Genomic DNA, 57,671 nt, shown 5'->3' on the forward strand with positions numbered 1-57,671 from the left:
ACACCAACACCAACACCAACACCAACACCAACACCAACACCAACACCAACACCAACACCAACACCAACACCAACACCAACACCAACACCAACACCAACACCAACACCAACACCAACACCAACACCAACACCAATATATTTCTAAACTCTTAATGTAATAAAACAAATTCAAAACTACTTTTAGAGATATATACATGTTTTGCGAAGCGCTTCGCAAACTAATATGTACCTTTTTATAAAGAAAAAATATTTCGGGAAGAGCTACATAAAAGAGATGATAGAAACTTAAAAAATTTAGTATGAATAATTAAACTAGAGCTAATAAATCTATGTAGGGATACTAAAATTGATAAAAAATATCATCTACATAATGAGATGGTTAAATAATCCACTCAAAAAATATAATTTAATCTTTAATAAAAACTCACCTGTTTCGATGACGCTGGCTTCTATTGCTTTGATTTTAGGTACGTTACCACTTTTATTTATACCTGAAATTATAATGTTGAGTGAATTACTCTTTATCGTGTTATTTATGGTGCTGTTAATAATGCTCTTTCTATTGGGTAAGTTAGGAAAGTTCCTTGCATTAACTATTATGTTTTTCTTATGGGCTAATTGGCATGGAATTAATATCATTAACCATATCAATTATCTATCTACAAAAAATAACGATATTAATATAGTTATTGTTGGTATTTCATTAAGTGACAAAGAACAAAAAATCAAAGTACGTATTGATAAAATTAACAACCGCATTGTTTTCCCTCCTTTATATGCTACGTGGAAAACAAAGGAAACAGTTTGCGCTGGGCAGTTGTGGCGAATCAATGGCACTGTAAAGCCACTACACAGCTCACTAAATGAAGGAGGATTTAACCTACAACGTTATTATTTGGCTAATAGAATCATTGGAGTTTTGAAAAGTAAGAAAATAGAATTATTAAAAAAGGATTGTTCTGTAAGACAAAAAGTTATCCATAATTATATGGAGCTAATTAATTCATTATCTAATAAAGGGATTATTTATGGACTAATGTTTGGAGATAGAAGTTTGTTGGCAGTAGAACAAACATATTTACTACAGAGAACAGGTTTGACACATTTAATGGCTATATCAGGCTTGCATATTGGGTTAGCTTACTTGTTTGGCTTTCTTATCACTCGAGGGATTCAATATTTTTTACCAATAAAGTATGTCAATGAAACACTACCAGTAGTAATTGGTATAGGGCTAGCAATTTTTTATGCATGGATCTCTGGCTTTGCTATCCCTGCGACTCGAGCATTATTTGCCCTACTATTATGGGTATATATCAGAAATAAGCCTGCAAGGTATTTTGCTTGGCAATGGGCACTGTGGAGTATCGCAGGAATATTATTATTAGACCCATTAGCTATTTTGTCAGATAGTTTTTGGTTATCTAGTTTCGCTGTGCTAGCCATTCTTTATTGGTTAACCATATTTCCACTACCATATCATTTATCTAAAGGTGTAAAGGGGAAAATTATAGGGTTAACCCATTTACAAATTGGCTTACTAGTCTTACTGATCCCAATGCAACTTAGTCTATTTAATGGTATTAATGTAATGGGGTTAGTGGCAAATATCTGGTTTGTCCCGTTAGTTTCTTGGTGTGTTGTTCCTGCTATTTTGCTCTTGTTTTTAGTACCAATAAAAGTGGTTCAGCAACCTATTTTATATACGATAGATAGGGTTATAGATATAGGGCTAAAACCATTACCTTATTTCAGTACTTTTTGGTCAGAATTTATCAATGTTCCCTATTATTTATTTTTAATATGTTGGTTAAGTATCATTGTCGTTTTATTTAAGTGGTACAAGCGCTATTTCGGGCTTATTAGCTGTGTAGTTATTTCAATTTTCTTAGAAAAGGGGAGCGGTAAACAATCCAAAGAAGGTTGGAGAATGACGGTATTAGACATCGGGCATGGTTTGGCTGTTGTGATAGAACAAAACAATTTAGCGTTACTCTATGATACAGGTAATGTATGGAAAGGGGATAGCAATGCACAGCGTCAAATTATTCCTTTCCTTAAATATCACGATATAACCCCAATTGGAGTCATTTTAAGCCATAATCATTTAGACCATACTGGTGGCGCAAATTATTTAATCCAGCAATATCCATGGCTAAGTGTAAGAAGTAGCTTTGGCCCACAAAAAACGTCGGTAAATAGGGAAAAAACTAATAATATAAAAAGTATGGAACACCTTCCGTGTTTTAAAGGCCAAAAATGGCAGTGGGGGATATTAACTTTTGAAGTATTATGGCCTGAAAAGCTAGCACCAATATCACATAATGATGATTCTTGTGTTATTCAATTAACGGATGGGTTTCATAAAATTTTATTAACAGGAGATATCGAAAAACAAGGGGAAAAATCACTGGTCGCAATGTACAAGAATCGGTTACGTTCGACTCTTCTTTTCGCTCCTCATCATGGAAGCAGCACGTCATCAACTGATTTATTATTAAGAAATGTTCAACCTTCAATGGTGGTAGTCTCATCAGCAAGGTATAGTGCATGGAAAATTCCATCGCCAAAAGTCTATTTTCGGTATAAAAATAATAATATTAAATGGTTAAATACAGCGGAAGATGGCCAGTTAACTATATGGTTTAAAAAGGAAAAAATTAAAATTTCACGTTATCGCTATGAAATTCAGCCCCGCTGGTATCATCTGTGGTTTGGCTTACCGCTATTTCCCGAGTAGAATAGTGCGCTTACATTAAGTCTGGTAATTAAAAGTATGAATGATAAAGACCTTTCGACAAAACAAACTTTTCGTCGCTTGTGGCCGATAATTGCGCCTTTTAAAGCGGGTTTAATCGTTGCAGCAATAGCACTTATCATAAACGCAGCGGGTGACGCGTTTATGATTTCTTTATTAAAACCTTTATTGGATGAGGGCTTTGATAAAGCAGATAATGACGTTTTAAAATGGCTTCCGCTTGCGGTGTTAGGTTTAATGGTTGTTCGTGGTGGGTCTAGCTTTGTTTCAACCTATTGTGTTTCCTGGGTTGCAGGTAAAGTCGTGATGAACATGCGGCGTAAATTATTTGGTCATATGATGGGAATGCCTGTTAGTTTTTTTGACCAGCAATCGACAGGAACACTATTATCTAGAATTACCTATGATTCAGAACAAGTTGCATCTTCTTCTTCTGGAGCATTAATTACAATTATTCGTGAAAGTGCTTATATCATCGGGTTGTTTGCGATGATGTTTTATTATAGCTGGCAACTTTCTCTTATTTTAATCGTAATTGCCCCGATTGTATCAGTCACTATTCGTATCGTCTCTAAACGTTTTCGTAAGATTAGTAAAAACATGCAAACCGGAATGGGGCATGTGACGGCAAGTGCTGAACAGATGTTAAAAGGCCATAAAGAAGTTTTAATTTTTGGGGGACAGAAAGTTGAGACTGAACGCTTTAATAAAGTCAGTAACAACATGCGCCGCCAAAATATGAAAATGGTAACCGCTTCAGCAATTTCAGACCCTATTGTTCAGTTAATTGCATCATTTGCACTAGCATTTGTCCTTTATGCAGCGAGTTTTCCTGAAATTCGTGATGAATTAACATCGGGTACAATTGCAGTTGTTTTTTCATCAATGTTTGCACTGATGCGTCCTTTAAAATCATTAACTAACGTTAACTCACAATTCCAGCGTGGTATGGCGGCTTGCCAAACTTTATTTGCTATCTTAGATTCCGAACAAGAAAAAGATAACGGAAATAAAGTACTTAAAGAGGTTAAAGGAGATATTAAATTTGAACATGTTACCTTTACCTATGCAACCAAAGAACATCCTGCGTTAGACGATGTTTCGTTTACTTTGCCAGCAGGGAAATCAGTTGCTCTGGTTGGGCGATCAGGTTCAGGTAAGTCCACAATTGCAAATTTGATTACACGTTTTTATGACATCGACGAAGGGTCTATTCAAATTGATGGGCATGACATTCGTGAATACACGTTATCTTCATTACGTAGTCAAGTCGCGTTAGTTTCTCAGCATGTTTATCTATTTAACGATACGATAGCCAATAATATTGCCTATGCAACAGACGGCAGCTACAGCCGTGAGCAAATAGAGAAAGCTGCAGAAATGGCTTATGCAATGGATTTTATTGCTAAACTTGAAAAAGGCTTGGACACGGTTATTGGTGAAAATGGTGTTATGCTTTCTGGCGGGCAACGTCAAAGAATAGCGATTGCTCGAGCACTGCTACGTGATGCCCCAATTCTTATTCTTGATGAGGCGACATCCGCGCTAGATACAGAGTCTGAACGTGCTATTCAAGCTGCCCTTGATGAGTTACAGAAAAATAGAACATCTTTGGTCATTGCCCACAGGTTATCGACGATAGAAAATGCAGATGAGATATTAGTTGTACAAGATGGCCGAATCATTGAGCGTGGTGACCATAAATCGCTATTAGCTCAAGATGGCGCATATTCACAGTTACATAGCATTCAGTTTAAACAATGATAGAACGCATTTGGTCTGGCAAGTCATGGCTGTATCTTTTATTGCTGCCGTTATCTTTCCTTTATGGGTTGGTAACGGTAATTAGGGATATAGCTTATAAAATCGGGCTGAAACGTTCATGGAAAGCGCCAATTCCAGTGGTAGTGGTGGGAAACCTGACAGCGGGGGGAAATGGTAAAACCCCTGTTGTTATCTGGTTAGTGGAATCACTCACCAAAGAAGGCTACCGCGTGGGGGTTGTTTCTCGAGGGTATGGCGGTAAAGCTGAAAAGTACCCGCTGATACTCGATGAAACGACGACAACTGAAGTTGCTGGGGATGAACCCATACTAATTTTTCATCGTACTAAATCCCCCGTGGCTGTTGCGCCTAAGCGCAGTGATGCAGTTAAAGCGTTATTGGAAAAATTCCCATTAGATGTGATTATTACTGATGATGGGTTGCAGCACTATGCATTGCAACGTGACTATGAGATTGTCGTTATTGATGGCCAGCGTCGTTTTGGTAATGGTTGGTGGCTACCCGCAGGGCCTATGCGTGAAAGGGCTGGGCGTTTAAAGCGTGTTAATGCTGTCATTGTTAACGGTGGTGAAGCTCAAGAAAATGAAGCCGTAATGGCCCTTGAAGGCGATGTTGCTTATAACTTGGTGACTGGTGAAAAACGTGCAGTTACACAGTTACCTGCGGTTGTCGCAATGGCAGGTATTGGTCATCCTCCTCGTTTTTTTACCTCATTAGAAAACAAAGGGGTCGAAGTTATTAACACTCATGCTTTTGCTGATCACCAATCGTATGAATTAAAACAGCTTTCACCGTTAGTTAAAAATGAGCAAAACTTATTAATGACCGAAAAAGACGCGGTGAAATGCCGTGCTTTTGCACAACCAAATTGGTGGTTCCTTCCAGTACAAGCACAATTGCAGCCGATTGACGCTGAAAAAATCTTAAGCGGAATAAGAAAACTTATCACAAATAACAAAAAAACTTGTCTATAACGTTCCTCTGTGATAATAATATCTCCAATGTGATATAGATCTACTTATTATGTATCTAGATACAATACATTGATAATTGGATTTTATACTAGCTTAAATTTCACGCTCCGTTCTTTAGTTAGTCTTCATATCCTCGCGTAATCTACATTGTAAAGTCGCTGTCACTGCGTTTTGTCATCATAATGTCAAAATAGACTGTTAACTTCGCAGTAGATTAGCGGTGTCTGAAATCTATATATATGGGCGTTATAAAATATGCGCAATGATTTGTGCGCATGAATTGGTAAAGTTTAATTACTCTTTGATGTATTAATAGATCGGCATTTTATAAATGGGAAGCAAGAAAGAGTAATGATACAAAGATAAAAAAAATATTGTTCTCAGAACAAAAGGAGTTTTAATATGAATTTTCAATTACATATGGGTCGAGTTAAATGGTTTGACGCAAAAGAAGGTTACGGTTTTATTTCACCATTCAATGGTGGTGATGATGTATTTGTGACAACAAAGTCAATTGCTAATAAAAAAATCAAATCATTATTCGAAGGTCAAAACGTTGAGTTCTCTGTTACTCGTAATTCGGATGGCATAACGGCAGCTGACGTTATTGCTTATTAGATAATAAACAGAACAATTTCTCCTGCTTTTATCCTCTCATCTCTCGCAGGAGATCTTATTCAGGAAGATTAAAGTTAACGGTGATATCTGCATGTGATATCCTGACTCCAAGTGAGTTAAAATCCATTCGGGAGAAAACATGGATCACCGTTTACTTGAAATCGTTGCCTGTCCTGTATGTCACGGCAAATTAAGTTATAACAAAGAAAACCTCGAACTTATCTGTAAGTTTGATCATTTAGCCTATCCAATTCGTGACGGCATCCCTGTATTACTAGAAAATGAAGCGCGCCCCGTTTCATTAGATGAAGGTCAGTAATCCTCATGTTTACGGTTATTATTCCTGCTCGTTATGCCTCAACACGCTTACCAGGTAAACCTTTGGCTGATATCCATGGCAAGCCAATGGTTGTTCGAGTAATGGAGCAAGCTGTTAAATCGGGGGCTAGCCGAGTGATAGTTGCGACAGATCACTCTGATGTTGCTAAAGCGGTGATTGAAGCAGGTGGTGAAGCTTGTATGACTAACCCAAATCATCAGTCTGGGACAGAAAGACTAGCTGAAGTTATTGATACCTATGCTTTTTCTGACGATGAAATCATTGTGAATGTGCAAGGTGATGAACCTTTAATTCCACCTGAGATTATCAGCCAAGTTGCTCGTAATCTTCAGGGGAGTAAAGCTGAAATGGGGACGCTAGCTGTACCTATTAATGATGCTCATGAAGCGTTTAATCCAAATACTGTCAAGGTTGTTACTGATCACGAAGGTTATGCATTGTATTTTTCTCGGGCAACTATTCCTTGGGATAGAGACAACTTTGCGAAAAGCCATGATGTAATAGAGGATACCTTTTTGCGTCACATTGGTATATACGCTTATCGAGCAGGGTTTATTCGTCGTTATATTAAGTGGGAAGCAAGCCCATTAGAGAAAATCGAAATGCTAGAGCAACTTAGGGTGCTTTGGTATGGCGAGAAAATTCATGTGGATGTCGCGAAAACTACGCCAGGTGCTGGTGTTGATACCCCTGAAGATCTTGAACTCGTTAGAAGTCAATTTATTCAGTAGCCCACATTTTCCTAATAGCTCAAATAGCCAATATGCGATTTAGCTAAACAAAAGGTGTAATCTCAATAGATTACACCTTTTTTGCTACTATTCAGCGGTAACTGACTCAGGCGTAGCAAGTTGCTCTTCTAACGCCTGTGTATTATTGGGTTTTAAATGCCACCAAAGCGTACCAAGAAATTCATACCAAGCACGTTCACTATGGCCAAAGTAATAAGAGGAAGGGATATATTTCTCCCATGGATTAATTTCACTCGTGATAACCAACTGATTTGCGGGGGCAGGGAAAGGGTTCATTCCTCGTTGAGTAAACATAGTCATCGCTCGAGGTAGATGGTTAGCAGAAGTTACTAATAAAAAAGGAGATTTCCCAATGATTTTTTCAACTTCATAAGCTTCCTCTTGTGTATCTTTGGGTTCAGTGAGTGGAATAGTATCTTGTGCGGGGACACCCAAGGATTGAGCAACTTGTGCAGCAACTTCGGCACTGCTGATAGGACTACTCGCTTTACCGCCAGTGAAAATTAGTTTACTACCAGGGTGTTTAAGGTAAAGACGAACACCTTCAGTCACTCTAGGTAGGCTATTATTCAACAGATTGGAACTTGGACTCCAATCAGGGTTATACGTAAAACCGCCACCGAGAACAACAATATAACGTACATCTTGAGGTGGATTCTCAGTAATTAATTCATAGCGCTTATTGAATTGTTTTTCTGCTGGGGCAAGTAAAGTATCTGAAACAGGTTGTAACCCCAACAGAGTTATTAAAACTAAACTTAGGGTAGTAAACGCCTTTCCACAACGCTGCCAGCGTGTAAACCAAAGCAAAAGCAATCCGATAAACCCGATGATGAGTAATAATGGTAATGGCATCAATAGAGAACCAATATATTTTTTTAAGATAAATAACATAACTAAGCCTATTTTTAAGGGTTATCGATTAATCATTGTGGCAGAATCTACGGAAAAATATGCAATAACGCAGCGAAATTAGAGGGAAAATAACAGAATAGTGTTTAATAGTAGAAAACTGAAATTTGCTGAGCACAATGAAGTACTATGCAAAAATATAGCTATTATCTGTTATAATTCCTGTTTTAACAGTCGCCTCGCATTGTATGTGATAAATACGCTGCAATATGAGAATATTTCTGGTTAGAGTTAATTTTCTCAATATCAGGATGTAATCAACCATTTTACGTTTTTTCGCGACAAATTGGCTCATAAACCGCTTTAAATAATAGATGATAGGCAACCGGATAGCACATGGCAGACCGCAACTTTGATGATATTGTCGATAAATTTGCAAAAAATATCTACGGAACGACAAAAGGAAAAATACGAGAAGCGGTAGTTTGGCAAGATTTAACTCAATTATTAAGCAGCCAATTTGAGGGTAAAACTCTAAAAATACTTGATGCAGGTGGTGGTGAAGGACACTTTTCACGCAAACTCGCCGAAATGGGGCATCAGGTGATACTTTGCGATTTATCTGAAGAGATGTTGGAACGAGGTAGTGAGCTTGCCAAGGAACAAGGTATTAGCGATAACATGCGTTTTGTTCATTGTGCAGTGCAAGATATCGCACAATATATTGATGAACCTGTTGACCTTGTTTTATTTCATGCGGTACTTGAATGGATTAGCGATCAAAAATATGCAATTGAACAACTGGTAGATATAATTAGACCAGAAGGCGTATTTTCTGTCATGTTCTATAATGCAAATGGTCTGGTGATGCGTAATGCAATTTTAGGAAATTTTCATCTTGCAACGCCACATATTCAACGTCGTCGTAAACGCTCGTTATCACCACAAAACCCGCTTTTTCCTCATCAGGTTGATGCTTGGTTGGGCGAGTGTAATATGCAAATCATCGGTAAAAGTGGTGTCAGGGTATTCCATGACTATTTACAAAGTCGGCAGTTACAGCAAAAAGATTTTCCGGCATTGTTGGCATTAGAACAGCAGTATTGCCGTGAAGAACCCTATATTAGCATGGGGCGTTATGTTCATGTCATGGCACGCAAACAAATACAAAAGGACGATTTATGAGTGATTTTTCCCAGACCGTCCCTGAACTTGTGTCTTGGGCACGAAAAAATGATTTTTCGATTTCACTTCCCGCAGAACGTTTAGCATTTTTGCTTGCGGTGGCGGTATTAAATAGTGAAAGAGTCAATGGTGAAATGAGTGAAGGGGAACTGGTTGATGCCTTTCGTGAAGTTTGCAAAGGGTTTGAGCAGACAACTGAATCATTGTCAGTAAGGGCCAATAATGCCATCAATGATATGGTTCGCCAGAAGATTTTTAACCGTTTTGCCAGTGACATTGTTGAAGGTAATGCAATTTACCGGCTAACCCCTTTGGGGATTGGCATCAGCGATTATTATATTCGTCAGAGAGAGTTCTCAACATTAAGACTTTCCATGCAACTTTCTATTGTTGCAGGAGAGCTGCAACGTGCCGCTGAAGCCGCAGAGGAAGGTGGTGATGAATTTTATTGGCATCGTTACGTGTTTGCCCCACTAAAATATTCAGTTGCTGAAATTTTTGACAGTATTGATTTATCCCAACGTATTATGGATGAACAGCAAAATTCAGTAAAAGAAGATATTGCCGCATTATTAAATCAAGACTGGCAGGCAGCTATTGCTAACTGTGAGCAATTATTATCAGAAACATCAGGTACATTGCGTGAGTTGCAAGACACATTGGAAGCCGCAGGGGATAAACTGCAAGCGAATTTATTACGTATTCAAGAAGCTAATATGAATGCGCCGGCGTTCTCTGACTTAGTGGATAGGTTGGTTTTTGACCTGCAAAATAAATTAGACCGTATTGTTAGCTGGGGTCAACAATCTATCGATTTATGGATTGGTTATGACCGTCATGTTCATAAGTTTATCCGTACAGCTATCGATATGGATAAAAATAGAATATTTTCTCAGCGGTTACGTCAATCTGTTCAGCACTACCTTGATAGCCCTTGGGCACTCACTTACGCTAATGCGGATCGGTTATTCGATATGCGTGATGAAGAGCTCACGTTGCATGATGAAGAGGTCATGGGTGAATTACCACCAGAGCTTGAGTTTGAAGAGTTTAGTGAATTAAATGACAAGCTTGCTGAGCTAATGGAAGTTGAGTTAGCTATTTATAAAGCAGAGCAACGGCCGCTCGATGTTGGCCGTGTGTTGCATGAGTACTTACTGCAATATCCACAAAAACGTCATTTTGATGTTGCTCGAATTATTATCGACCAAGCTGTTAAATTAGGTATCGCAGAGGCTGATTTGGCGGGATTACCGGCAGAATGGCAAGCTATTAATGATCACGGAGCCAAGGTACAGGCACATGTCATCGACAAATATTGAACAATTTATGCCAGTTAAACTGGCTCAAGCATTAGCTAACCCGATTTTTCCAGAGCTAGACAGCCAATTGCGTTCAGGTCGCCATATTAGTGTTGATGACCTTGATAACCACGCATTTTTAATGGATTTTCAGGAAGCATTAGAACAATTTTATGCACGATATAACGTAGAATTAATTCGTGCCCCTGAGGGGTTCTTCTATTTACGTCCGCGATCAACAACCTTAATACCTCGCTCTGTGTTATCTGAATTAGATATGATGGTTGGGAAAATACTTTGTTATCTCTATCTCAGCCCTGAACGCTTGAGTAACCAAGGTATTTTTACCTCACAAGAGTTATTTGAAGAATTATTATCATTAGCGGATGAAAGCAAACTACTTAAATTTGTTAATCAACGTTCGACAGGCTCTGACCTAGATAAACAAAAATTGCAGGAAAAATTAAGAACATCACTCAATCGTTTACGTCGCTTGGGAATGGTGCATTTTCTGCAAAATGATTCGAGTAAATTTATTATTAGTGAATCTGTATTCCGTTTTGGCGCCGATGTGCGCAGTGGCGATAACCCACAAGATGCACAGTTACGGATGATCCGTGATGGTGAAGCTATCTCTCTTGACGGTGAATTATCACTAAAAGATAGTGATGAAGAGGATGGCGAAGAGAGTCAAGAACCGGCAGAAAGTGATGAGGATGAAGAATAATGATTGAACGCGGAAAATTTCGCTCACTGACGCTGGTGAATTGGAACGGTTTTTTTGCCCGAACTTTTGACCTTGATGAATTAGTGACCACGTTATCGGGTGGTAATGGTGCAGGTAAATCAACAACCATGGCGGCATTTATTACCGCAATGATCCCAGATTTAACCTTACTTCACTTCCGTAACACAACGGAAGCCGGCGCGACCTCAGGTTCTCGTGATAAAGGCTTGCATGGTAAGTTACGTCCTGGCGTCTGTTACGCTATTTTGGATGTGTTAAATTCGAAGCATCAGCGCGTCATGGTGGGGGTGCGTTTACAGCAAGTCGCAGGGCGCGATAAAAAAGTCGATATTAAGCCATTTATGGTACAAGGCATTCCATTAGCGACAGTTCCAACGGAAATATTGACGGAAGTTATCGATGGCCGCCAAGCAAAAGTGATCCCACTCAATGAGCTAAAAGAACGTCTTGAAGAACAGGAAGGCGTTTTGTTTAAGCAGTTTAGCTCAATTACCGATTACCACTCGACACTGTTTGAATTAGGCGTGTTACCGAAACGCTTACGTTCCGCGAGTGACCGAAGCAAATATTATCGACTGATTGAAGCGTCACTATATGGCGGTATTTCTAGTGCCATTACTCGCTCATTACGTGATTATTTGTTGCCAGAAAACAGTGGGGTACGTAAAGCATTCCAAGATATGGAAGCGGCTCTGCGTGAAAACCGTTTAACATTAGAAGCCATTCGTGTCACTCAATCAGACCGCGACTTATTCAAGCATTTGATTAGCCAGGCGACTGATTATGTTTCTGCGGATTATATGCGCCATTCCAATGAAAGACGCATTCACCTTGATGCAGCACTGGCTGCGCGCAATGAGCTATTAGCTAGCCGTAAACAATTACGTGTTGAACAAGTTCGTAGCGTCGAAATGGCGCGTGAATTGAATGAGCAAAATGGGGCATCTACAGAATTAGAAGCTGACTACCAAGCTGCCAGTGACCATTTAAATTTAGTGCAAGCCGCGCTGCGTCAACAAGAAAAAATCGATCGCTATCAAGCAGATATCGAAGAACTGACTTATCGTCTTGAAGAACAAAGTGAAGTTGTTGCTGAAGCGACTGAGACTCAAGAAGAATATGAAGCACGAGCTGAAGCTGCTGAAATTGAAGTTGATGAATTAAAAAATCAATTAGCTGACTACCAACAAGCACTAGATGTACAACAAACTCGTGCTATTCAGTACCAGCAAGCCTTGCATGCCTTAACGCGTGCTCGTGAATTGTGCCAGCTTCCTGAATTATCCATTGATAACGCAGATGAATGGCTAGATACCTTCGAAGCGCGTGAACAACAAGCTACCCAAGCGTTATTAGCGCTTGAGCAAAAAATGAGTGTGGCGGATGCCGCACATAGCCAATTTGAGCAAGCCTATCAATTAGTTAGAAATATGGTAGGGGAAGTTAGCCGCAGTGATGCATACCAACAAGCGCGTGCATTATTACGTGATTGGTCATCACAACAACATTTAGCGGATCGTGTACAACCATTACGAATGCAGCTATCTGAATTGCAACAACGTCTGAATAGCCAGCAAAATGCAGAACGCTTATTGGCGGAATTCTGTAAACGTTATGGCCAAAGCTATGAGCCAGATGAACTTGATGCACTGATGGCTGAGCTGGAAGTGCAACAAGAAGAGCTCAGTATTGGTGTGAATGAGAGTGGCGAAAGACGAATGCAAATGCGCCAAGAACTGGAACAAATTCGCCAGCGGATTAGCCAACTTTCATCTAAAGCCCCTGCATGGATTATGGCCCAAGAAGCGCTAACGCAGCTTAATGAGCAATCCCATGAAACGTTTGAGTCAAGTACTGCTGTGACTGAGTTTATGCAGCAACTCCTTGAACAAGAAAGGGAAATAACGGTTGAACGAGATGAAGTTGCTGCGCAACGTAAAGATCTCGAAAAGCAAATTGAGCGGTTAAGTCAGCCAAGTGGTGCGGAAGATGGCCGCATGTTAGCGTTGGCTGAGCGTTTTAATGGTGTTTTGTTATCAGAAATTTATGATGACATTACCATCGAAGATGCGGCTTATTTTTCTGCGTTATATGGCCCAGCTCGTCATGGTATTGTGGTTCAAGACTTATCTGTGGTTCGTAGCCAGCTCGAAACATTACAAGATTGCCCTGACGATGTTTATTTTATCGAGGGGGATCCTCAATCGTTCGATGACAGCGTTTTTGATGCGCAGGAATTTGAAAATGCGGTATTAGTCCGTTCGTCTGAGCGTCAATGGCGTTACTCTCGTTATCCTGAATTACCTTTGTTTGGTCGTGCTGCTCGTGAAAGTCATTTAGAGTCATTAACTGCTGAACGTGATGAGCTTGCTGAGCGTTACGCGAACCTGTCATTTGATGTGCAGAAAATTCAGCGTTCGCACCAAGCATTCAGTCGGTTTATAGGCCAACATATTTCCGTGGCCTTTGAAGATGATCCTGAAGCTGAAATTCGTTCGCTTAACCAGAAACGCACGGAAATTGAACGTGCTTTGGCACAATTTGAAGAGCAAACTCAGCAGCAACGCCAACAATTTGCACAAGGCAAAGAAAGCCTTGCGGCTCTTAATCGTTTATTACCTCAAATGGGGTTATTACTCGATGAAACATTGGCGGACAGAGTCGAAGAGATAAACGAAGAACTAACGGAAGCAGAAGAAGCGGCACATTTCCTGAATAAACATGGTCATGCGTTAGAAAAGTTAGAACCGATTGTGACAGTGTTACTCAGTGATCCTGAACAACATGAACAATTACGCAAAGATTATGAGTCAGCAAAACACAGCCAACAAAATGCAAAACAGCAAGCCTTTGCATTAGTTGAGGTTGTTCAGCGTCGTGCTCACTTTAGTTACAGTGACTCAACAGGAATGGTGAATGAAAACGCGGACTTGAATGAAAAATTACGTCAGCGTTTAGAGCAGGCAGAAACCGAGCGTACACGCGCTCGCGAACAGCTGCGTCAGCACCAAGCACAAAGTGCACAATTCCATCAAGTTCTCGCCTCGTTACGCAGTTCTTTCGATACCAAACAAGAAATGTTGAAAGAGCTCGAAGTTGAGATGCAAGAGATCGGCGTAAAAGCTGATCCTGATGCTCAAGAGCGCGCTCGTATTCGACGTGATGAGCTGCACCAGCGCGTCATGGAAAATCGTAGCCGTATTAACCAGTTAGAAAAACAGCTGACATTATGTGAAGCTGAAATGGATAACTTACAGAAGCGCCTTCGTAAGTTAGAAAAAGACTACTATATGCTGCGTGAGCAGGTAGTGACGGCAAAAGCAGGTTGGTGTGCGGTAATGCGCTTGGTGAAAGACAATGGCGTCGAGCGTCGTTTACATCGCCGTGAGCTGGCCTATACTGACGGTGACAGCTTACGTTCCATGTCGGATAAAGCCTTAGGTGCGTTGCGTTTAGCGGTTGCGGATAACGAACATTTACGTGATGTACTGCGTTTGTCCGAAGATCCAAAACACCCTGAGCGGAAGATCAAATTCTTTATCGCGGTATATCAACACCTACGTGAACGTATTCGCCAAGACATCATTCGTACAGATGACCCGATTGATGCAATCGAGCAAATGGAAATTGAGCTGGCGCGCTTAACGGAAGAGCTAACGGCACGTGAGCAAAAATTGGCGATCAGTTCAAAAAGTGTGGCGAATATTATTCGCAAAACCATTCAGCGCGAACAGAATCGAATTCGTATGCTAAACCAAGGGCTGCAAGCCGTGGCATTTGGTCAGGTTAAAGGGGTTCGCCTCAATGTGAATATTCGAGAAAGCCATGCGCTGTTACTCAGTGTCCTTTCTGAAGAAAGTGAAATGCATCAAGACTTGTTTACCAGCCAACGGTTAACTTTCTCTGAAGCGATGGCGAAATTATACCAACGCCTTAACCCTCAAGTGGATGTTGGGCAGCGGTTGCCACAAACCATCGGTGAAGAATTACTTGATTACCGCAACTACTTAGAATTAGAGGTTGAGGTTAATAGAGGTTCAGATGGCTGGTTAAAAGCAGAAAGTGGTGCGTTATCCACCGGTGAGGCTATTGGTACGGGTATGTCCATCTTAGTGATGGTAGTACAAAGCTGGGAAGAAGAGTCTCGCCGTTTGCGTGCGAAAGATATTATTCCTTGCCGTTTATTATTCTTAGATGAAGCTGCGCGATTAGATGCTAAATCAATTGCAACCTTATTTGAACTGTGTGACAGGTTAGAAATGCAGCTAATTATTGCGGCGCCTGAGAATATTAGTCCTGAGAAGGGCACAACCTATAAGCTAGTTCGTAAAGTGGTTGGTAATCATGAGCATGTGCATGTGGTTGGCTTAAAAGGCTTCGGACAAGAAACCCCGAACGTACAAGCACCAACATTGCAGTAATAGTTTTTGTGAATGAAATGAAAGCCGGTATTTAGGAATAAATATCGGTTTTCTTGTATTTAACAAATAGTGCAAATGCAATTTAACAAGATTATTAATTAATTTGAATAAAACCCGATGTTTAAAACATATTTTTTCATGATGAAAACCTCTTTTTCTATATGGAAATTAAGTGAGAAAGAAAGCGTTAGCTAAAGCTTTTAATTAAAATAAAATTCATCTATGTTTAAAGCACCAATAAATACCCACTAATAATGAAAATAATTCTTTTTCTCATTAAGTGGTTATCTGTCTATAATCCGAAAAAAGGAAAATTAGTCTATTCCTATAACATTACTGCTAAAATTAAATACAATAAAATTGTAATTATAATAAAAAATATTGTTATCCATGTAGTTAATTAAGGTGGATGTATGGCAAAGAGAAGAGTGCGAGCTCTGCAAGTCTCAGTAATATGCGGGTTGATGGCGTTACAGTTTCCTGCATTTTCAAATGAAGAAAATACGCAGCAAAGTGTTTCTGAAGTTCAAGCGGTAGCTCCAGTTACACCAACAGAAAGTTTAGTAAAAATAACACAATCACTTCCTACGGATGTGAAACCTATTTTTTCTACGCAATTAGCAAAACTATATGCTGATAGGCAAATGCAGCTATTGTGGCAAGATGAAACGGCAATTAGCCAATTTCAACAACAATTGGCAGAATTATCCCTTGCTGGGGTTCAGCCTCAATTTGGGGAATGGTTGGCAATACTGGAAAATAACCAGTTAAATGAACTGGGCCGCGACGTTATTTTATCTGATGCCATGCTTGGCTATTTACAGTATTTATCATCAGTAGAGGCGAGCGGGCAGTACTGGCTATATACTAATCGGCCATATAAAATTATTGCTCCAACAACGGCTCAAATGAAACCATGGCTAGATGCCGTTGAATCTAATAACCTAAGTAGTTGGGTAAAATCACAGGCACCGAATCATCCAATGTATTTGCCAATGCGCAAGGAAATGCTGAAATTATTGGCGATGCCTGAAGATAACCTAGAAATAGTAGGAACAAAAGCATTAAAGCTAGGGCAGTCTAGCGATGATGTGGTTATGTTACGTCAAATCTTACAACGTGAAGGGTTACTTGAGGGTGGAAATGTAACCGAAGAAGTTGCCCCTCCTGAAACAATGGCTCAAGTTGCAGAACTGGCGGTTGAACAAACCGTCGAACCAACAGAGCCAAGTGATGCACCTGCAAGTACCGTGTCCAAAGTATATGACCAAGAACTCGTTGATGCTGTAAAAAAATTCCAATTACAATATGGTTTAGAGGCCGACGGCGTAGTTGGAAAAGGCACGCGTGTTTGGTTAAATATGCAGCCAAAACAAAAAGCAGGTTTAATGGCGCTTAATATCCAACGTTTACGTATTATTCCTGCAAGTAGTGGTACAGGAATATTAGTTAATATTCCAGGCTACTCTTTAGATTTCTATTTAAATGACGAAGTCATTTTAGATTCTAAAGTGATTGTTGGTCGTGCTGATCGTAAAACGCCGATCATGAGCAGTGCGCTAAATAACGTGGTAATTAACCCGCCTTGGAGTGTGCCAACCAGTATGGCACGTAAAGATATCGCCCCAAAAGGGAAGCAAGACCCAAGTTATTTTAGTCGAAAAGGCTATACGGTTTATTCTGGTTGGGGGGCTGATTCATATGAAATCAACCCATATGCCATTGACTGGGATAATATTACTCCAGCTAATTTCCCATATCGAATTCGACAAGCTCCTGGCCCAACTAACTCATTAGGGCGCTATAAGTTTAATATGCCGAGTTCAGATGCGATTTATTTACACGATACACCAAACCATAGTTTGTTTAATCGTAATGCACGTGCAATAAGCTCTGGATGTGTGCGTGTGAATAAAGCAAGTGAGTTAGCCAGTATTTTGTTAGGTGATGCAGGTTGGGAACAAAAACGAATTGACGGTGCATTGAAAGAGGGGTCAACACGGTATGTGAATATACCAGATAGAATCCCAGTTTTTCTGTACTACCAAACGGCTTGGGTAGATAAAGACCAACAGCCACAATATCGAGCAGATATTTATCAGTATGATAATTCTATTGATAATGCAGATAAATATTTGCCAATGTTGAAAAAGATTTTACACTAATTGTGAGTTTTAATTTGTAAGGGGGAGTTTTCTCCCCTTAATTATTTTACGTATTAACGACCTGAACATAGTTCTTCGTAAATTTTCATTCCGTGACGTTTCCTCTATTCTCCGTTTTTATCCTGTTTATTCCATTGCTTTATAGTTATTCAGTTATGGCTATTTTACTTACTTTGATAAAGGCAGCATATTTTGTGTCTAAGATTGCATGTTTCGAGCAGTTTGAGTGACAAAACTCTATTACTGACGAAAACTGCAATAAAATTCCTGTTAAGTATGCATATCTTTACATAATTATACATTAAAGCTAAGCATGATTTGCTAGACTCAATAGGTTGCCAAAATTTTATCGATTAATACTGAAATTATTAGAGTCTGAGCTATCACCTATGGATATAATTGATCAATCCCGCAGAAAGTGGTTAGGTATTGGGGCTGCAACGATTGGCCTTAGTTTATTACCAAGCCATGTCTTTGCTGCAATGACGACCCCTCGACCACGAATTTTGCGTTTTCAAAACATTAATACAGGCGAATCGTTAAAAACCGAATTTTTTGACGGGCGGCGTTATAATAAGTCTGAACTAGCACGTTTAAATCATTTTTTCCGTGATTATCGTTGCGACAAAGTGAAAACCATTGACCCAAAATTGTTTGACCAAATCTATTTATTACAAATGATGATGGGAACAAACAAACCAGTTCAACTGATCTCTGGTTATCGTTCTTTAGAGACTAACAATAAATTACGCAGTAAAAGCTCTGGCGTAGCAAAGAAAAGCTACCACACACGCGGGCAGGCGATGGATTTCCATATTGAAGGGTTACAATTGAGTAATATCCGTAAAGCTGCGCTGAAAATGAAAGCAGGTGGTGTTGGTTATTATCCTCGAAGCAATTTTATACATATTGATACAGGGCCTGCAAGAACGTGGTAATCTGTGCATAGGTGACACAGATTATGGAGTAATTGCTCGATGAAATATACTATTATCCCAGTAACACCGTTTATGCAAAACTGCCAAGTTATTTGGGATGAAAATACGTTAGATGCAGTTGTTGTTGACCCCGGTGGAGAAGCAGAGAAGTTAATTTCTGCTATTGAAAACCTTGGGCTGAAGTTAACTAAAATTCTGTTAACGCATGGTCACTCTGATCATATCGGTGCATCGGCTACCCTCTCTAAGCACTTTTCAGTGCCTATTTATGGTCCACAAAAAGAAGACGCCTTTTGGATTGAAAACCTCGCAGAGCAAAATGCAATGTTTTATATAGGCGAATGCCCTGACTTCACACCAGATTACTGGTTAGAAGAAGGGGACAAAGTGACTTGTGGCAATATTACATTTGATGTACTGCATTGTCCTGGCCATACGCCCGGTCATATTATTTTTGTGAACCATGCTGATAAATTAATTTCCATGGGTGATGTATTATTCAAAGGTGGTGTTGGTCGTAGTGACTTCCCACGAGGTAATCATCAAGATTTAATTTCATCAATTAAAAACAAAGTATTACCGCTTGGCGATGATTATCAATTTATTCCTGGTCATGGGCCGATGTCTAATCTCGGTTTTGAGCGGAAAACAAATCCTTTCTTACAAGATGAGTTACCTGTTTGGTAATTGATTTTTAAGTGGTTAACAGTTTGACGTAAAAGGCACCTAGTCAGGTGCCTTTTGTATTAGATAGCATGTGCTATGTAATGATTACAGCACTTTAACGATGGCATCACATAATGGAACCATGTTCTCTAATGTTAAGCCTGCCACGTTAATACGGCCAGAGCTTACGGCATAGATACCAAATTCGCTACGTAGACGCTCTACCTGCTCTTTTGTTAGGCCACTGAAGGAGAACATACCGTTTTGGTTGATAATGAAGCTAAAGTCCTGTTTAGCGCCTTTTTCTTCCAATGTTTTCACTAACAGTTGGCGCATGCGTTTAATACGCTCACGCATTGCGGTTAACTCTTGGATCCACTCAGCTTTTAATACGTCATCAGAAAGGATGGTTGTTACCACTGCAGCACCGTGCGCTGGTGGGTTTGAGTAGTTGGCACGAATAACCGCTTTCGCTTGGCTAAATGCACGCTCGGCGTTATCGCTGTTTTTGGCTATGATGGTACAAGCACCGACACGCTCATTGTATAGACCGAAGTTTTTAGAGAATGAGCTCGCAACAATCATTTCAGGGTTGTTTTTGGTGAAAATACGCAGGCCTTCGGCATCTTCATCTAAGCCTTTTGCGAAACCTTGGTAAGCAAAGTCAAAAACCGGCAATAAACCTTTTTCCGCACATAATGCCGCCAGCTTTGTCCATTGCTCAGAAGTTGGGTCAATACCCGTTGGGTTATGGCAGCAACCGTGTAGAACAATCACATCGCCAGCAACAGCGGATGACAGGCTGTTAAGCATACCGTCGAAATCCATACCGTGGTTGGCTGCATCATAGTAATTGTAGGTCAGCACTTCTAAGCCAGCCGCTTCAAAAATATTTTTGTGATTAGGCCAAGTTGGGTTGCTGATCCAAACGCGTTTTGCATTAGTTTGCTTCGCAATAAAATCAGCTGCGATACGCAGGGCACCAGTACCGCCGGGTGCTTGCGCTGTACGTGCACGTTTTGAGGTGACAATTTCATGTTGTGCACCGAATAACAGTTCTTGTGTTACACGGCCGAACTCTGGCATTCCGCTAATCGCAAGATAGTTTTTGGTGTTTTCGTTATCCAGCAGGAATTTTTCTGCTTTTTTAACGGTATCAAGCACAGGGGTTTTCCCTGATTCGTCTTTATAGACGCCAATACCTAAGTTGATTTTATTATCGCGGGGATCAGCACGGAAACTATCAGCAAGACCTAAGATTGGGTCAGCAGGGGCAGAAGTAATTTTTTCAAACATGTTGTCGATTCCAAAGCTCTGTAGTGGTACCCACACAGTTCCTAAGGTATGAAGGCATAAGTGAGAATGCGGTTGGCTATCCTTGCTTGTAATCTGCCCATACCATACGAAACTCGCGGGTGTAGCTGAAAACGGGTTTAGTCGAACGAGTCGAGTTCTCAGGGTAACGTGATAAAGGCTTTTTGCCAACCGTTTTACCAAAAATCGGCGAGATCTTGTGAACTAGGTAGGAATTGCATGTAATCTAACCATAAATATCTATAAAGACGGTGAATCAGTCTGTCTTACAGATAATTTAGGTTTTTTTAGAGGGAGGTAGTTTGAGGTGGGAAGAACGAAATAAAAAAGCAGCGCCGAAGCGCTGCTTGCAAAAACATGTTACCGTTTTCTAGTTTATCAGTTAACTGATAATTAGAATTGGTAAACTAAACCTAAACCAACAACGTTGTCAGTCATCAGACCGTGGTCTTTGCTGAAGTCGTTGTCTTTTAACAAGTTGATTTTGTAATCAACAACTGCAGACATGTTTTTGTTGAAGTAGTAGTAAGAACCTACAGAGATATATTTAACGATATCACCGTCACCGCCAGCAATTTGCTTACCTTTAGATTGGTTATAACCTAAAGATGGTTTCAGACCGAAGTCGAACAGGTACTGAGCCACTAACTCAACGTTTTCAGTTTTGTTAGCGATTTCGTTAGCGCTACCGAAGTAAGTAGTGTTCAGCGTTTGGCCGTACATAGCTGCTAAGTAAACATTGTTAGCGTCGAATTTAGCACCAACGTTCCATGCTTGAGCTTTGTCACCACCAGCTGTAGATGCTGGAGCTTTTTGTTGTTCTGTACGTGCAGAACTTGAGTAACCACCGCCCAGTGATACGCCCCAACCTAAGTCATAAGCAGCTGACAGACCGAAGCCGTCACCGTTATTTTTGTTGTATGGAACTTTATCACCAGATTTGTTGTCTTCGGTGTTTTTGCCTTGATATTGCAGAGCGAAGCTCAGGCCATCAACATAACCGAAAGCATTGTTGTTACGGTAAGTTAACAGGTTACGGTTACGGCTAGTCATGAATACATCAGACTGTGCCATAGTGTCGCCACCCCATAAAGGCATAACGTCGGTCCATGCGTTCGTGTCATAGATAACACCGTAGTTACGGCCGTAGTCGATTGAACCGAAATCAGCAAATTTCAGACCCGCGTATGCTAAACGGTTTTTGTTGTCGTTGTTGTTTTCAGTTTTGTTAGTCTTAGTTTCCCACTCGAAACGACCAAAACCAGTTAACTGATCAGTGATTTGAGTATCACCTTTAACACCTAAACGAACACGTGAATCGTCGCCATCTTCGCCGCTTTCAGCGTTTGCAAAGTAGTGACGAACGTCAACTTTACCGTAAACGTCTAATTTGTTGCCGTCTTTGTTGTATACTTCAGCTGCGTTTGCTGCACCAGCAGCTAACAGAGCTGGGATAACCATTGCAAGAATATTGCGTTTCATCATTATTATTACCCTCATTGGTGTTATTCGGACACCTGCCACTGCCAAAAATAATTCGCAAAAAATAATTGGAACTATTTGTGAGAGATTAGTGTCGTCTATGTCGGCGACCAGTGTTCCATTGCTAAATAAAATTATCTACCCTCAAAGTGCTACAAAATCAAAGATTCTGAAACAAATGGTAACTAGATGTTTCAAAATGTAAAAAATAGAGCAATAAATAACCACTCATCGTACCAGTTTAAAAAATATTACAAAAATTAGGGAACTTTTTCAAAAGGTAAATTGAGTTTTTTTTGAGCAGTTTAGCGAATGCAAAGCGGTTATTTATCACTAGTAAAAAGAGAATAGTGAGATTAAAAAGCAGATTATTCTTAGTGGTAGCAGATTGCTGGCTGTTTGCGGAGAATAATAAGGTGATAACGTAAAAATTGTGATCTGGTTATCATGTGGCTGTAATTTGATGTAACAAGATGAGATAGTTGTATAGTGAAAGCATATTAGGACTGAAAAGTAACGGGCCAACATTAGTTGGCCCGTATATTAAGGTGTTAACATAGAAAAGCAGTTATTAGAACGCTGCATTTCTTGGGGTACGTGGGAATGGAATCACTTCACGTACGTTACCCACACCAGTGACGTAAGCCACTAAACGTTCAAAACCAAGGCCGAAACCTGAGTGAGGAACGGTGCCATAACGGCGCAGATCACGGTACCACCAGTAATCTTCTTTATTCATACCCATTTCTTCAAGACGGGCATCTAACATATCAAGACGTTCTTCACGTTGTGAGCCACCGATGATTTCGCCAATACCCGGTGCTAATACATCCATCGCAGCAACAGTTTTTCCATCTTCATTGAGGCGCATATAGAAAGCTTTGATGTCTTTCGGGTAGTTTTTCACAACCACAGGGGCTTTAAAGTGTTGCTCAGCAAGGTAACGCTCGTGCTCAGACGACATATCGACACCCCAATAAACTGGGTTTTCGAATTTTTGACCACAAGTTTCTAGGATTTTAATGGCATCCGTGTAATCAACTTGTGCAAAGTCTGAGTTAACAAAGCTTTCTAAGCGGTTGATAACGTCTTTATCAACACGTTGTGCAAAGAATTCTAAGTCATCACGGCGTTCTTCAAGAGCGGCTTTGAAGGCGAATTTCAGCATTTTTTCTGCAAGGCCTGCGACATCATCTAAAGAAGCAAATGCCACTTCAGGTTCGACCATCCAGAATTCAGCTAAGTGACGGCTAGTATTTGAGTTTTCAGCACGGAAGGTTGGGCCGAAAGTGTAAACTTTGCTAATCGCTGTTGCATAGGCTTCACCGTTCAGTTGGCCTGAAACGGTTAAGAAAGCTTCGCGACCAAAGAAATCTTCGCTGAAATCGACTTCACCTTTGTCATCACGTGGCAGGTTATTATAATCCAATGTAGAAACACGGAACATTTCCCCCGCGCCTTCGGTGTCTGAGGCTGTGATCACTGGAGTGGAAACCCAGAAGTAGCCTTGCTCATCAAAGAAACGGTGGATAGCTTGCGCTAAAGTGTGACGCACACGTGCAACGGCACCAATTAAGTTAGTACGTGGGCGCAAGTGTGCGGCTTCACGTAAAAACTCAACACTATGACGCTTCGCTGCCATTGGGTAGGTGTCAGGATCTTCAACCCAACCAACAACTTTTACAGCAGTGGCTTCAAGCTCAAATGATTGACCTTGGCCTGGGGATTCTTTTACGGTACCCGTAACTTCAACCGAACAACCCGTTGTTAGGTGCAGGACTTCGTCATTATAATTAGGTAAATTATTATTAATGATAGCCTGTAACGGATTAAAGCAAGAACCGTCATAAACGGCGAGGAAAGAAAAACCAGCATTTGAATCTCTCCTTGTACGTACCCAGCCTTGAACGGTGACTTCTGTGCCTACCGCCACTCGGCCTTGCAGTACGTCGACTACAGGCGCTACTATCATATAATTCACTCTCTTCATATTTAACGATATCTACTTCGACTATCTCAATCCGTCATACTTCGAGCCGTAGATGCGTTGGCTTCACAAACCGACCCTAGTCACATACTTATGTATGCTCCTAGGGCTCACTTTGTTTGCCGCCTTCCTACAACTCGAATTATTTAGGATGTAATTCAAATTGTTTTAAATCCATTCGACCGCTTATATCTATGAATATTATTCAAAAAATGTCATCGGTTTATGGCGATTAAAATAGTTAAAGTAGGGATATTAACGAAATCCCATTTTTCAGGGGCCAAAGCTCTATGTTACTTGCCATTTATTAGGAAACAAGTAAAAAATCGCGATAAAACATTTCTGTTGAAGCGAAGCGTGGTTATTGAGCTTAAAAGCTATAGTAATAGTAAGTGAATAAAAGAAAAAGGGGGTTTTGAAGCTCTGGGCAAGAAAAGTGCAAATTCTTACTCAGAGCTAGGGAAAAGCGACTTAATTAGCTGGCTTTTTCCATTTTAGGTAGGTCGAACGCTTTTCTGAGTTGATTGACGAACTCATCATCTTCACAAATGGTTTTTCCTGGGCTATCTGAGAGCTTAGCGACAGGCTTACCATTGCACTCTACCAATTTGATCACAATATTTAGCGGTGTAACATTGGGAATATTGCAGGTTAGACGAGTGCCGATACCAAAAACAAGGTTAATCCGTTGGTGGAAATAACGATATAATTCAAGTGCTTTTTGTAAGTCTAAGCTGTCAGAGAACACCAGTGTTTTGCTCATAGGGTCGATACCCAATTTTTGGTAATGAGCAATGGCTTTTTCGCCCCATTCGATCGGGTCCCCTGAATCATGACGCAACCCTTGGTAGCGGTTAGCAAAGTTAGCATCAAAATCACGTAAAAAGGCATCCATGGTGATACAGTCAGTTAATGCGACACCTAAGTGATTAGGGTATTCATCTAGCCAGCTCTGCAATGCCTCGCGTTGGCTATTTGCCAATTCAGGGCTGATTTGCTGGTGGGCTTGGAACCACTCATGGGCTTGTGTGCCAACAGGGGCTAGGCCTAACTCGTGAGCAAGTTTGTAATTGCTAGTCCCCACAAGGTAAGGAAATTCTTGTTTAAGCATCGAAACAATGGCGGATTGCACATCGTAGGAAAAACGGCGGCGTGTCCCGAAGTCCATTAGCTTAAAATTAGACAAGTCGAGTTGGTGCTCATCAGCTTGTTGATAAAAAACATTTAACAGCTTTTTAAGTTGCTGAACAGCATCACTCGGATGAATGTTTGGGTGCCTATCTTTTTGGATGATTTCACTGACCAATGCAAGGAGTGGTACCTCCCACATGATCACTTCACGCCAAGGCCCACTAATGCGAATAGCCAATTGGCCTTCGTCGGTGGTACTGACAACGACTTGTTCAGGGTTAAAGCGGAATGATTTTAACCACGTAAGATAGTCTTCTTGGAAGAAAGGTAAGCGGCGGAGAAAATTCAGTTCATTATCAGAAAGTGATAAGTTAGCCATCAACTGAATTTGTTGCCTGATTTCATTGGCGTAAGCACCTAAGATCTCACTGCTACGACAGCGGAACTCAGCGACAACCGGTACCTGGTGGTAACGGTGGAAAACGGCCTGCTGCATATGAAGCTTGTAAGCATCGGTATCAAGCAGTGATGTAATAATTGGTGTAGCGTCTAAATTCATGGCACGCAGACATCCTCGCGGAGCTTATCTTTACCACTAATGCTATTCATTTTTACTCTTGTTTCCCTTGAAACCTGTTTGATTTTTCAAAAATTCACAATGAGATAAAAGCAGCAATAGTCGTTAGCTAAATCGTTAAAGTTGCAAAAGTATACCCACTTTAGCAAAAGATAGAAGTGTTATTCTACCACTTGGTTTCAAGGAGCACGGCAACCTAAATTCGCGCATTGCCTTTTTGTATTACTATAAAATCAAATAAATACGTTTTATTCGTATTATGTTCCATAGAAATAGACAAAAAGCATTAATCACGAAAAGATACTAACACGCTATAAAATATTTAATAGTACTATAGCACCAACAAACAAACGAATTTTTAACAAAGTTAAGCAGGGTGTGACATACAAAGCTAACATTGCCATAAAAATAGATAACATTTTTTGATGAAAATGTTTCTCAAATCCATTCACATTATTGTGGCTTATAGTATTGTATAAGTAATAAAGCAGTACGATATTGAATATAACGAATTAAAAGGTTACTTATGACCCAGCTAAGACAAGCGAAATATCGTCAGGATTATCAAGCACCTGATTACACAATTACAGAAGTTGACCTCGATTTTAATCTTGACCCAGTGAAGACAGTCGTTACCGCAATAAGCAAGGTAAAACGCCTTAACTCTCAGTCATCAACACTTGAACTCAATGGCGAAGATTTATCACTAGTCAGTATTGAAGTCGATGGCAAAGCGTGGAAAAACTATAAAGAATCTGAAGGTAAATTGATTATTGAATCATTACCTGAATCTTTTACACTGCGGATTGTGAATGAAATTAGCCCTGAAAAAAATACAGCGTTAGAAGGGCTATATGTTTCAGGTGAGGCGTTATGCACACAATGTGAAGCGGAAGGTTTCCGCCATATTACCTATTACCAAGACCGACCAGATGTGCTGGCTCGCTATACCACCACAATTACAGCGGATAAATCACGTTATCCTTATTTATTATCAAATGGTAACCGTATCGCAGAAGGTGAGTTAGAAGACGGCCGCCATTGGGTGAAATGGGAAGACCCATTCCCAAAACCAAGTTATTTATTTGCCTTAGTTGCAGGCGATTTTGACGTTTTAAAAGACATATTTGTCACTCGTAGTGGCCGTGAAGTTGCGTTAGAACTCTTTGTTGATAAAGGTAATTTAGACCGTGCCCCTTGGGCAATGCAGTCCCTGAAAAATGCCATGAAATGGGATGAAGAACGCTTTGGTTTAGAATATGACCTTGATATCTATATGATTGTTGCCGTTGATTTCTTCAACATGGGAGCAATGGAAAATAAAGGTTTGAATGTCTTTAACTCTAAATATGTTTTAGCTAAAAGTGAGACAGCGACGGATAAAGACTATCTGAATATCGAATCTGTGATTGGTCACGAATACTTCCATAACTGGACAGGTAACCGTATCACTTGCCGTGACTGGTTCCAATTGAGCTTAAAAGAAGGGTTAACTGTTTTCCGCGATCAAGAATTTAGCTCTGATTTAGGCTCTCGCTCTGTTAACCGTATCAACAATGTTAAAGTGATGCGTTCAGCCCAGTTTGCTGAAGATGCAAGCCCAATGGCGCATCCAATCCGTCCTGACAAAGTCATTGAAATGAACAATTTCTATACTTTAACAGTGTATGAAAAAGGGTCTGAAGTCATTCGCATGATCCATACGCTGCTCGGTGAGGAAATGTTCCAAGCGGGAATACAACTTTATGTTCATCGCCATGATGGCAGTGCGGCAACCTGTGACGATTTTGTGCAGGCGATGGAAGATGCGTCAAATGTTGATTTATCACTATTTCGTCGTTGGTATAGCCAATCAGGGACGCCAGTTTTAACTGTGCGTGATGAATATTCACCAGAAAAACAGCAATATACGCTACATGTTAGCCAAATGACGCCACCTACAGCGGATCAAGCTGAAAAGCTGCCATTACATATCCCATTGGATATTGAGCTCTATGATGAGCAAGGTGGAATTATTACGCTAAAACGTGATGGTAGTGTGGTAAATTCAGTGCTAAACATTACGCAAGAAACTCAAACGTTTGTTTTTGATGAGGTGACAAGTCGCCCAGTTCCCTCCTTATTGCGTGAGTTTTCAGCCCCTGTAAAATTAGATTACAACTACACAGATGAGCAATTAGCTTTCTTGATGCAGCATGCAAGCAATGAATTTGCTCGTTGGGATGCTGCTCAGCAACTCATTAATAATTATGTAAAAATTAACGTGGCTCACTATCAAAATGGTGAGACTTTAGTTTTACCTGAGCCAGTAGTTGATGCTTTTCGCGGTGTATTATTAAGTGATTCGATTGATCCTGCGTTAGTCGCCTTGATCTTAACGTTGCCTTCTGAAAATGAGCTTGCAGAATTATTTACGGTTATTGACCCGGTAGCGATCCACGAAGTGGTGAATTTTATCCATCATCATTTAGCAGTAGAAATGCATGATGAGCTTCTCACTGTTTATCGCTCCATTAATATTGATGGCTATCGTGTTGATCACCAAGATATTGCTAAACGTTCATTGCGTAATATTTGCCTGCAATATTTAGCGGCGGGTGATGATAGCGAACTGGCGAACAATTTAGTGCTGGAACAATACCAATCTGCCGATAACATGACGGATTCGCTGGCCGCATTGACCGCAGCAAATGAATCACAGTTACCTTGTAAAGAACAGTTAATGGCAGACTTTGATGAGCGTTGGCACCATGACGGGTTAGTCATGGATAAGTGGTTTACATTGCAAGGGGCGAACCCTGCAAAAGAAGCGCTTGCCAATGTACGTGCATTATTGAATCACCGTTCATTTAGCATGAGTAACCCTAACCGTGTTCGCTCACTCGTCGGTGCTTTCACAGCAGGGAATCCCGTTAATTTCCATGCGAAAGATAGCAGTGGTTACCAATTCCTGTATGAAATTTTAGTCGATCTGAATACACGTAACCCGCAAGTGGCTTCGAGGCTGATCGAGCCGTTGATCCGTTTAAAACGTTATGATGAACAGCGCCAAGCACAGATGCGCAAAGTGCTTGAGCAATTGAAAGCGCTCGATAACCTTTCTGGTGATCTATTTGAAAAAATTACCAAAGCGTTAGAAAGCTGATTTATATATAGCTAACCAATTATTGGTTTTAATAAGCCGCTAAAATTTAATTTAGCGGCTTATTTGTTTATGACAATAATGGAATATTAAATGAGAGATAACTGTCATAAAGTGGTTGTTTTCCCCCAAAAAACCAGGCAAATGAATTTTTATTGATTTTTTCATGGTAAAAGCGCGGTGAGATAGGGTAATCTATAGCGCGTTTTATCCGACGAAAAATAGTTCGCACAGTGAAAACTCGGCAATCAGTCTTTGGCGAGGGTTTTGGCGCGCGACATAATGTCTATTTTATTGAAACGCACTAGTAAAAATAGGTTATTGGATATGTTATATCATCTTGCCCGCAAGGCACTGTTCCAGCTCGACCCTGAAAAAGCTCATGAATTGACTTTTCGCCAGCTTCAACGTTTGAACCATTCCCCTTTCCAATGTCTTATTCGCCAATCTGTTGCCACTAAACCCGTTCAATGCATGGGGCTTTCCTTTAAAAACCCACTAGGGCTCGCCGCGGGTTTAGATAAAGATGGTGAATGTATTGATGCATTTGGTGCAATGGGTTTTGGGTTTATAGAAATTGGTACGGTAACTCCTCGTCCACAGTCTGGTAATGACAAACCGCGGTTATTTCGACTTGTAGAAGCAGAAGGTTTAATTAACCGGATGGGTTTTAATAATAAAGGTGTCGATAACCTTGTTGAGAATGTTAAAAAATCGAATTACGGCGGGGTCATTGGTATCAATATTGGTAAAAATAAAGATACACCTGTTGAACAAGGTAAAGATGACTATTTAATTTGCATGGATAAGGTCTATGCTCATGCAGGTTATATTGCTATTAATATTTCCTCACCAAATACGCCAGGCTTGCGTACATTACAATATGGCGAAGCACTAGATGATTTATTAAGTAGCATAAAAGCAAAACAACTGGAATTACAATTACAGCACCAAAAATATGTACCTGTCGCTGTAAAGGTTGCGCCTGATTTATCTGAAGAGGAACTTATCCAAGTTTCAGATAGCCTAGTTAGGCATAATATTGATGGCGTTATTGCAACGAATACCACGCTAGATCGTTCTTTGGTTCAAGGGATAAATCATTGTAATGAGGCTGGTGGGTTAAGTGGCCGTCCTGTGCAATTAAAAAGTACACAAGTTATTAAGATTATTTCACGTGAGTTAAATGGAAAGCTGCCAATAATTGGAGTAGGTGGAATTGATTCCCTTACCGCGGCGCGTGAAAAAATGGAAGCGGGTGCCTCTTTAATTCAAATTTATTCTGGTTTTATTTATCATGGGCCAAAATTAATTAAAGATATTGTTAATCATATCTAGTAATAAATTGTAAATTTACGTATCAAGGGGGTTTATTTATTCCCCCTTTTAAACTATATTGCTAATAGTGGCTATTTTTGTATCAAGTTGAACTCAATTTTCAGTAGATTTGCTATTTAGATAACAATATTATTCAGTTATTTCTAACGCATCTTCTTATTTAGCAGATCCAATTTTTAGCATATAAAAATAGCCTTAGAGTAAATTTAGAAAGGATCATTATAGAGATCATTTCTACTTTATTTACCGGTAAATCGCTAAAGGATCGTTTATGAATATTAAACCTGATGATCATTGGCGTTGGTATTTTGATCATGACCATAATAGGGTGATGTTAGATCTCGCCAACGGCATGATATTTCGTTCATGTTTTCCTGCTAAGATGCTAACGGTTTTTGCTCGTAATGAGATGCCTTTTAGTATCGAAGATGCAGGTGAATATTATTTATTTGATGAGCAGGCTAAAAGGCTAAATATTACTCAAGAAGAAAGAGCTGAATTAGTCTTAAATAGTTTAGTTGCTTTTCGTTTTTTAAAGCCACAGATGCCAAAGAGTTGGTACTTTTCTTCATTTCACTATATTAATGAGCCTAAGCAGGGGCAAATAATTCAAGTGTGTTTAGAAAATACGAACCATTATTCCACATTTATTATTGCTGAGGCTGGTTCTTCTGCGAGTTTATGTTTATTAGCGGAACCAATTTTAGAATTACCCGATCGAACTTTACGATTTTGCGATCCAATTAAGATCATGAACGATCGCATGCTTGAATATTCATCTAAAGTGAAACGTCAATTATACGGTAATGCTATTTAAATGATCGCTAGAGATCAAAAAAGAATAGTGAAACAAAAAGTTTTTTTGCTAATTAATCTAGTTTTGAGCGTTTAACACCATCGTAGAATTGAAACCTTGATGGTGTTAAAAAGCAAAATCAACGCTTAATTAAAAGCTAATTTAACGGATGTTTTCGGGATACAACTACAGGCGAGTATATAACCGTTTTCTTTAATGGCGCTTTGTTTTAACGGGGTGACTTCCCCTGAAATAAGTTTAATTTTACAGCGACCACAGATACCAGCTCGACATGAATAAGGGATAGTTAAACCATTGGATTCTAATTGCTCCAGGATCACATTTTGGTTATCACCAGTATATTCTGTTTCTTCAAAAACTAAACTGACCTTATTGGCTTGAGTATTTAAACTATTAGCTGCTAGGTCACTTTCCCGCTCTTGAACTAAATACTGTTTTGCTGGTTTAGTTTCTAATACCGTCAGAGTATCGCCAACACGAATAACACCGGTATTTTTAATAATCACATTTTGGCCAAAATCGACATCCCTTGTTTCATCTGAACGGAAGGTTTGTAATGTCGCAAGTGGCTCACTGTGGGGATGTTTGATCCCTTTCTCTGGGCTAACAGTAGTTAAAATGCATCGGCTACATGGCCTATCTAATGTAAAGATGACATCACCAATTTGAATGGTTTTCCATGTATCTTCTTCAAAAGGCTTGGCGCCTGTAATAATTAAGTTGCCACGAAACTGTTCTAATTTAATACTGGCAGGGCAACGGCGTTGCAGTTCTTGGACAGAAGCTTCGTTGATCAGTAAGAAAGGGTAGCCGTCAGCAAAAGACATCGGCACATCTTGGTGTTCTTTGACGCGACGAGAAAGCTGCGGGCTTAGCCAGCGTAGTTGTACCGGTTCGTCAAAAAAGGTACTTAACCAGCTATTTATCGCTTCAGGTGCAATAAGTGCATGAAAATGATTGCCCCAAACTTCAGTAGGGCTCTGCTTCTCATCAAAGTCCTGATATAATACCGTCGCACTTTCGCCATTTGGTGCTCGCAAGTGAAGACCATTATTGAGCATTACCGGTGTAAAAAGTAACATTTGTGGATATTTTCTCGCCGTAATAAATTTACCTTCCAGCGTGGTTACCATAAAATTACGATCAAAAGTCAAACCGCTAATATCAGCGAAGGCGTGGGATAAACGAACTCCTCGCATAGATTTAACTGGGTGTGTGTAAAGGCGCGAAAGCGTTATCATTTTTTAATCCTTATAATTGTGCGTAGCAACTTTATGACAACTGCATAAGATTAGCTATAATGCGCAACAATTTTTCATCCAAATTGGTAATAAATACTATGAATTCTCTGTTTGCCAGCACAGCTCGCGGCCTTGAAGAACTACTGAAAACGGAATTAGAATCGCTTGGCGCTAGCCAATGCAAAGTGGCCCAAGGGGGTGTCTATTTTCAGGCCGACGAACGTGTGATGTACCAAAGCCTACTGTGGAGTCGGCTGGCATCGCGTATTTTATTGCCACTGAATGATTTTGACGTCTACAGTGACTTAGATTTGTACCTCGGTGTACAAGCAATCGACTGGAGTGAGATTTTCTCCGTCAATGATACCTTTGTTGTTCATTTTACAGGGACTAACGAAGAAATTCGCAACAGCCAATACGGTGCATTGAAAGTGAAAGATGCTATCGTAGACAGCTTCGTACGCAAGCTAGACCAACGTCCTGATGTCGCTCGCCAGCAAGCGGATATCCGCATCAACGTCTACCTTAATAAAGAAAAAGCCAGTGTAGCACTCGATTTAAGTGGTGATTCATTACATATTCGTGGCTACCGTGATTTGGCAGGTCAAGCACCCTTAAAAGAGACGCTGGCGGCAGCAATTATCAACCGTTCAGGTTGGCAGCAAGGAACACCCTTGGTCGACCCAATGTGCGGTTCAGGAACCTTGTTAATTGAAGCCGCAATGATGGCAACAGATAAAGCCCCCGGGTTACACCGTACGCATTGGGGCTTTTATGCATGGTCGAAATTTAACGCGGAACTTTGGCGTGAACTAACCACGGAAGCGCAAGTGCGTTTCCGCCAAGGTTTGAAAGAAACGACATCGCGTTTTTATGGTTTTGATATCGATAAGCGCGTACTGGAAATGGCTCGTGCGAATGCGCGCCGTGCAGGGTTACAAGATTTAATCACCTTTAAGCAAGGTGATGCCGCTGCATTGGAAAACCCAGTTAAGGCCGATGCGTTAGGCACTATTATTAGCAATCCCCCTTATGGGGAGCGTTTAGAAAGTGAGCCTGCTTTAATTGCGCTACATAGCCAGTTAGGGCGGATCGTGAAGGCACGCTTCCCTGGTTGGCGTTTATCGATTTTTAGTGCTTCTCCTGAGTTACTCAGCTGTTTGCAACTGCGTTCAGAGCGTGAATTTAAAGCTAAGAATGGTCCTTTAGATTGTGTCCAGAAAAACTACCAGCTAGCGGCTACGCCATCAGAAACGATAGCGGAAATTTCACCTGATTTTGCAAATCGTTTACGTAAAAATATCAAGAAATTAAGTAAATGGGCAAAACAACAAGGCATTGATAGTTACCGTGTTTATGATGCTGATTTACCTGAATACAATGTTGCGGTTGATATTTATGGCGATAAAGTGGTGATCCAAGAATACGCGCCACCGAAAACCGTTGATGAACGCAAAGCTCGTCAACGCCTATTTGATGTGATCACTGCAACAATGAATGTATTAGAACTGACATCGAATCAGCTAGTGTTAAAAACGCGCCAGCGCCAAAAAGGCAAGCAGCAGTATGAGAAATTAGCGCAAAAAGACGATTTCTTTTTAGTGCAAGAATACAATGCGAAAATGTTGGTGAATTTGACGGACTATCTGGATACAGGGTTATTTCTTGACCATCGTATTGCCCGTAAAATGTTAGGCCAGATGAGTAAAGATGCCGATTTCTTAAACTTGTTCTGTTACACCGGCACTGCCACTGTGCATGCAGGGCTTGGCGGCGCGAAAAGCACCACTTCCGTCGATATGTCACGCACTTATCTTGAGTGGGCTGAGAAAAACCTACAAGCGAATGGGCTAACAGGTCGCCAACATCGTTTAATTCAAGCGGATTGCTTGAGTTGGCTGGCGAATAGCCGGGAACAATTTGATTTGATCTTTATTGATCCCCCAACATTTTCAAATTCAAAACGCATGGATGGTACGTTTGACGTACAACGAGATCATATCCAATTGATTACCCACCTAAAGCGGTTATTACGTCGTGGTGGAACCGTAATGTTTTCTAATAACAAACGCGGTTTTAAAATGGATCTTGAAGCAATTAAAGAATTAGGATTACAAGCACAAGAAATCACAGCGAAAACACTGTCAGAAGATTTTGCTCGTAACCGCCAAATACATAACTGCTGGCTAATTAGCCACGCAGAGTAAGGATAGAATCAATGGCTTTAATTAATTTGTCGGGTGCATACCTTTCGTTTAGTGATGCCCCATTACTGGATAATACCGAAATTCATATCGAAGATAACGAACGTGTATGTTTGGTTGGCCGCAATGGTGCGGGTAAATCAACGTTAATGCGTGTGTTAACGAAAGAACAGCCGTTAGATGATGGCCAATTGGTTTATGAGCAAGATTTAGTTGTTGCACGCTTGCAGCAAGACCCACCGCGTAATATTGAAGGCACTATTTTTGATTTTGTGGCTGAAGGTGTTGCAGAACAGGCTCAGTACCTCAAAGATTATCACCATGTTGCAAAAGAGGTCGAAACCGACCCGAGTGAAAAGAATCTAAATAAATTAGCTGAATTACAAGAGGTGTTAGATAATCGTAATTTATGGTTGCTGGACTCTCGTATCAGTGATGTGCTGAAAAAACTCGGTTTACCTGCGGATGCAGAACTGTCTTCACTATCAGGCGGTTGGCTTCGTAAAGCCGCTTTGGGCCGTGCGTTAGTGAGTAACCCAAGAGTACTATTTTTAGATGAGCCAACCAACCACTTAGATATAGAAACAATTCTTTGGCTGGAAAACTTCCTAAAAGATTTCCAAGGCAGCATCGTATTTATCTCCCATGACCGTTCGTTTATCCGTAATATGGCAACACGTATTATTGATTTAGACCGTGGGCAGCTGTCTTCTTGGCCGGGTAATTATGATGACTACTTGGTGAATAAAGAAGAAGCATTGCGTGTTGAAGAGATGCAAAATGCAGAATTCGACCGTAAATTAGCCCAAGAAGAGACGTGGATCCGCCAAGGTATTAAAGCGCGACGTACTCGTAACGAAGGTCGTGTTCGTGCGCTGAAAGCGCTACGCGTAGAGCGTTCAGAGCGTCGTGAAGTGATGGGCACAGCGAAAATGCAAGTGGGTGAAGCAGCCCGTTCTGGCAAAATTGTGTTCGAAATGGAAAATGTGAATTACCAGATTGATAATAAAGTACTGGTAAAAGATTTTTCAGCTCAAGTATTACGTGGCGATAAAATCGCGCTAGTTGGGCCAAACGGTTGTGGTAAAACAACATTATTGCGCTTAATGCTAGGAGATTTACAAGCAGATAGCGGACGAGTTCATTGTGGGACTAAGTTGGAAGTTGCTTATTTCGACCAGCACCGTGCGGCATTGGACCCAGATAAAACCGTGATGGATAACTTGGCGGAAGGCAAACAAGAAGTCATGGTCAATGGCAAGCCACGCCATGTTTTAGGCTACTTACAAGACTTTATGTTTCCACCAAAACGTGCGATGACCCCTGTTAGGGCGCTTTCTGGTGGTGAGCGTAACCGCTTGTTGCTTGCGCGTTTATTCCTAAAACCAAGTAACTTATTGATCCTCGATGAACCGACTAACGATCTTGATGTCGAAACCTTAGAGTTACTCGAAGAGCTAGTTGATGGTTACCAAGGAACGGTTTTATTGGTTAGCCATGACCGAGAGTTTGTTGATAACAGTGTGACAGAATGCTGGATCTTCGAAGGTAATGGGGTTATTAAGCGTTTTGCGGGCGGATATTACGATGCTCAGCAGCAAAAAGCACAAACAGTGAGTTTGAAAGCAGAACAAACGGGTAAAGTGACTGCCCAAGATAAACAGACGAAACCGAAAGAAACGGTAAAACGGTCAAATAAGCTCAGTTATAATTTATTACGTGAATTGGAACAATTGCCAGCAAAATTGGAACAACTTGAAAGTGAAATTGAAACATTGCAAACTCAAGTTGGTGATGCCGATTTTTTCAATCAACCACATGATGTAACAGAAAAAACGCTGAGTCAGCTAGCTGCAAAAGAAGCTGAACTAGAGCAAGCATTTGACCGTTGGCAAGAGCTAGAATTGCTGAAAAACGGCTAATTACGTTTTAATTAAAGGAGCAAATACACTTTGTGCAACCATGCGTCTCATGAACATGTGCTTTGTCCTCAGTGTGACATGTTGGTTGCAGTTCCTGAGTTGGAACAAGGGAGCAAGGCAACGTGTCCACGCTGCGAAACCACATTGGTCTCAAAGTGGCGATATCCGTATAAGCAGCCGGCAGCATATGCATTCAGTGCATTAATTATGCTGTTTGTTGCCTGCTTGTTCCCTTTTGTTAAGATGGGCGCCGCAGGGATTGAAAATGAAATTTCACTATTCCAAATCATTGAAATTATAGCAACCACGCGTTATAGCGGTCTGGCACTATTTTTTCTATTCTTTTCATTGATTATTCCTGCATTTTGTATGGTCACCATTATCCTTTTAGGGTTGCAAGTTCATATTCCTAAAGGTATTAAAGTGGTGATCACCCGTATACTGTTCCAAATGAAAGCGTGGTGTATGGCTGAGATCTTTCTAGCGGGGGTCTTAGTCAGTTTTGTTAAATTGATAGCTTACGGCGATATTGGCATCGGGTTAAGCTTTTTACCTTATTGCGCGTACTGCATGCTGCAAGTAAGGGCTTTTCAATGCTTAGATCGTCACTGGCTATGGAACCGAATTGAAGCGGCTCCGAAATTAGATAAGCCGTTAATCGTGGGCCAGACGGGTATTAAACAAGATGTACGTTTATGTCTTGTGTGTACGGCGATTTTACCTGCCGAACAATCAAAATGCCCACGTTGTCACTCCCATGGTAGTGTACGGAAAAACCAAAGTTTACAATGGACTTTGGCACTTTTAGTGACATCAATTATGTTGTATATCCCTGCTAACGTACTACCAATGATGACCACAAATACGTTGGGAACCGCATTAAACTCGACCATTATTGACGGAGTCATTTTGTTGTGGGAAGACGGGTCATACCCTGTTGCCATGGTGATTTTTGTGGCCAGTATCATGGTGCCTACATTGAAAATGATAGGAATTGCATGGCTTTGCCTAGATTCCAAGGGGTACGGTAATCGTGACCCACATCGTATGCATTTTATTTATGAGTTGGTGGAATATGTTGGTCGTTGGTCAATGATAGATGTATTTGTTATCACTATTTTAGCCTCTTTGGTTCAAATGGGGCAGTTGATGAATATTGTCCCTGCTATGGGGATTATTTTCTTTGGTGTGGTTGTTATTCTCACAATGTTTGCAGCGATGACCTTTGACCCTAGATTAACTTGGGATCGCTGTGAAAGAAAAAATGCAGTAAATACTGTTGAACAAGAAGGAGTCATCGGGTGACTGAAAAAGAAACACCGCAGGCCAATGCCAAAATTAGCAAGCTAAAAAGTTGGTCGCCTGTATGGGTGATCCCAATAGTGACGCTCTTGCTTGGTGCTTGGGTTTTATTTTACCACTTTAGCAACCAAGGCCCTGAAGTGACATTAATCACTTACAATGCTGAAGGAATAGAAGCGGGTAAAACGAAAATTAAAAGTCGCAGCGTTGATATTGGCGTTGTAGAAAGCGTGACACTTGATGACAACTTTAGTCGAGTGATTATTAAAGCGCGCTTGAATAATGAAATGAAAGAATTGTTGCGTACCGATTCCGCGTTTTGGATTGTAAAACCGACAATTGGGCGTGATGGCGTCACTGGGCTTGGCACATTACTTTCAGGTGCTTACATTGAGCTTCAACCGGGGTTAGCGGCAAAAGAACATTTCGAGTTCACCTTATTGGATACTCCGCCTCTTGCATCACCAGATGCTAAGGGAATTCGTGTTGTATTGGTGAGCGATAAGGCAGGGCAACTAAACCCAGGTGACCCAGTTTTATTCCGTGGTTACCGAGTTGGTTCTGTTGAAACTAGTGACTTTGATATGGACAAGCGTGATATGCGCTACCAATTATTTATCAATGCGCCTTATGACAAATTGATTAGTTCAAATGTACGTTTCTGGAAAGACAGCGGCATTGCTTTTGATATGTCATCCCAAGGAGTTCACGTTGAAATGGGCTCAATAGCCACATTACTGACCGGTGGTGTGAGTTTTGATGTTCCAACAGGGTGGGTTCCAGGTGCAAATGTGAAGGAAAATACTGAATTCCAACTGTTTGATAACCAAAGTAGTATTCAAAATTCCTTGTATACGCAGTATCAAGATTTTGTTTTGTTTTTCTCAGACTCAGTGCGAGGCCTGCAACCCGGAGCGCCAGTAGAGTTCCGTGGTATTCGTTTAGGTACCGTTGCACAAGTGCCTTTTTATACGGAAGGTTTAGACCAATCACTGGATAATGACTTTAGAATTCCGGTTTTGATTCACATTGAGCCAGAGCGTTTCTCTAAAGATGTCGGTAAGAATTTTAATTTGAAAAATGAATTAAATTTAGCCTTGAAAGATGGCTTAAGGGCATCATTAAAATCAGGAAACTTGCTAACTGGCGCATTATTTGTTGATTTGGATTTTGTGCAAAATGCAGAGCCTTATAAAGGCCCAACTGTAGTTGCTGGCTATAAAATTATCCCGACAACCAGTGCAGGGTTAGCGCAAATTCAACAAAAAGTCATTGCAGTGTTGGATAAAATTAACAATATGCCAATTGAACCAATGCTTAATCAAACCACACAAACATTGGCAGAAGGGCAGAAAGTTGTTAAAGAAGCTAATGCCATGTTGGCACAGCTCAACAAAGTGATGGCGAGTAAAGAGTTCCAAAATTTACCTCATGACTTGCAAAAAACACTGCAAGAAATGAACCGTGCAATGCAAGGTTTCCAACCTGGTTCACCAGCCTATAATAAAATGGTGGATAACATGCAGCGTTTAGACCAAGTATTGAGAGAAGTTCAGCCACTTTTACGTACTTTAAATAATAAGAGTAACGCATTAGTTTTTGAAGCTGAGCCAACGAAGGATGTTGAGCCTAAAGGAGTGAAAAAATAATGAGATATTTATTATCGATATTTGTTTTATTGTTGGCGGCTTGTAGTAGTACTCCTGAGAAAAAGTACTATCAATTGCCAATGAAAACTCCTCAGACACAATCTGCAGAGGTGATGGATAAAGGCCAAGTATGGTTACAGCGCATCATGTTATCGGATGTATTGACGTCAAATGGTATTACTTACCAAACGACAGATGTCAGTTATACCAATGCGAGTACACACTTATGGGCTAGCCCATTAGAACAACAGCTTGGGCAGTCGATGGTGAGAGAATTATCTGAGGCATTACCTGAAAAACTAGTTTCTTTGCAGCCATTACAAAACTCGCCGGATACGCTCGATATCACTTTAACGGCCTTTAATGGGCGGTATGACGGTAAAGTATTAGTTCAAGGCTTTTGGACTTACTCTCATAATAACAACGTGATCCGCCGTAATTTTGATGTGCAATTAGATCAAAATGAAGATGGTTACCCGGAGTTGGTCCGTACGTTATCGATGGGCTGGCAGCAAGTGGCAGAGAGTATTGCGAAAGAGATAGGTAAATACTAGTTATTACCTAAGTATTTTATATTAAATGCACCTTTAATATATATGGTTTATATATTTTAGGTGCATTATTATTTTTATTAAATATAGATATCTTTTTAATTTATATATTAGTGAATGATAAATTCTTTTGTTCTCTAATATGATGATAAATAAAAGGATATTTTTATTTATGATTAAAATCAATAGATTATATTAATTGCCACATACAAGTCACATTTATGCTATTTATGACAAATATATGAAAATCTTTACTTGATTTTTTTATCAACGGGCGCTATTTCTATAGTGTACCTATTAAAAAATAGTAGGTGCTGTTTTCTTTTCCATTTAAATGATGAGGGAAGTAAGGCATGAAAAGACAGAAGCGAGACCGTTTAGAAAGAGCTTTATCAAGAGGTTATCAAGCAGGTTTAGCAGGGCGCTCTAAAGAACTATGCCCATATCAAGCAGTAGATGCTCGGTCGCATTGGCTAGGTGGTTGGCGAAAGGCGATGGAGGATCGAACCATAGCGGTAGTGTAACCCCCACATTCTTTTAATCTTTTAGGTTAAATAGCCTGTACTCGTTTATTTGAGTATTTTCGGGTTTTTAAGTTAAAGATATCAATCAATTTAAGAACCTCCGCCATTGCGGAGGTTTGCATTTCAAAGCTTAGAATGCGCTCGTGTCTTTAAAAAGACCCACTTTTAAGTCTGTTGCAGTATAAATTAATTTACCATCAACTAAGACTTCACCGTCTGCTAACCCCATGATCAGCTTACGGTTGATCACGCGTTTAAAGCTGATGCGGTAAGTGACTTTCTTCGCAGTAGGGAGGACTTGGCCTGTAAATTTAACTTCGCCAACGCCTAAAGCACGTCCTTTTCCTTCACCGCCAAGCCAGCCAAGATAGAAGCCAACTAACTGCCACATTGCATCTAGGCCTAAACAGCCAGGCATGACAGGGTCGTTTGTAAAGTGGCAGCCAAAGAACCAAAGGTCTGGATTAATATCCAGTTCAGCTTCCACATAACCTTTATTAAATGTGCCACCATCTTCAGTCATACTGACGATGCGATCCATCATCAACATGTTTCCTGATGGCAGTGGAGGACCATTTTCTCCAAATAATTCGCCTTTACCAGAAGCAATTAAATCATCTTTTGTGTAGGATCCGCGTTTATCAACCATGTTCTTAAGATAGCCTTTATTATGTGTAGGGCTACAGGATAGCTTACACTTGTACGCTGAACAACTCCGATCTGCTATTTTTTACGCAATCTTTACTTAACTCATCCATTTTAAGAACCAAGGAAGTCTAGCCTTATCCGGTGAATTTGCTTGATTAATGCGTTCTTGAATTAAAGCTAACAGGTGTACATTTTCCTCTTCAGCTTGCTGTTCAAAGTAAGGTTGTTTAGTGAGTAAAGTAATGGCTTGGGCGACATGTTCAACGGGCCAAATATGGAATTGGCCTTCTTTTACGGCTTCAACGACAGCAGATTTGGTGCATAAATGGCGGACATTTGCCATTGGGATGATGACACCTTGGTTGCCAGTTAACCCGCGTTTTTCACAGATATCAAAGAAACCTTCAATTTTCTCATTCACCCCACCAATAGGTTGGACATAGCCAAATTGGTCAACCGCACCAGTGATAGCAATTTGCTGGTCAATAGGCTGTAGTGCTAATGCACTAATTAAAGCGCACAGCTCTGCGAGTGATGCGCTATCACCATCAACTTCACCATAAGATTGCTCAAAGACGATAGAGGCTGAGAAAGGTTGAGGTTGCTCTAATTTAAGCTCGTAATTTAAATAGGCTTGCATGATCATCATGCCTTTGGCATGGATATTACCACCTAACTCTGCTTTGCGTTCTACGTCAGTGAATTCGCCATCACCTAAATGGGCGACACAGGTAATTCGAGAAGGTTCACCAATAGCGTCAGGGTGCCCCGGGTATTGCAAAACAGATAAACCATTAACTTGGCCGATAACTTCGCCTTCGGTTTTAACAAAGATCTGTTCTTGCAAAATATCATCTTGAGTACGTTCTGCTAGGAAACTATGGCGCCATTGGCGATTTTCGTTAGCTTGGTTAAATGACTCTTTAGTGAGCAAATGGTTGACATGGTAATGGCTGGCATCTACAAGGGAGCGAACTAACCAAAGATTATCAAGAGGAAGATTAAATTTATCCTCACAGTAACGTACAGCTTGTTGGATAAAAGGAAGCCACCCATCCGGAGAAATATTCGGTAATTTATTGGAATCAATAATGGATTTAATATAACGCATCCATAAGGTCAATTGTTCTTCATCTTCGAAGAACATAACAGGCTCATATTCGCCATAAATAGCGCAGCTAAATAACTCTGGTGATGTAAATTCAAATTCTTCTAGAGCGAGTCGGTCACCAACAATTATGACTTTAAGTTCTAAAGGCTGTGGCTCAATTTCAATGGGTAAAGGTTGATTATCCGAATAAGGCAGCCATTCAAGCTGTTGACGGTTAACCATATTTTTTAGGCGAGCCCACATTAAAGGTTGATTAATTAATGTGCTAGCAGCGATAACTAATATGCCACCATTGATTTGGTGAAGTAAGCCTGGGACTAAATTCAAGGAAGGGGTAACATAGCCAAATAATTGTTCGGGTTCTATCCAATTACGGTAAGCGATTTTATCACGAGAAGAAAAACGGCTTGTAACACCATTTTCCCACTGGAAAACGCGGTTATCTTCAGATAATTGATAGTCACCATCAATAGTATTTATCTCTGCCAGTAATGGGGTAATTGCATTAGCATAAAGGCTAAGATATGTCTCACTTTCATCAGACTTGATAAACATAAAGCGCGTTTGGGCAAATTCATCAACAAAATGTTGTATGCCATCAGATAGCCTAGGCTGAATGTCTGATAAAATTGCAGGGGTCAACGTTTCTGAAGATACAAATTTCGTCTGAAATGACGATAAGTTAGGAATTAGGCCTTGCCATGTTAGTTCTTGACTGATCACTATAATTATCTGCTATTAATAGAGTTATAAATAAAATGCCTGCCAGTAAGCTGGGCGTATATGCCTGAAAAAGGTTTATTTAATAAATTTGCTAAATAGCATTGTTTGTTTTATAAACAAATTTCAGGCTAATTCATTACCCAATGGGCAAGCTTGTTATATTAGCCTTTGATAGGCAATCTTGCAGCAATAATTGTTGAATTATCGACTAGAATAACGAAAACATAAATACAATGGGTAGTGTCATTGGCCAAGTTAAGCCAATAAGTATGGCGCTCAGTAGGCGCATAAAAAAGTTTGGATCTTTTGTTACGAGTAGGGTAAATAGCATTGCGCATACACCGCCAATCCCATAGATGACGAGTATGTATTCAAATGTGGACATGCAGTTTTATTAATTTGTTAACAGATAGGGGCGGATTGTACACTATTTTTACAAGGTAGGCTTACCTTCTTTATTGAAAAAGTGAATATTCCACTAAATCGAATATCTGCATGAGTATTTTGTTTATAATCTTGCTAATATAAAAATAGGTTCAATTTTCTTCAGGAAAAATTATGAAATATCAGCAGCTTGAAAATCTTGAATGTGGCTGGAAATGGGAATACCTCGTCAATAAAGCAAGAGGTGGCGAAGCAATTACCCGCTATATAGAAAGAAGCGCAGAAAAAGAAGCCATAGACTTGCTGCTAAAAATGGAAAATAGACCGGTTGATGTACTAAAGTGGATCACTCAGCATATGAATCCAGAGCTTGATAACCGAATGAAACAGAGTATTCGGGCGAGGCGTAAGCGTCATTTCAATGCCGAGCATCCACATACACGTAAGAAATCAATAGATTTAAATTTTTCAGTATGGCAGCGTTTGTCTAATCTTGCTGTGAAGCGTAATAAAACGTTGTCTGAAACTATTATTCAGTTGATTGAAGATGCGGAACACAAAGATAAATATGAAAGCCAAATGAGCTCATTAAAACAAGATTTGCAAGCGATCCTTGGAACACCAAAGGGAAAAGATAATTAAAGAAGATCTGTGAGGATCAGTGCTGGTAATTCAAGCTATATGACATGATTGCGGGAAGTTTAATTTTAAAAGTGAATTTTTGTATCGTGCCTATTATTTTTAGTAATAAAAAACCCCAATATTAATTGGGGTTTTTGTATTTCAGTTCGAAATTCAAACTAGGGCTAAGAATTAAGCACCTGGCTGAGTTACAACTTCAGTTGTACCTTGGATTTCGATTTCAACGCGACGGTCTGGCGCTAAACACTCGATCAGAGCTGCACGGCCTTTAACGTTGTCACATTTGTTACCAGTTACTGGATCTTCTTTACCACGGCCTTCTGCAGCGATTGCGCTAGCTGGAACGCCTTTAGATACTAAGTAGTCAACTACTGACTGAGCACGTTTCTGTGACAGAGGCAGGTTGTAGTTTTGTGAACCGATACGGTCAGTGAAACCAACTACCAGTACGCGACCTTGAGTTGGGTCGATGCTGCTCAGTTCGTTGTACAGTTCATTCAGAGCTTGCTGACCTTCTGGTTTCAGAGATGCTTTGTTGAAGTTAAACAGAACGTCTGAACGCAGTGTGAAACGTTTGTTTTCAACAACTGGAGCTGCTGGCTCAACAACTGGAGCTGGAGCAACAACTGGAGCATCAGCTTGACCGAAACGGTATGCAACACCAACGCTCAGCATGCCGTTGTCTGGACGAGTACCGATGTTGTCTTTATCACCTAAGTTGCTAACCCACTGGTAGTCTAAACGAGTAGCCCACTCTGGAGTGATTGCATACTCAAGACCTAATGCGTATACAGGTGCAACGCCAGTGTCAGTTTCTTTGAAACGTTGGCCATTTTGGTGAGCTTTAGCTTCTGTACGGTAAACCATACCACCTAAACGCGTGTAAACATCTAAGTCATCCATGATTGGATAGCTTAATTTGGTAGTTAATGAAACACCCATAGATTTCAGGTCACCGCTGTTACCAGCGCCTTTGTATTTCATTTTACCGAACCAATCATAGCCAAGCTCGAAGCCTAAGTATTGGTTATATTGGTAACCAGCGTAGGCACCTGCACCGATTGTGTCACGGTCAGTGCTGTTACCAACAGTGCCCCAACCTGCATAGTCTGTACCAGTTTTTGCTGGATTCAGGCTAGTGTCTTCATAGTGAGACCAACCTAATTTAGCACCGGTATACCAAGTGTTATCTTTTGGAGCTGCTTGTGCAACGGTTGCAAAAGCTGCTACTGCCACTGCTACTGCGATAGCTGTTTTTTTCATTTTTACGCCTCGTTATCATCCAATATTGGCTTGGCTTCGCTGAGCCTTATTATATGCCATTGGTTTAATTTACTTGCTAGGTTTCGCAGACATTATCTACAAAAAAATAATAAAAGTAAAAAAATAATGCCATAAGCCGAACAAGCTAAAGTCTACAACGAACTTAAAAAGATACAAGTAGAGTGAGCAATAATCGTTAAAAAAAGTATTTTTTTAGTGTATAAATCAGAGAGATATGTATATTTTCTGTAATGATTATTTTTTATCTATCTGATTGATCTACAATACATTTAATTTAACTTTAGAGGAAAATATTTCTAAAGGTTAAATTTAGTAAGAAAATTCTTAATCTTGGCTAGTGGTAATGATTTGAATGAATTTTTAAGTGGTTTGGCTGTCCTGCTAGTGTATTAATCATATTAAACGTTTTCTGTGGGCGCATAATTAAACCGATAGAACGGCCTTCTTGAGCTGCGTATTGCAAGCGAACAAAATCTTGCTCGCTTATTTCAGGTAGCCACCCTAAAACCACACTGTAATTACCACTTCTTAGTGCTTTTTCCATGGCGCCAATCGTAGTGATATCTTCCATATGGTTTAATTGCATAACCTTATGAGTTGGTATTCCTGATTGTTCTAACCAGTGCTTACTGAGTTTCTTATTAGGGCTTAACCAGAGTAACCAGCGTGATTGAACCCCAAACTGGCGAAGCATTGGCAACAAAATGTAATCCATAATAGGGTGTTTTTCATCGTAAACAAGCTCGCTCACCATACCTTGTTGCATAGAGCTGTTAGTAAGCCCTGTCGCAGGGATTGATTGTGCGTAATTATTAAGAGAATGTTCTGTTGAGTTGTTCCAAGAATAGATGCTCATAATTTACCTCGTTACAATGCTGTATGAACATACAGTAACTGTATATCCATCCAATATCAAGACTATTTTTTCAAAGCGCTTCGCAACTTTGTTGTTTTTTTCTGCATTCTTCTTGGCATTTTTTATGGAAGCTCTCAAAATTAGTTATGCGTAATTATCTGTAAAAAAAGAAGTTATAAAATTATTTTTCTCAAGGATGAAAATTGAGCATACCCAAAAAGGAGTTTGGTAATGTTGTTAGAAGAAGAAAAAATTTTTTATTTATCTCGTTTGTTAAGTCAGTTTGGCGAGCTAAAACGCAAAAATCATTTTGGTGGATTTTGTCTATTAGTCGATGATGCCATTGTAGGATTGGTACTCGACGGTTGTTTTTATTTGCGTGGCTGCTTAGTGGCAAGAAGTCACTTTGAAGCGTCAGGGTTCAATCGGTTAGTTTATAGTAAAAAAGGCATTCCATTGGAAATGCGCTACTATCTACTTTCGGAACAAGTTTGGCATGACGAGCCCTTGTTTCTCCAATATATTGAGTTGGCGTACCGTTCAGCTATCGAGGAATTAAAACAAAAGCAATCAATGACTATGCGCATAAAAGATTTGCCTAATATGAATATGTCGGTTGAGCGCGCACTAGGGAAAATCGGAGTATCGCATGTTGATGAGCTGCGTATGATGGGGGCAAAGGCTTGTTTTATGAAGCTAAAAAAACATGGTAGGAATAACCCAAGTATTAAGTTACTCATTGGCTTAGCCGCTGCAATAGAAGGGTGTCATAGTGCTGTTTTACCCAAGGATATCAAACAAGAGTTAATTGCTTGGTATAATAGTTTTGAGTTGACATCAGCCTAAACCTGCGGAAAGCGACTGTTATTATAATTAATATTACATTACGCGATATGAAATGGGCGGGTATTTAGGATTTTAATACCCGCTCATCGGTATATTTATGACGCACTAATGGTTCGAATTATCTGTTTTATCTCAGGGATTAATTCGAGTAATAACTTAGTTTGTTCCATGATAAGTAACGTTTTTTCGTCATCACTAGTTGAAATGTTATCTATTCGGTTTAATAAACTATGGCGAAGCTCATCTGATTTTTTATCAATAACTAGTGGGTCAATGGTGGTGATTTGTAACGACGATTCAACATAGCAAATTGCGTCGTTGAGTAATGAAAGGTTACCTTCATTTTGCATTTTTTCACGATGTGCGCCTAATGCAGAAATATAACTGAGTAAGGTATGGTTTAAGCAGAGTAGGCGAAAAGCTTGTTCTTGGGTGATTCGATAAGACTTAGGGTCAGAAGCCATATTGGACACAATAGAAGCGAACTCTGCATCATTATTATGTGCATCTCTACGTGCAATTCGGTACTCAAGGCGGTTGTCTTTACCTTGGTAGTATTGTTGTAAAATAGCATCTAAATAGCGGCAGTTGCTGTCCATAGTTTTTTGAATAACTTGGGGAAGTTGGCGGAACTTCCAGTCTGGCCAAATAAAACTCACTGCAAGTAATGCAATAAAACAACCAATTAAAGTGTCAATGATCCGTGGAAGTGCAACATCAAACCCCTCGCCCAGTAGGTTAAAACAAAACAAAACGAGAAGTGTGATAAATAATGTTGCTTGGGCATATTGGCTACTGCGAAACATAAAAAACAGTAAACCAGAAATAACGATTAGCGTAAGTTGCCCTTCCATTGAAGGGATTAAATTCAGCAAAGGTAAGCCAATAAGAATACCAACAATAGTTCCTATTATGCGAAGGGCTAAGCGCCGTTTAGTGGCACTGTAGTTTGGTTGGCATACAAATAAACTCGTGAGTAATATCCAATATCCTCTTTCCATATCAAATAGTTGTATGATGATATAGCCAGTACAAAGGAGAATTGACATTCTTACTGCATGGCGAAATAAAGAGGATTTTGGTGTTAAATGGTGCTTAACTCGCGAAATAATATCACTAATACCTGATAACGATTCGTCAGATAACTGTTCTATTTGCTTATTATTTTGCTGCCATGAACTCTGCTCAAGGCTTAGGCCTTTCAGTTGGACGTCAATTCCTTTTAAGTTTTTAAGTAAGTTATATAGGGCCTTAATTTCATGAAGCTCAGGCGATTGCTGTTTTAGTAGCTGTAGCGATTTTTCAATGTAAGTGAAAGTACGCTCAAAACGAGGGTTATGTTGGTATTGTTTACGCCATAAAACAGATTGAGCAACTTGCTGGCAGGCTCTCGCTTGCATAGTTAATAGGCGTTGGAAACGAAATAAAATATCACAATGACGTAAAGTACGGCTAAGTTGTTGATATTGAATATGAGATGAGCTTGCTCGCTCGTGAATATCTTGGGCAACAAAATAGTATTGTAGCGAATTTCGGGTACCTTTTTGCCCCCGGTCTCCTTTTAACCGGCTCAGTAATGCAATTTTTGCTTGGTTCATGGTACTGACCAAATGACTGTTTACTAATGCTAAATCATAAACTGAGCGTTGGTAGTCATCTTCTAAGTCAGGGTCAAATAAGTTGGCTTTTGCATCTAGATAAGCTGAAAGTTGCTGATAGCATTGGGTAATTGCATCTTGTAATGGCCTAACAGGAAATAAGATATGCCCAATCAAGGTTAAAATATTATACCAAATTGCCCCTGTGAGTAATAATGCGGGTTGTTGGTACCAAGTATCAAAAATGGGTACGCCGAGCATGGTATAAATGGCAATTAACAGCGCACCAAATGCGATGGTTGCGTATCGCTGCCCTAAAGCGCCAAGAAGAATAAAGCCACAGGTAGAAAATGCGAGGCCAAAAAAGAAAAATAAAGGATAGGGAAAAAGTAGTTCAATAGAAACTGATGCAATAAAAAAACAAAAAAGTGTAATAATTAAATTTTTTATTCTGCCAGTTAGCCTATCATCTAAGTCAGTTAGTGCTGCAGCAACCACACCCAATGTCAGTGGGATGGTGATTTTAGGCTCTTGGTTTAACAACCACGGCACTAAGGTTGCGCCTGTCAGGGCTATAAATATTCGGATATAATATAAAAAATGGCTGTTATATAGCACACGACGATAACTGGTAAGCAGTGTTAACACAAAGTACCTCAAAGGTAAGACAAGCCCTAATCTATATAGGATAGCTTGTTTGCAAGGAATAAAAAACCGTTTGGAATCAAGCCAACCGTATTTTGTCATTGATTTTCTCAGGTGCAGGACGTATGGAACTGAAATCAACACAGATTGGACAGCGTCTGGCTCAGCATCCCTACAATCGGGTTCGCTTACTCAACGCAGGTATTGAAGTGAGTGGTGAAAACCACCAATATCTTATCCCATTTAATGAACTTATCGATCTTCGTTGTAAGAGAGGGATTGTTTGGGGGGAGTTAGAATTTGAAATTGTGAATGAACAAGTTGTTCGTTTACATGGTACTGAATGGAAGCAAACTCAGCGCTTTTACCATTATTTGAATGAAAAATGGCAACAATGGAGCACTGAAATGAGTCAAGTCAGTGCTAGTGTATTGACTGAATTAGTTAATTCGATTGAACAATTGACACAACAAGACAGGTGGCTAACATTACGTCATCTATCTGAAATAAAAGATAAAATATCACAAAGCTTTTCGTCTCTGCCTATGCCTTTGGCGCGCATTTCATTATATGAAAATTGTGCAGCACAATATCACGAGTGTCTGAATTGGCTGAATAGCGGTCAAGAATGCCGAAAACAAATTAACGATCACTGGTGTGAGTCTGTATTAGTTCGTTATCACGATTTTTTCCAGCAAGTAGAAACATCACCACTCAATTATTCACAGTCCTTATCTGTGATTAATGGTGAGGATAATGTATTAGTACTGGCGGGGGCTGGAAGTGGTAAAACATCAGTCCTAGTTGCAAGAGCGGGTTGGCTAATCTTGCGAGGTTTGGCAAAACCAGAACAAATTCTTTTGTTGGCTTTTGGCCGTAAAGCTGCAGATGAAATGAATGGGCGTATTCACTCGCGTTTACAACAAGATATTGAAGCTAAAACTTTCCATGCGCTTGCTCTACATATTATTCGTGAAGGTAGCAAAAAATCGCCAGTGATTAGCGAGTTAGAAACAGACACTCAAAAACGACAAACACTGTTATTAAACGAATGGCGAGAACAATGTTCAGCAAAGAAAGCGCAGGCAAAAGGATGGCGAGAATGGCTTTCTGAAGAGTTGCAATGGGAAATTCCAGACGGTGAATTCTGGAAAGACGAAAAAATTAGCACTAAAGTCACTGCCCGTTTAGACCGTTGGCTAAGCTTAATGCGTATGCATGGCGGTAGCCAGAAGGACATGATTGATAATACGTCGGAAGAAATAAGAGATCTTTTTCAAAAACGTATTCGTTTAATGGCGCCGCTATTGAAAGTATGGAAAAGCGCTTTGAAAGATGAAGGTGCAATTGATTTTTCTGGATTAATTCATCAAGCCATTAATATTTTAGAAAAAGGGCGTTTTATTAGCCCATGGAAACATATTTTAGTTGATGAGTTTCAAGATATTTCACCTCTCAGGGCGAAGTTACTGCAAGCACTACGTCAGCAGAATAAGCAAACCACATTATTTGCGGTTGGAGATGATTGGCAAGCCATTTACCGGTTTAGTGGTGCAGAATTAGACTTAACGACATCGTTTGAACATAACTTTGGTATTGGGGAACTTTGCGCTTTAGACACGACTTATCGTTTTAACCAACGCATTGGTGAGGTTGCAAATCAGTTTATTTTACAAAACCCTATGCAGTTAGATAAGCCATTGAATAGTTTAACTAAAGGGAATAAAAAATCTGTTATTCTTCTTTATGAAGATGCCTTGGAACGCTTATTGGATAAAATGAGTGGTTATGTCCTTGATGATGAAACGATATTAGTACTAGCCCGCTACCATTATTTAAAACCTAATATTTTAGATAAAGCCAAAACTCGTTGGCCAAAATTAAATATTCAGTTTATGACTATTCATGCCTCAAAAGGGCAGCAAGCAGATCATGTGATAATTTGTGGTCTGAATAGCGGAAAGGATGGTTTCCCTGCTCCTGCGCGCGAATCAGTTATTGAGCAAGCATTATTGCCTAAGCCCGAAGATTTTGACCATGCAGAAGAAAGGCGTTTGCTATATGTCGCATTAACACGGGCTAAGCAGCAAGTTTGGTTGCTTTATCACCCAGAAAAACCGTCAGAATTTGTCGATGAACTCAAGCAATTGGGCGTTCCAAAACAAAAGAAACCTTAAAGCTATATTATGATCTATTAAGTGCCAGAATACTCTGGCGCTTAATAGAGATAGAATTAGTTAGTTCGTTTGGTTAAATAGCTTTCGTAATCAGGAATAACGACGTCTATCGTATTATCAAAATAGGGTGAGGTGATTAAAAAATCAGCGGTTGCAGAGTTGGTTGCGACAGGAATATTCCAAACGGTGGCTAAACGTAGTAGTGCTTTAACATCTGGGTCATGAGGCACGGCATTAAGAGGGTCCCAGAAGAAAATTAATAGGTCAATTTTTTGCTCCGCAATCATTGAGCCTATTTGTTGGTCTCCCCCCATTGGGCCACTTAGCATACTCGTAACAGGCAACCCAGTGTGCTGGTGGATTAAATTGCCTGTAGTTCCTGTTGCGTATAAATTGTGAGCTTGAAGCCGTTCATTATTTTTCTTAGTCCAAGATAATAATGAAGGTTTACAGTGGTCATGGGCAACCAAAGCAATATTTTTTGAGGCTGTAATTTTACGGGTAGTTGATTCCATGATGTTCCCTTAAATAAGATGCGAGATAGACATCTTTAAAAATTGAATGAGCAAAGATATACAACATATATCATAATGCTAATGAATAGTTTATAGGTTTTGGGAGATATTTTGATGAGAGATCAAGAAATTGCTGAAATTTTAAAGCGTGTCCGGACAATCGCTTTAGTGGGAGCGAGTGATAAGGCAAATAGGCCGAGTTATGAAGTCATGGAATATCTTTTACATCAAGGCTATACCGTTATTCCTGTCAGCCCTAAATTGGCAGGTCAAACCTTGTTAGGGCAGCTAGTATACGAAAAGCTTAGTGATATACCTGGGCCTATTGATATGGTCGATGTGTTTCGTAATGCAGAAGCTGCGGTAGGAGTGGCCAGAGAAGCCGTGGAAATTAAAGCTAAAGTTTTGTGGTTACAAAAAGGAGTGATTAGCGAAGAAGCACAGCAAATCGCTTTGCAGGCTGGTTTACAGTTTGTTATGGATAAATGCCCAAAACAAGAAATACCCGCTTTAGGTCTTGAAAAATAAAGTATTTCTAGCGTTAAAAAGTAAAGCAGCTAGTGAGCTGCTTTACGGTTGCGTTCATAAATAACAATATAGATATTTGAAGGTTAGTTGCGAAGGCGAGGAGCTTGCAACTGAGACCTTATGGATTCCGCTAGTTCATCCATTGATGGTTGTTCTGGATGGTCTTCTACGGTTTCATAAGTAATTTGAGCTTCAGCCAAATATGTATGAACTGCATCCCCATTGTCATCTTCCATAACAACATGATACCAAGGTAGATCGCGTAGTGTGCTGTTAGCGGCAATATCATCATCATGTGGTTGTTCGAGCGAATACTCAGCGTCAACATCTACAACGACGCCTAAGTAGCCGAGAAGTTTGTGCCTAACTTGTTGCCCGATTCCATATTTACTGGTGATCATCATAGCGACCTCCTAAAAGCCTTGCTTATACTTCAAACTATATATGGGCAGTGCTACGCGTTTTCAAGCTAATATATGGACAATTATTAATAACGCAATACACTGTCTTTATACGCAACTATGAAAAGCAGTGCCTCATTTAGCAGATTATCTGTTCAATGAATAAAAAACAACTGTTAAAAAGAAGGTATCAATACATTATGCTCTGACAACGGAGGCTCACATGACTGCATCAGGTCGATATTTTTATATTTATGGTCGTGTTCAAGGGGTTGGGTTTCGTTACCAAACCTATCATTGGGCTAATCAGAACGGCATAAAAGGTTTTGTGTGTAACCGAGATGATGGCAGTGTTAAGCTAGCCATTTACGGAACAGAGCAAGATATTGAATTTGTTGATGAGTGGCTAAAAGCTGGGGGACCACCGGGAGCAAAAGTAGACCATTTTTTCACAGAAAACTGGAAGACCGAGCCAATAGCGGACTTTAGTGTCCGCTATTAGTGAAAAATTAAATACATTTCACCGGTTTTGGCAGGCCAGCAAGTTTAGTGGCTTGCTTAGCTGGCCCTTTTGGAAATAGCCGGTATAGATAGCGGCTATTGCCTTTTTCTTCGCCAAATTGTTGAGAAACTGCTTTAACCAACATGCGAATAGCAGGTGAGGTATTAAATTCCAAATAGAAGTTCCTGACGAAACGGATAATCTCTAGGTGTTCATTGGTAATTTCAATATCTTCTTGCTGCGCTAGCAAAGGAATTAATTCTTCGCTCCATTGTTGGCTATCAAGCAGGTAACCTTGCGCGTCTGTTTCTATCTCTTGATTATTAAAAACCAACATACTCTTTTCAACTCAAATAAAATTAGAACGTAAATTTAGCAAAAATCGAGATATAACCCAAGTAAAGTCGTTAGAATGTCGATATTTTCACCCAACAGTATGAAAGGCGTATATTTTTAAAGCGAATGATCAAATTAGGGGTTTACATCCAATGAGAGGATGTTTATAGTGCACGTCATTGCGGAGGGGTGGCCGAGCGGCTGAAGGCAGCGGTCTTGAAAACCGCCGATGGGAAACCATCCGAGAGTTCGAATCTCTCCTCCTCCGCCATCTTCACTTCTAGCAACATTTTCTAAAGTCTTCCAATCCCCTTAAGTTATAAAAATAAGCAATCAAGTATTTCAACTAAATCCCATTATCCCAATATCTACTAACGTCTATTGAAAACTCTCCCCTTTAGGTGGCACATATAGGGGTACATCAATGCGGTGATGGAAAAAATTTTTAGGAGTTTAAAGACAGAAAGACTCAATCATTTATCGTTTATGAATCATCAATCTGTTATCGATGAGGTTGAAAATTACGTTTAGTTTTACAATTACTATCGATGCCTTTCAAAGATTGGTTATTTAACACCACATCAAAAATATTATGAACTCAAAGATTCCGCTTAGATCTTCTACTGAATTTGTTGATCATTTCAACGATCATAATGATGGAACAATGGTATTTCTGAATGTCGTTTTTTAATGCATAGAGCAACGATTTCTTCACCGTCTTCATTCTCATGTTGTCATCTAAATGATAACCCAAATTTTTTATGAATAAGCATCTGTAATTAAACTTAAATCAGTATTGCCTTCATGAGTTTATAAATAGGTAATATAAGCGACACAAGATTGTATTGGTTGCGTGGGAGTAAATCCTGACTTAATTAAATTTGGATGCTGATGAAAGCAATGATGATTTAATGTTGTTAGATGATAATTTCGTTTAGTTGGCACCAATAATCGATGTTTTTTAAATAAAGAAAATAATCGTTCACGTCCAATAATTAATTGTTTTTGTTTGAAAATAAAGTGCAACTACGAACACTTAATAGAGGCATGAAAAATGCGCTCTGATTTCACTGAATAGACAATAATATCATCTGACTTCTCTTTTTATCAGATGTATCTTGTCGTTTGTAATAGGCTTGACGGCAGATCCTCATAAAGTGACAAACTGTGGTGATTGTGAGTTTTTTAATCATTTTTTCTTTAATAACACCGCGTTGCGCTTGTTTGATAAGCGAACTCAAAATCTCTATACATGTGCCACTCTGAACCTCGGCGGCGTTTAGTCTTAAAGAGCTAATTTAAATTTTAACACTTCATCAGTGTTAAAATTTAATCTACCAGTACTATTTATTATTGACTATTTTATATTAAATTTTTAACGTTAAAATGAATAATCCATTATTTTTATTTTGGTTAATAATTCTATTGATTATCTCACTGAATGTTATATTATGAAAAAAGATAACTATGTGATTGAACTGTAAATATATAAATCAATTATTAAACTGCTATAAATATGAAATAATCATTTCCTATTTCGATATTCTAAATATGAATACATTCATTGGAGAGTATTAATTAATGAATAATATACTTGCAGTATTGGATGTCCCAAATACAGCATTTATGCTGCTTTGTACAAGTCTTGTTATGCTAATGACTCCTGGACTTGCTTTTTTCTATGGTGGATTAGTCTCTCGTAAAAGTGTTATTACCATTATGTCCCAGAGTTTCTTTTCTATGGGATGGGTGGCAATTATTTGGTTCGTGGTTGGTTATTCATTATCGTTCGGTCCCTCGATTAATGGGATTGTCGGCGACCCATTTTATTATGCATTCTTGAATAACATAAGCCCTCAAACGATGTATACCGGTAATGATGGCGGCTTACCAATACTGGTTCATTTTGGATATCAAATGATGTTTGCGATTATTACCCCAGCCTTGATTACAGGAGCTTTCGCAAATAGAGTTAATTTCCCTGCTTATCTCATCTTTTTAACCTTATGGACATTATTTGTCTATGCACCGTTCGTTCATATGGTTTGGAGCCCAGATGGCATTTTTGCTAAGTGGGGAGTTGTTGATTTTGCGGGTGGTATTGTCGTTCACGCAACAGCCGGTTTCGCTGCAATAGCTTCAGCGTTATATGTAGGTAAAAGAGTCGTTAAGTCAGATGGTACTCATAATATTCCTTATATTGCACTTGGCGCGGCTTTATTGTGGTTTGGTTGGTATGGTTTTAACGCTGGGTCTGAACTGCAAGTCAACACCGTAACCGTTTCGGCATTTATTACTACTGATATTGCGGCTGCATTTGCGGCAATTACTTGGTTTATTATTGAACGCTTGCATACAGGCAAACCTAAACTTGTCGGCTTTTTAACAGGGGCAGTAGCCGGTTTAGCCACTATTACACCTGCTTCAGGTTATGTTTCAATTGGTTCTGCGGCAATTATCGGGGTTATTGCCAGTATCGTCTGTTATACCTGTGTTTTCTTAGTCCGACGCCATTTAGACGATGCATTAGATGTATTCGGTGTGCATGGTGTTGGTGGTATTACAGGCTCGATTTTAGTCGGTGTATTTGCATCAACGGTTTGGAATGCGAAAGGGCCAGCAGGGTTAATTGAAGGAAACGGGATGCAAATTGTGAAGCAAACTGTGGCCGTTGTCTTTACCAGTATTTGGTCCTTTGTCTTTACAATCTTAATTCTTTGGATAATCAATAAATTTACGCCAGTCAGAGTTGACCAAAGTGCTGTTGGTGACAATTTAGATACCGTTGAATTTGATGAAGACGCATATCGAGAAAAAGCAGATTAGTTATCAAATATATTATTTCTTGCAGTTTATCCTAATTGGTGGGTTTATTTGAACTACCGGTTGGGATAGCTGCTAAATACAGCTGGTAATTTAGGATGGGTATATGAAAAAGAAGATAGCAATAGCTATTCAGGCTATTTGTTTTATGGGGCTATCGATGGGGGCAAATGCTGCGACCGATACACAGCAACCACAAACTTTGCGTCTAGCGATTGGTTCTGAGCCAACTGAAGGGTTTGACCCGATGTTAGGCTGGAGCCACGGCAGCTATTTACTTTTACATAGTCCATTATTAAAACAAAAAGCTGATTTATCTTGGCATAGCTATATGCTTGAAAAATATGAGCATTCAGATGATGGTAAAGAGTGGACGTTAAAATTAAAAGACGGACTAAAATTTTCCGATGGCTCCCCATTAACCGCAAAAGATGTTGTTTTTACCTATAACAACGCCGCCGCAAGTGGTGGAAAAGTCGATATGGGGAACTTTGCTAAAGCAGAGGAAATCAACCCATCTACTGTTAGAATGACTTTATCTGCTCCGCAAAGTACCTTTATTAACGTATTAGGTTCATTAGGGATTGTTTCTGCGGATAAATATGATGCGAAAAAATACGCCCATAATCCTATCGGAGCAGGTCCCTATCGCTTAGTGAACTTCCAACCAGGTCAGCAATTAATTGTTGAAAGAAACCCATTTTATGCGGGGCCTAAAAACGATTTCGATAAAATGGTTTTTGTTTTCTTGAATGAAGATGGTGCTTTTGCTGCCGCTCAAAGTGGTGAATTAGATATTGTTCGTATTCCTGCTGCCGTGGCGAGTAATGCGAAAGATGTGAAAAGCATGAGATTGATTGAGCGCCACAGTGTTGAAAACCGAGGAATTTCCTTCCCAATTCCACCTGCGGGAGAGAAAAATGCGTCAGGCGACCCAATTGGTAACGACATTACTTCCGATGTTGCTAT

The 57,671-nt window shown here is 39.9% G+C and carries 44 protein-coding genes, 1 tRNA gene and 1 pseudogene (1 of these 46 running past the window's edge); 31 read left to right on the top strand and 15 right to left on the bottom strand.

The features are described 5' to 3' along the window. Positions 1 to 345 precede the first annotated feature (345 nt). The 6 genes from PSE83_RS07995 to kdsB all read left to right on the top strand — a co-directional run bounded on the left by PSE83_RS07995 (position 346) and on the right by kdsB (position 7,205). On the top strand, positions 346 to 2,739 hold the full coding sequence (locus PSE83_RS07995) for a DNA internalization-related competence protein ComEC/Rec2 (protein ID WP_231135921.1): 2,394 nt from the start codon (positions 346 to 348) through the stop codon (positions 2,737 to 2,739). Between the two features lie 36 nt (positions 2,740 to 2,775). Then, on the top strand, positions 2,776 to 4,521 hold the full coding sequence (gene msbA, locus PSE83_RS08000; protein ID WP_004256213.1) for a lipid A ABC transporter ATP-binding protein/permease MsbA: 1,746 nt from the start codon (positions 2,776 to 2,778) through the stop codon (positions 4,519 to 4,521). Beyond that, entirely contained in the window at positions 4,518 to 5,516 is a 999-nt protein-coding gene (gene lpxK / locus PSE83_RS08005; protein WP_004256210.1) for a tetraacyldisaccharide 4'-kinase, read from the top strand. The genes msbA and lpxK overlap by 4 nt, the downstream gene beginning before the upstream one ends. A gap of 402 nt (positions 5,517 to 5,918) precedes the next feature. Continuing rightward, positions 5,919 to 6,134, top strand: coding sequence for a cold-shock protein (locus PSE83_RS08010; RefSeq protein WP_004256206.1), 216 nt, complete (start codon positions 5,919 to 5,921; stop codon positions 6,132 to 6,134). 139 nt (positions 6,135 to 6,273) lie between these two features. After that, on the top strand, positions 6,274 to 6,453 hold the full coding sequence (locus PSE83_RS08015; protein ID WP_004256203.1) for a Trm112 family protein: 180 nt from the start codon (positions 6,274 to 6,276) through the stop codon (positions 6,451 to 6,453). A 5-nt stretch (positions 6,454 to 6,458) separates the two neighbouring features. Beyond that, a complete protein-coding gene (gene kdsB / locus PSE83_RS08020) occupies positions 6,459 to 7,205 on the top strand; it encodes a 3-deoxy-manno-octulosonate cytidylyltransferase (protein ID WP_004256200.1) in 747 nt (248 codons plus the stop codon). Positions 7,206 to 7,292: 87 nt separating this feature from the next. On the opposite strand, the gene elyC is transcribed toward kdsB, so the two are convergent. After that, the gene (gene elyC / locus PSE83_RS08025; protein ID WP_004256196.1) at positions 7,293 to 8,120 is read right to left on the bottom strand and encodes an envelope biogenesis factor ElyC; all 828 of its coding nucleotides are present in this window, start codon (positions 8,118 to 8,120) and stop codon (positions 7,293 to 7,295) included. Between the two features lie 354 nt (positions 8,121 to 8,474). On the opposite strand from elyC, the gene cmoM reads away from it, so the two are divergent. From cmoM to PSE83_RS08060, 7 genes are all read left to right on the top strand, one after another. Further along, positions 8,475 to 9,263: a tRNA uridine 5-oxyacetic acid(34) methyltransferase CmoM gene (gene cmoM / locus PSE83_RS08030; protein WP_004256191.1), complete on the top strand. Its 789-nt coding sequence runs from the start codon at positions 8,475 to 8,477 to the stop codon at positions 9,261 to 9,263. Then, the gene (gene mukF, locus PSE83_RS08035; protein WP_164565381.1) at positions 9,260 to 10,585 is read left to right on the top strand and encodes a chromosome partition protein MukF; all 1,326 of its coding nucleotides are present in this window, start codon (positions 9,260 to 9,262) and stop codon (positions 10,583 to 10,585) included. Before cmoM ends, mukF begins: the two co-directional genes overlap by 4 nt. Continuing rightward, entirely contained in the window at positions 10,566 to 11,291 is a 726-nt protein-coding gene (mukE, locus tag PSE83_RS08040; RefSeq protein WP_004256187.1) for a chromosome partition protein MukE, read from the top strand. Before mukF ends, mukE begins: the two co-directional genes overlap by 20 nt. After that, a complete protein-coding gene (gene mukB / locus PSE83_RS08045; protein ID WP_272660794.1) occupies positions 11,291 to 15,733 on the top strand; it encodes a chromosome partition protein MukB in 4,443 nt (1,480 codons plus the stop codon). Before mukE ends, mukB begins: the two co-directional genes overlap by 1 nt. 413 nt (positions 15,734 to 16,146) lie before the next feature. After that, positions 16,147 to 17,898, top strand: coding sequence for a L,D-transpeptidase (ldtD, locus tag PSE83_RS08050; protein ID WP_004256175.1), 1,752 nt, complete (start codon positions 16,147 to 16,149; stop codon positions 17,896 to 17,898). Between the two features lie 389 nt (positions 17,899 to 18,287). Then, complete coding sequence (locus tag PSE83_RS08055; RefSeq protein ID WP_004256173.1) at positions 18,288 to 18,836, top strand: YcbK family protein; 549 nt, start codon at positions 18,288 to 18,290, stop codon at positions 18,834 to 18,836. A 39-nt stretch (positions 18,837 to 18,875) separates the two neighbouring features. Then, on the top strand, positions 18,876 to 19,523 hold the full coding sequence (locus PSE83_RS08060) for an MBL fold metallo-hydrolase (protein ID WP_004256171.1): 648 nt from the start codon (positions 18,876 to 18,878) through the stop codon (positions 19,521 to 19,523). 84 nt (positions 19,524 to 19,607) lie between these two features. Here the strand turns inward: PSE83_RS08060 and PSE83_RS08065 are convergent, their stop codons facing one another. The 4 genes from PSE83_RS08065 to pncB form a co-directional block, all read right to left on the bottom strand. Next, complete coding sequence (locus PSE83_RS08065) at positions 19,608 to 20,798, bottom strand: amino acid aminotransferase (RefSeq protein WP_004256169.1); 1,191 nt, start codon at positions 20,796 to 20,798, stop codon at positions 19,608 to 19,610. Positions 20,799 to 21,209: 411 nt separating this feature from the next. Further along, positions 21,210 to 22,301, bottom strand: a complete 1,092-nt coding sequence (locus tag PSE83_RS08070) for a porin (RefSeq protein WP_269204903.1) — start codon at positions 22,299 to 22,301, stop codon at positions 21,210 to 21,212. A gap of 568 nt (positions 22,302 to 22,869) precedes the next feature. After that, a complete protein-coding gene (gene asnS / locus PSE83_RS08075) occupies positions 22,870 to 24,270 on the bottom strand; it encodes an asparagine--tRNA ligase (protein ID WP_036957910.1) in 1,401 nt (466 codons plus the stop codon). A 490-nt stretch (positions 24,271 to 24,760) separates the two neighbouring features. Next, complete coding sequence (gene pncB, locus PSE83_RS08080) at positions 24,761 to 25,975, bottom strand: nicotinate phosphoribosyltransferase (RefSeq protein WP_272660795.1); 1,215 nt, start codon at positions 25,973 to 25,975, stop codon at positions 24,761 to 24,763. 544 nt (positions 25,976 to 26,519) lie between these two features. Between pncB and pepN the strand changes: the two genes are divergently transcribed. From pepN to PSE83_RS08095, 3 genes are all read left to right on the top strand, one after another. After that, positions 26,520 to 29,138, top strand: a complete 2,619-nt coding sequence (gene pepN, locus PSE83_RS08085) for an aminopeptidase N (RefSeq protein WP_272660796.1) — start codon at positions 26,520 to 26,522, stop codon at positions 29,136 to 29,138. A 324-nt stretch (positions 29,139 to 29,462) separates the two neighbouring features. Next, positions 29,463 to 30,473 (top strand): quinone-dependent dihydroorotate dehydrogenase, encoded by a 1,011-nt coding sequence (gene pyrD / locus PSE83_RS08090; RefSeq protein WP_094960768.1) that lies wholly within the window; start codon positions 29,463 to 29,465, stop codon positions 30,471 to 30,473. 271 nt (positions 30,474 to 30,744) lie between these two features. Next, positions 30,745 to 31,290, top strand: coding sequence for a cell division protein ZapC (locus tag PSE83_RS08095; protein WP_094960703.1), 546 nt, complete (start codon positions 30,745 to 30,747; stop codon positions 31,288 to 31,290). A 125-nt stretch (positions 31,291 to 31,415) separates the two neighbouring features. Here the strand turns inward: PSE83_RS08095 and PSE83_RS08100 are convergent, their stop codons facing one another. Continuing rightward, complete coding sequence (locus PSE83_RS08100) at positions 31,416 to 32,531, bottom strand: YcbX family protein (protein ID WP_272660797.1); 1,116 nt, start codon at positions 32,529 to 32,531, stop codon at positions 31,416 to 31,418. Positions 32,532 to 32,629: 98 nt separating this feature from the next. Here PSE83_RS08100 and rlmKL point away from each other — a divergent pair, with 98 nt between their 5' ends. From rlmKL to rmf, 6 genes are all read left to right on the top strand, one after another. Then, positions 32,630 to 34,738 carry a bifunctional 23S rRNA (guanine(2069)-N(7))-methyltransferase RlmK/23S rRNA (guanine(2445)-N(2))-methyltransferase RlmL gene (gene rlmKL / locus PSE83_RS08105; RefSeq protein ID WP_096864219.1) on the top strand — a complete coding sequence of 703 codons (2,109 nt, stop codon included), beginning with the start codon at positions 32,630 to 32,632 and terminating at the stop codon, positions 34,736 to 34,738. An 11-nt stretch (positions 34,739 to 34,749) separates the two neighbouring features. Then, the gene (locus PSE83_RS08110; RefSeq protein ID WP_004256139.1) at positions 34,750 to 36,657 is read left to right on the top strand and encodes an ABC transporter ATP-binding protein; all 1,908 of its coding nucleotides are present in this window, start codon (positions 34,750 to 34,752) and stop codon (positions 36,655 to 36,657) included. 30 nt (positions 36,658 to 36,687) lie between these two features. Continuing rightward, entirely contained in the window at positions 36,688 to 37,962 is a 1,275-nt protein-coding gene (gene pqiA, locus PSE83_RS08115; protein ID WP_071585858.1) for a membrane integrity-associated transporter subunit PqiA, read from the top strand. Next, complete coding sequence (pqiB, locus tag PSE83_RS08120; protein WP_004256135.1) at positions 37,959 to 39,608, top strand: intermembrane transport protein PqiB; 1,650 nt, start codon at positions 37,959 to 37,961, stop codon at positions 39,606 to 39,608. Before pqiA ends, pqiB begins: the two co-directional genes overlap by 4 nt. After that, positions 39,608 to 40,162 carry a membrane integrity-associated transporter subunit PqiC gene (gene pqiC, locus PSE83_RS08125; RefSeq protein ID WP_196731703.1) on the top strand — a complete coding sequence of 185 codons (555 nt, stop codon included), beginning with the start codon at positions 39,608 to 39,610 and terminating at the stop codon, positions 40,160 to 40,162. Before pqiB ends, pqiC begins: the two co-directional genes overlap by 1 nt. A gap of 350 nt (positions 40,163 to 40,512) precedes the next feature. Next, positions 40,513 to 40,683, top strand: a complete 171-nt coding sequence (gene rmf, locus PSE83_RS08130) for a ribosome modulation factor (RefSeq protein ID WP_004256131.1) — start codon at positions 40,513 to 40,515, stop codon at positions 40,681 to 40,683. Positions 40,684 to 40,813: 130 nt separating this feature from the next. Here rmf and fabA read toward each other — a convergent pair whose 3' ends face one another. From fabA to PSE83_RS08145, 3 genes are all read right to left on the bottom strand, one after another. After that, entirely contained in the window at positions 40,814 to 41,332 is a 519-nt protein-coding gene (gene fabA / locus PSE83_RS08135; RefSeq protein WP_004256129.1) for a bifunctional 3-hydroxydecanoyl-ACP dehydratase/trans-2-decenoyl-ACP isomerase, read from the bottom strand. 96 nt (positions 41,333 to 41,428) lie between these two features. Beyond that, on the bottom strand, positions 41,429 to 43,165 hold the full coding sequence (locus tag PSE83_RS08140; protein WP_096864216.1) for an AAA family ATPase: 1,737 nt from the start codon (positions 43,163 to 43,165) through the stop codon (positions 41,429 to 41,431). 208 nt (positions 43,166 to 43,373) lie between these two features. Further along, positions 43,374 to 43,550, bottom strand: coding sequence for a GhoT/OrtT family toxin (locus tag PSE83_RS08145; protein ID WP_071585857.1), 177 nt, complete (start codon positions 43,548 to 43,550; stop codon positions 43,374 to 43,376). A 173-nt stretch (positions 43,551 to 43,723) separates the two neighbouring features. Here PSE83_RS08145 and matP point away from each other — a divergent pair, with 173 nt between their 5' ends. Continuing rightward, the gene (gene matP / locus PSE83_RS08150) at positions 43,724 to 44,191 is read left to right on the top strand and encodes a macrodomain Ter protein MatP (RefSeq protein ID WP_153673626.1); all 468 of its coding nucleotides are present in this window, start codon (positions 43,724 to 43,726) and stop codon (positions 44,189 to 44,191) included. A 171-nt stretch (positions 44,192 to 44,362) separates the two neighbouring features. On the opposite strand, the gene ompA is transcribed toward matP, so the two are convergent. Together ompA and sulA are read right to left on the bottom strand one after the other, a co-directional pair. Beyond that, on the bottom strand, positions 44,363 to 45,454 hold the full coding sequence (ompA, locus tag PSE83_RS08155; RefSeq protein ID WP_004256113.1) for a porin OmpA: 1,092 nt from the start codon (positions 45,452 to 45,454) through the stop codon (positions 44,363 to 44,365). A gap of 355 nt (positions 45,455 to 45,809) precedes the next feature. Then, positions 45,810 to 46,331 (bottom strand): SOS-induced cell division inhibitor SulA, encoded by a 522-nt coding sequence (gene sulA, locus PSE83_RS08160; protein ID WP_036957904.1) that lies wholly within the window; start codon positions 46,329 to 46,331, stop codon positions 45,810 to 45,812. Positions 46,332 to 46,562: 231 nt separating this feature from the next. Here sulA and PSE83_RS08165 point away from each other — a divergent pair, with 231 nt between their 5' ends. Further along, positions 46,563 to 47,177, top strand: coding sequence for a TfoX/Sxy family DNA transformation protein (locus PSE83_RS08165; protein ID WP_004256109.1), 615 nt, complete (start codon positions 46,563 to 46,565; stop codon positions 47,175 to 47,177). Between the two features lie 95 nt (positions 47,178 to 47,272). Here the strand turns inward: PSE83_RS08165 and yccS are convergent, their stop codons facing one another. Continuing rightward, a complete protein-coding gene (gene yccS, locus PSE83_RS08170; protein WP_172767335.1) occupies positions 47,273 to 49,423 on the bottom strand; it encodes a YccS family putative transporter in 2,151 nt (716 codons plus the stop codon). Positions 49,424 to 49,545: 122 nt separating this feature from the next. On the opposite strand from yccS, the gene helD reads away from it, so the two are divergent. Next, positions 49,546 to 51,597 carry a DNA helicase IV gene (gene helD / locus PSE83_RS08175; RefSeq protein WP_110591469.1) on the top strand — a complete coding sequence of 684 codons (2,052 nt, stop codon included), beginning with the start codon at positions 49,546 to 49,548 and terminating at the stop codon, positions 51,595 to 51,597. 56 nt (positions 51,598 to 51,653) lie between these two features. Here the strand turns inward: helD and PSE83_RS08180 are convergent, their stop codons facing one another. Continuing rightward, a complete protein-coding gene (locus PSE83_RS08180; RefSeq protein WP_004256102.1) occupies positions 51,654 to 52,112 on the bottom strand; it encodes a methylglyoxal synthase in 459 nt (152 codons plus the stop codon). Positions 52,113 to 52,226: 114 nt separating this feature from the next. Here PSE83_RS08180 and PSE83_RS08185 point away from each other — a divergent pair, with 114 nt between their 5' ends. Next, positions 52,227 to 52,640, top strand: coding sequence for a CoA-binding protein (locus PSE83_RS08185; protein WP_004256099.1), 414 nt, complete (start codon positions 52,227 to 52,229; stop codon positions 52,638 to 52,640). Between the two features lie 83 nt (positions 52,641 to 52,723). Here the strand turns inward: PSE83_RS08185 and hspQ are convergent, their stop codons facing one another. After that, a complete protein-coding gene (gene hspQ, locus PSE83_RS08190) occupies positions 52,724 to 53,044 on the bottom strand; it encodes a heat shock protein HspQ (protein WP_004256095.1) in 321 nt (106 codons plus the stop codon). Positions 53,045 to 53,264: 220 nt separating this feature from the next. Here hspQ and PSE83_RS08195 point away from each other — a divergent pair, with 220 nt between their 5' ends. Continuing rightward, positions 53,265 to 53,543, top strand: coding sequence for an acylphosphatase (locus tag PSE83_RS08195; protein ID WP_272660798.1), 279 nt, complete (start codon positions 53,265 to 53,267; stop codon positions 53,541 to 53,543). Between the two features lie 7 nt (positions 53,544 to 53,550). Here PSE83_RS08195 and PSE83_RS08200 read toward each other — a convergent pair whose 3' ends face one another. Further along, complete coding sequence (locus PSE83_RS08200; protein ID WP_004256090.1) at positions 53,551 to 53,880, bottom strand: TusE/DsrC/DsvC family sulfur relay protein; 330 nt, start codon at positions 53,878 to 53,880, stop codon at positions 53,551 to 53,553. Between the two features lie 182 nt (positions 53,881 to 54,062). Here PSE83_RS08200 and PSE83_RS08205 point away from each other — a divergent pair. The 4 genes and pseudogenes from PSE83_RS08205 to PSE83_RS08220 form a co-directional block, all read left to right on the top strand. After that, positions 54,063 to 54,150, top strand: a tRNA-Ser gene (locus PSE83_RS08205). A 152-nt stretch (positions 54,151 to 54,302) separates the two neighbouring features. Continuing rightward, positions 54,303 to 54,494: pseudogene (locus PSE83_RS08210) on the top strand (IS3 family transposase); the annotation flags it as partial. A gap of 966 nt (positions 54,495 to 55,460) precedes the next feature. After that, a complete protein-coding gene (locus tag PSE83_RS08215; RefSeq protein ID WP_004256087.1) occupies positions 55,461 to 56,705 on the top strand; it encodes an ammonium transporter in 1,245 nt (414 codons plus the stop codon). 103 nt (positions 56,706 to 56,808) lie between these two features. Beyond that, on the top strand, positions 56,809 to 57,671 hold the 5' portion of the coding sequence (locus PSE83_RS08220) for an ABC transporter substrate-binding protein (RefSeq protein WP_004256085.1). The gene runs 727 nt beyond the window's last position; the window shows 863 of its 1,590 coding nt (coding positions 1-863); the start codon lies at positions 56,809 to 56,811; the stop codon falls past the right edge of the window.

This window comes from Providencia sp. PROV150 (assembly GCF_028481025.1).
GTDB lineage: Bacteria > Pseudomonadota > Gammaproteobacteria > Enterobacterales > Enterobacteriaceae > Providencia > Providencia hangzhouensis.

What these genes read in the sequence shown, in the direction of transcription:
- mukE (WP_004256187.1), top strand. Translation starts at nt 10,566, where the DNA reads ATGTCATCGACAAATATTGAACAATTTATGCCAGTTAAACTGGCTCAA.
- PSE83_RS08095 (WP_094960703.1), top strand. Translation starts at nt 30,745, where the DNA reads ATGAATATTAAACCTGATGATCATTGGCGTTGGTATTTTGATCATGAC.
- PSE83_RS08100 (WP_272660797.1), bottom strand. Translation starts at nt 32,531, where the DNA reads ATGATAACGCTTTCGCGCCTTTACACACACCCAGTTAAATCTATGCGA.
- pncB (WP_272660795.1), bottom strand. Translation starts at nt 25,975, where the DNA reads ATGAATTTAGACGCTACACCAATTATTACATCACTGCTTGATACCGAT.
- mukF (WP_164565381.1), top strand. Translation starts at nt 9,260, where the DNA reads ATGAGTGATTTTTCCCAGACCGTCCCTGAACTTGTGTCTTGGGCACGA.
- matP (WP_153673626.1), top strand. Translation starts at nt 43,724, where the DNA reads ATGAAATATCAGCAGCTTGAAAATCTTGAATGTGGCTGGAAATGGGAA.
- PSE83_RS08215 (WP_004256087.1), top strand. Translation starts at nt 55,461, where the DNA reads ATGAATAATATACTTGCAGTATTGGATGTCCCAAATACAGCATTTATG.
- PSE83_RS08065 (WP_004256169.1), bottom strand. Translation starts at nt 20,798, where the DNA reads ATGTTTGAAAAAATTACTTCTGCCCCTGCTGACCCAATCTTAGGTCTT.
- rlmKL (WP_096864219.1), top strand. Translation starts at nt 32,630, where the DNA reads ATGAATTCTCTGTTTGCCAGCACAGCTCGCGGCCTTGAAGAACTACTG.
- PSE83_RS08195 (WP_272660798.1), top strand. Translation starts at nt 53,265, where the DNA reads ATGACTGCATCAGGTCGATATTTTTATATTTATGGTCGTGTTCAAGGG.
- ompA (WP_004256113.1), bottom strand. Translation starts at nt 45,454, where the DNA reads ATGAAAAAAACAGCTATCGCAGTAGCAGTGGCAGTAGCAGCTTTTGCA.
- PSE83_RS08165 (WP_004256109.1), top strand. Translation starts at nt 46,563, where the DNA reads ATGTTGTTAGAAGAAGAAAAAATTTTTTATTTATCTCGTTTGTTAAGT.
- fabA (WP_004256129.1), bottom strand. Translation starts at nt 41,332, where the DNA reads ATGGTTGATAAACGCGGATCCTACACAAAAGATGATTTAATTGCTTCT.
- pyrD (WP_094960768.1), top strand. Translation starts at nt 29,463, where the DNA reads ATGTTATATCATCTTGCCCGCAAGGCACTGTTCCAGCTCGACCCTGAA.
- cmoM (WP_004256191.1), top strand. Translation starts at nt 8,475, where the DNA reads ATGGCAGACCGCAACTTTGATGATATTGTCGATAAATTTGCAAAAAAT.
- sulA (WP_036957904.1), bottom strand. Translation starts at nt 46,331, where the DNA reads ATGAGCATCTATTCTTGGAACAACTCAACAGAACATTCTCTTAATAAT.
- PSE83_RS08010 (WP_004256206.1), top strand. Translation starts at nt 5,919, where the DNA reads ATGAATTTTCAATTACATATGGGTCGAGTTAAATGGTTTGACGCAAAA.
- msbA (WP_004256213.1), top strand. Translation starts at nt 2,776, where the DNA reads ATGAATGATAAAGACCTTTCGACAAAACAAACTTTTCGTCGCTTGTGG.
- PSE83_RS08180 (WP_004256102.1), bottom strand. Translation starts at nt 52,112, where the DNA reads ATGGAATCAACTACCCGTAAAATTACAGCCTCAAAAAATATTGCTTTG.
- mukB (WP_272660794.1), top strand. Translation starts at nt 11,291, where the DNA reads ATGATTGAACGCGGAAAATTTCGCTCACTGACGCTGGTGAATTGGAAC.
- asnS (WP_036957910.1), bottom strand. Translation starts at nt 24,270, where the DNA reads ATGATAGTAGCGCCTGTAGTCGACGTACTGCAAGGCCGAGTGGCGGTA.
- PSE83_RS08070 (WP_269204903.1), bottom strand. Translation starts at nt 22,301, where the DNA reads ATGATGAAACGCAATATTCTTGCAATGGTTATCCCAGCTCTGTTAGCT.
- hspQ (WP_004256095.1), bottom strand. Translation starts at nt 53,044, where the DNA reads ATGATGATCACCAGTAAATATGGAATCGGGCAACAAGTTAGGCACAAA.
- PSE83_RS08015 (WP_004256203.1), top strand. Translation starts at nt 6,274, where the DNA reads ATGGATCACCGTTTACTTGAAATCGTTGCCTGTCCTGTATGTCACGGC.
- PSE83_RS08110 (WP_004256139.1), top strand. Translation starts at nt 34,750, where the DNA reads ATGGCTTTAATTAATTTGTCGGGTGCATACCTTTCGTTTAGTGATGCC.
- ldtD (WP_004256175.1), top strand. Translation starts at nt 16,147, where the DNA reads ATGGCAAAGAGAAGAGTGCGAGCTCTGCAAGTCTCAGTAATATGCGGG.
- PSE83_RS08060 (WP_004256171.1), top strand. Translation starts at nt 18,876, where the DNA reads ATGAAATATACTATTATCCCAGTAACACCGTTTATGCAAAACTGCCAA.
- PSE83_RS08055 (WP_004256173.1), top strand. Translation starts at nt 18,288, where the DNA reads ATGGATATAATTGATCAATCCCGCAGAAAGTGGTTAGGTATTGGGGCT.
- elyC (WP_004256196.1), bottom strand. Translation starts at nt 8,120, where the DNA reads ATGTTATTTATCTTAAAAAAATATATTGGTTCTCTATTGATGCCATTA.
- PSE83_RS08145 (WP_071585857.1), bottom strand. Translation starts at nt 43,550, where the DNA reads ATGTCCACATTTGAATACATACTCGTCATCTATGGGATTGGCGGTGTA.
- lpxK (WP_004256210.1), top strand. Translation starts at nt 4,518, where the DNA reads ATGATAGAACGCATTTGGTCTGGCAAGTCATGGCTGTATCTTTTATTG.
- pepN (WP_272660796.1), top strand. Translation starts at nt 26,520, where the DNA reads ATGACCCAGCTAAGACAAGCGAAATATCGTCAGGATTATCAAGCACCT.
- helD (WP_110591469.1), top strand. Translation starts at nt 49,546, where the DNA reads ATGGAACTGAAATCAACACAGATTGGACAGCGTCTGGCTCAGCATCCC.
- rmf (WP_004256131.1), top strand. Translation starts at nt 40,513, where the DNA reads ATGAAAAGACAGAAGCGAGACCGTTTAGAAAGAGCTTTATCAAGAGGT.
- PSE83_RS08185 (WP_004256099.1), top strand. Translation starts at nt 52,227, where the DNA reads ATGAGAGATCAAGAAATTGCTGAAATTTTAAAGCGTGTCCGGACAATC.
- PSE83_RS08200 (WP_004256090.1), bottom strand. Translation starts at nt 53,880, where the DNA reads ATGTTGGTTTTTAATAATCAAGAGATAGAAACAGACGCGCAAGGTTAC.
- pqiC (WP_196731703.1), top strand. Translation starts at nt 39,608, where the DNA reads ATGAGATATTTATTATCGATATTTGTTTTATTGTTGGCGGCTTGTAGT.
- kdsB (WP_004256200.1), top strand. Translation starts at nt 6,459, where the DNA reads ATGTTTACGGTTATTATTCCTGCTCGTTATGCCTCAACACGCTTACCA.